This is a genomic window from Pseudomonas sp. A014 (genome assembly GCF_052378495.1).
Taxonomy (GTDB): Bacteria; Pseudomonadota; Gammaproteobacteria; order Pseudomonadales; family Pseudomonadaceae; genus Aquipseudomonas; species Aquipseudomonas machongensis.
The window spans coordinates 1,519,653-1,574,254 of record NZ_CP199001.1 but is presented as its reverse complement, the minus strand read 5'-3'; the positions used below and the strand labels follow the sequence as shown (position 1 = coordinate 1,574,254).

Here is a 54,602-nt window from a genome sequence, read left to right as displayed (position 1 = left end):
ACCTCGGTGAGATAGCTGATCTCGTCGTAGTCATAGAACACCACCCGCCCATGCCGGGTAACGCCGAAGTTCTTCAGCAACATGTCGCCGGGAAAGATGTTCGCCGCCGCCAGTTGCTTGATCGCCAGCCCGTAGTCCTCCAAGGCTTCGAGCACCTGGGCCTCGCTGGCCTGCTCCAGGTACAGGTTCAACGGCGTCATGCGCCGTTCGGTCCAGCAGTGGCGGATCAGCACGCTGTCACCCTCCACGACCACCGTCGAAGGCGCGACCTCCAGCAGCTCGGCCAGGCAATCGGCTTCGAACTTGGCCACCGGGAAGCGAAAATCTGCGAACTCCTGGGTATCGGCCATGCGCCCCACGCGGTCGACACTTTTCACCAGGCGGTATTTTTCGATCACCGTGGCTCGGTCGACGGTCTTGGAGGGTGAAAAGCGGTCCTTGATGATCTTGAACACGGTATTGAAGCCCGGCAGGGTGAACACGCTCATCACCATGCCGCGCACGCCGGGCGCCATGACAAAACGGTCGTCGGTACTGGCCAGATGATTGATCAACGCGCGGTAGAACTCCGACTTGCCATGCTTGTAGAAGCCGATCGAGGTATACAACTCGGCAACGTGCTTGCCCGGCAGGATGCGCTTGAGAAAGTTGACGAACTCCGCCGGCACCGGCACATCGACCATGAAGTACGAGCGGGTGAACGAGAAGATGATCGACACCTCGGCCTCATCGGTGATCAGCGCATCGGCCTCGATGCCATGACCCTCGCGATGCAATAGCGGGATCACCAGCGGCCACTGCTCGTCACGGGTGTACAGACGCCCGACCAGATAGGCGCCCTTGTTGCGGTACAGCACCGAGGAAAACAGCTCCACGGCCAGCGCCGGGTCCTTGCATACCCAGTCGGGCAGGCATTCACGCAGCCGCTCCTCAAGGCGCGCCAGGTCGGCGTCGAGGTCGCCATAGGGCACCTCGAAAGCCTGGTCGGCAAGGATCGCCCGCAACAGACCACCCAGGCCGTCGCGCAACTGATAGGAGCGGGTCTGTGCCGCGCGCTCGTGGCCGCGCATGGCCGGGCGGGTGGTGTGGATGAACATGCAGCCGTCGCTGATCAGGTCGTGGCTGAACAGACTGCAGAACAGCGAGTTGTACCAGGTCTCGGCCAGCTCATCGTCCAGGCGCGGGTCGATCAGGCGGATGTAGGCGCTCTTGACCAGCGGCCAGTGCTCCACGTCCAGCAGCAGCGAGGCGTCGAAACCTTCGCGCAGCCAGCCGTTGACCTCGGCGACCTTCTCCTCGTACAGGTTGATCCGCGCAGCAGCGGCCTGCTGGATCGCCTGCCATTGCGCCTGTTCGAAACGCTCGCGGGCGCCCAGGGTGATGCGGCGAAAGTGTTCTCGGTAGTTGTCGAAGCCATCGAGGATCATCCGGGCGATGGCTGCGGCGGGCCAGGGCTGGGGCATGGTGAGAGGCTCGGTGGGTGGCGGAATGAAAAGAGCTTAGTCGGGTGTCGGTCTTTTCGCGGGCCAACCCAATTGCCAAAGCAAGAAAGCACAAGAAACGCCCCGGCACCTGACGTACACTCGCGCCCCTGCCCAGAACCCGGAGATACCCGTGAGCCCCATCGCCCTCGCCCGCCTGCTGACCCTTGCTGCCGTCTGGGGTGCGAGCTTCCTGTTCATGCGCATCATCGCCCCTGAACTGGGTACGGTACCGACCGCCTTCTTTCGCGTCTCCATCGCCTGCCTCGGCCTGATCGGCATCCTCGCCGCAGCCAGGGTGCGCTGGGACTTCCAGGGCAAGCTCGGCGCCTGCCTGGTGCTGGGCATGATCAACTCGGGTATTCCGGCGACCTTCTATTCGGTCGCCGCGCAGGTACTGCCAGCGGGGTATTCGGCAATCTTCAACGCCACCACACCCCTGATGGGCGTGCTGATCGGCGCGTTGTTCTTCCGCGAAAGCATGACCCTGCCCAAACTGTGCGGGATCTTCCTTGGCCTGTTCGGCGTCGGCATCCTCAGCGGTGCCGGCCCGGTGGCGCTGGACATGGCCCTGGTGCAAGGCGCCCTGGCATGCGTTGCGGCGACCACCTGCTATGGCTTCGCCGGCTTTCTCGCCAGGCGCTGGATCGGCGGCCTGGACAGCCGCCTGTCGGCCCTGGGCAGCATGCTGGGAGCGACCTTGCTGCTCAGCCCGCTGTTTGCCTGGAGCGCACTGACCCAACCACCCGCCAGCTGGGGTGGTTGGTCGGTGTGGCTGTCGTTGCTGGGCCTGGGGCTGGTGTGCACGGCCTTCGCCTACATCCTGTACTTCCGCCTGCTCAACGAGATCGGACCGGTCAAGGCCAGTACCGTGACCTTCCTGATTCCGGTGTTCGGGGTGCTGTGGGGGGCGTGGTTGCTGGATGAGCCCCTGTCGATGGCGCACCTGTATGGCGGGATCCTGATTGCCGCAGCACTGTGGTTGGTGCTGCGGCCGGCGCGTGCCTGAAACCGTACCGCCGCAGGCGGTATTCAGGCCTCGGCCATCTTTACCCCAGGCTTGCGGAACACGAACAGCAAGCCCACCACGATCAGCCCCATCCCCAGCAGGCTCAGCGGCGCCAGGCGGTTACCGAAGATAAGGAAATCCATCACTGCGGTCACCGCTGGCACCAGGTAGAACAGGCTGGTGACATTGACCAGGTTGCCTCGGGCGATCAACCGGTAGAGCAGCAGCGTCGCCAGCAACGACACCACCAATCCCATCCACAGCAGAGCGCCGACGAAGCTGGCGCTCCATTCGACATGCAGCGGCTGGAACGGCGCAAACACCGCACACAGGACAAACCCTGCCAGGTATTGCAGCGGCAAGGTTCCCATCGGGTTGTCGGTGATGCGCTTCTGCAGGATCGAGCCGAACGTCATGCTGGTCAGCGCCAGCAAGGCAAACAGCATTCCGGCGAGGGAAACCCCACCCAGGTTGATGCCCTGGTAGACCACCATCACCAACCCGCCAAGCCCCAGACCCAGGCCAAACAAACGGCTCCATGAGCGCTGGCGCTCCATCAGCACCACGGTGAGGATCGGTTGCACCCCCATGACCGTGGCCATGACACCAGGGGTGACGTGGGTGTTGAGCGCCAGCAGGTAAAAGATCTGGTATGCGCCGAGCAGCACGCAACCGGTCCCCAGGGCGCGCAGGATACCGCCGCGACTGCGCGGCCAGCGCAATCTCAGCAAGGGGCCGATCAGCAACAGCCCTGCCAGGGCCAATGCCGAACGCAGCAGCAGGAAGGCGAAGGGGCTGGCTTGGGCCAGGCCGAGCTTGGAGACGATCGCCCCGCTGCTCCACAGCAGGACGAACAGGCTGGTGGTGGCCGCCGAGGCCACGGATGCTTTCGAAAGGACAGACATGTATTGCCACCTGAATATTGGGCAAGAGCCAAACGGTGGGCGCGCTTCAGCGAGGAAAGAGGCCGACCGTGTTCAGTAGGTTGCGAGTGCGCTTGGGCCGGCGAGAACGCCGATCAGCCCAGCACGACCACGCAGCGGGGCGGGGATACGCCGCCGACGACGCCACTGACAGGTGGTGGGTAGTGACTGATCATGGCCGGCTGCTGGCTGCCACGCACGACAACGCCCGCGACAGGCGCGAGAACGAAGGCAGTGGTGGAAGGGCTGGCTGGCATGGACAGGTCTTCGGGGAAGATGAATGTTTCGGAATATATCCGTGAATGCGGAGCTGGGCAACACCCTAGGGTGATCGGACGGCCTCTTCGCGGAAAGCCCGCGAAGAAGGCCGCAGCGAATCAGAACAACCAGCGATACAGCAGATAGGCCACCACCACCGCCAGCACCGGCCGCAGGATGCGGTAGGCCTTGGGGTTGGAGCGCTTGAACTGCTTCACATGAGTGCTGATGCGGTTGCTGAAGCGCTTGCTCCAGGCGTAGGCCTGGTTGATCCCGCCCACCCGCTCGTCGTCGGTGTTCTGCGGCGCGGTGGCGCGGCCCAGGAACGCGCTGACCTTGCGGTTGATGCGGGTCATCAGCGGGCTGTTGAGCGGACGCTCGACGTCGCAGAACAGGATCACCCGCGTCACGTCGGTTTCGTTCTTCACCCAGTGCACATAGGTTTCATCGAACATCACATCTTCGCCGTCACGCCAGGCGTAGACCTGGCCGTCGACGTAGATGCGGCAGTCGTCGGAGTTGGGCGTGGACAACCCAAGGTGATAGCGCAGGGAGCCGGCAAACGGGTCGCGATGCGGGTTCAGGTGGCTACCGCCAGGCAACAGGGCGAACATTGCACCCTTGACGTTGGGGATGCTGCTGACCAGCTCGACGGTACGCGGGCACAGTGCCTCGGCTGACGGCAGTGGCTTGTCGTACCATTTCAGGTAGAACCGCTTCCAGCCCTTCTTGAAGAACGAACCGAAGCCGGCGTCGTTGTCCTTTTCGGCTGCGCGGATATACCCCTCGTCGAACAGGCGCATGGCCTCTTCGCGGATCTCCTGCCAGTTATCCTTGAGCACATCCAGCTCGGGGAAGCGCTGACGGTCCAGGTAAGGTTTGGAAGGCACACCGGAGAACAGGTACATCAGGCTGTTGTAGGGAGCGAACAGCGCCGAATGGTTGACGAACTGGCGCAGTACCGGCAGGCGTGCCTTGCCGCGCAGGTGCACGAACAGCACACTGCCGAAGAACACCAGCAGGACACCCGCCTTGGCGACGAAGGAAAAGGTCATGCAACACTCCTTGAGGGGAAATCAGGCCATCCCCAGATAGCCGGACATGATAAACCCATCGAAGGCTGCTGCAAGTCACAAGCGGCAAGCGCGAAGATGAAGATCAAGGTCGCTTGACCCGGATCAGCACTCCTCGGCTTGCTGACTGCGCTGTGGACCTGACGTTACTGCTGGTTTTCCTGCTCGCTGAACATGTCGCTGAACAACATGCTCGACAGGTAACGCTCGCCCGAATCCGGCAGGATCACCACGATGGTCTTGCCCTGCATCTCCGGCTTTTCTGCCAGGCGCACTGCCGCCGCCATCGCCGCGCCGCAGGAAATGCCGCACAGGATCCCCTCCTCCTGCATCAGGCGGATGGCCATGGCCTTGGACTCTTCATCGGTGACTTGCTCGACCTGGTCGACGACCGACAGGTCGAGGTTCTTCGGCACGAAGCCTGCGCCGATGCCCTGGATCTTGTGCGGGCTGGGCTTGAGTTCCTCGCCGGCCAGGGTCTGGCTGATCAGCGGTGAGGCCACCGGCTCCACGGCCACCGACAGCACCGGCTTGCCCTGGGTGTGCTTGATGTAGCGCGACACGCCGGTAATGGTGCCGCCGGTGCCGACACCTGCGACCAGCACGTCAACGGCGCCGTCGGTGTCGTTCCAGATTTCAGGCCCGGTGGTCTTCTCGTGAATTGCGGGGTTGGCGGGGTTTTCGAACTGACCTGGCTGGAAGTACAACGCAGGATCGGATGCGACGATCTCGTTGGCTTTCTCGATCGCCCCTTTCATGCCCTTGGCAGGGTCGGTCAGCACCAGCTCGGCGCCCAGCGCCTTGAGCACCTTGCGCCGCTCCAGGCTCATGGAGGCCGGCATGGTCAGCATCAGCTTGTAGCCGCGCGCCGCAGCGACGAAGGCAAGGCCGATGCCGGTGTTGCCCGAGGTGGGCTCGACAATGGTCATGCCCGGCTTGAGCTTCCCGCTGCCTTCGGCGTCCCAGACCATGTTCGCGCCGATCCGGCACTTCACCGAATACCCTGGGTTGCGCCCTTCGATCTTGGCCAGGATGGTCACCCCGCGCGGGGCGATGCGGTTGATCTGCACCAGCGGCGTGTTGCCGATGGAGTGGGCGTTGTCGGCGTAGATACGGCTCATGGCAGGGGTCCTTGAATCGTTGGAAACAGGCGGGAAAGCCTCAAGGGTAAGCCTGCCCCGGCAGCCCGTAAAGCCCGTTCGAACCAAGCCCGGCGCCTGGCGGTCAACCGCACAACCTGCCCTGGAGAGCTTGCGATGAAAGCCCGTTATCGCTGGCCGCTGATCGGCCTGGCCGGCCTGATCGTGCTGCTGGTCGCCCTGCACCTGGCCCTGCCCTACCTGGTACGCGACTACCTCAACGACAAGCTCGCCGACATGGGCGACTACCGCGGCGAGGTCGCCGACGTCGACCTCGCCTGGTGGCGCGGTGCCTACCAGATCAACGGACTGAAGATCGTAAAGACCACCGGCAAGGTGCCCGTGCCGCTGCTCGATGCGCCGCTGATCGACCTGTCAGTCAGTTGGCATTCGCTGTGGTACGACCAGGCCGTGGTCGCTGAGGTGGCGTTCGTGCGGCCTGAGCTCAACTTCGTCGATGGCGGCAGCAAACAGAACTCGCAGACCGGCCAGGGCACCGACTGGCGCCAGCAACTGGAGAAACTGCTGCCGATTACGCTCAACGAAGTGCGCATCGAAAACGGCACCCTGACCTTTCGCAACTTCCACTCCAAGCCGCCGGTGGACCTCAAGGCCACACAGCTCCAGGCCAGCATCCGCAACCTGACCAACGTGCGCGACGAAAAAGGCCGACGCGACGCCAGCTTCGAGGCCGACGCGCTGATTGCCGGCGATGCCAAGGTCGAAAGCCGCGCCACCTTCGACCCGTTCAGCGACTTCGATGACTTCGAGTTCCGTCTGCGCGCCACCGGCATCGAACTGCGCCGGCTCAACGACTTCGCCAGTGCCTATGGCAAGTTCGACTTCAATGCCGGGCATGGTGACGTAGTGATCGAGGCCCAGGCCGAGAACGGTAGGCTCAATGGCTATATCAAGCCGTTGCTGCGCGATGTCGATGTGTTCGACTGGCAGCAGGATGTCGAAAACAAGGACAAAGGCTTCTTCCGCTCGATCTGGGAGGCGGTGGTCGGTGCCAGTGAAACGGTGCTGAAGAACCAGCCGAAGAATCAGTTCGCCACCCGCGTCGAACTCAGCGGCAGTGTGCATCAACAGAACATCAGCGCATTCGAGGCGTTCCTGCAGATATTGCGCAATGGTTTCGTCCAGGCATTCAACGCCCGCTACGAGCAGCCGCCGCCCAAGACTGACTGAAACGCGGGTGACGGGCCATTCAGCGACTGACAAGTGAATTCTACTCAAGCCCTTTAAATACGGGGCCTCCAGGGCTACAGGCGCCCGTGATGTGGACTTGTGATTGGAGCTTGTGCCCCATCACTGGCACGCACTGCCGACCGGAAGCCTGATATCAAATGCACACTATTCCGCCCACGTCAGCTATTGTCGAAGTAGACAGGACAACTAACGGGGCGGCAATGCGGATACTGGGATGGATTTTGACAATACTTGGATGCGTATGGCTATTCACAGGAGTCATGCGCTTGTTCGCCACTTTCATGCACGCGTTACCAGGCAGCCTGGGAATGAACCTCGCTATGGCGATTGGAACGTTGGCGCTCTCTGCATTGGCCTTATGGGCAGGTGGTAAGCTTCGTCGTAGAAAGACGGCTTGAGTCAAGGGCCGGGCATCCGGCCTTCACTATCAGCCGATGCTAGCCGCAAAGGCGTTCAAGCCACCACCCTGGATAACCCGACGGCTCCGGTCCAGCGAGCTGTTGCCCACGGCAGCCTCTTGGAAGCGGTGGGGTACGCGGGCCAGGCGCTCGCCTACCTCCGCCTGCAACTGCTCAAGCGCCTCTTGGCTCACCGCAACCAGCACGCTGTGGGGCAGGACAACGCGGCCACCTTGAGTCTCCGCCTCACGGTAGAGCACAGCACCACGGGTGTTCACCTTCACCAGCGAAGTACCGGCGCGGAACGACAAGTCAGCAGCGGCCAGACCAGCACCTGGCAGGGTGGCCGGGATGATCTCGATGCCAGCCAGCGCCACCAGCACTTCAAGGTCGGTCAGTACCAGTTCAGCAGGATCGACGCCAGCGGCGAGCAATACCATCAGGCCACGGCCAGCGGCCATGACAGGAAGATCAGCAGCGCCAGCAGTGTTCAGCTTCTCGCGGGCCACAAGGTCCAGGGCGGTTGCGGCCATGGTCTTGTTCCCAGCACCAGCAGCATCCTGCACCACGTCCGCGCCCAGAACTTCCCGGACGTTGAGCACGGCCAGCAGGTCGGCCAGCCAAGTCTGGATAGCATCAGCCTGGCGGGTTGCGTGGGCATCACTTGTGCGCAAGTAATGATCTTGCTGGCCACGGTATTGAAGCATGGCGGCATCGTAGTCGAAGGCGGCAGGCAAGTCAGCCAGGGGCATGCCGGATCGGGCGGCTTGCGCAAGCACGGCACCGAGTTCGCGGGCAACATCATCGGCGCCGGTTCGTTTGCCTTCGGCGCGTGCGGGGTCAATAAACTTCTCTGCCAGCCCGTGCAGCCCGGTCTTCACTGCGGCGTAATTATCAGGAACAGCGGGTGCGGTCAGCTCGGGGACTTCGAGGCGGTCCAGGGTGATGGCGGTGCGCAGCGCGCCAAGAAGGGCCTGGGTGCGCGGCGATACGGCGGTGTTGATAACTGGTTTGAGGGTCTTAGTCATTTGTGTTCTCCGGTGTGGATTCGTCTACGTGGCGTGAATTGGATTGCAAGTGCAGGCCGTCAGGTATTGATGCCGAGCGAGGAGCCTGGACGCTGGCGGCGCTGCACGGCAGCCGCGTTAGCCCCGGCCACTACCTCGGCGGTGTATAGCTCGGTGCTGTCTGGGGCCAGTTGACTCGCGGTCAAGGCATCGCGGGCCTGCTGCCGCTGGTAGGCCAGGGCGGACAAGTTGGCAAGGTCCGCGTCAGTGATACCTGGCTGGCGCCGGGGTTGGGGTTCCACCTCGGGCGATTGCACGGACTGGATCATGCCGATGAGCGCGTGGATGCCACCCGTACCGTTGGCCGGGATCATTTCGCCACCTCGGGATTGCGCTGCCACTTGCCACGACGGTCGTTGTCCTTGCCTTCCAGCTTGAGCTGGGCGCGGGTGACCATCAGCCAGGCCAGCGCCAGCGCCTTCTCGCCGAACTGGAACTCCTTCTGATACAGGACTCCATCGCGCTGCACATGGGCGACCCAGCGCAAGCCCTTGGTCAGCGAGAGACCTCGGACCTTCTCTGCCGTCATCAGACTGAGCACGTAGGCCAGCGCCCCGTAATCCAGGGTTAGTGCGCCGGTGGGATCGTTGTGGACGATGCGGGTGTATTTAGAAGCCAATGGGGAATCTCCTTTTGTAAGCGCCCACGGCTGCGCCTACGCAGTGTTTTCGCATCGGCTGGGCGGTGGGGAGGGTTTGCTGGGGGATGCGCTAGAACGCGCTGTGCGGCCTGTGGCGAGGCCCTGCGGGATTGGTCAACAATTGCTCAAAGTATCTAGCTGTACACGGTAGCTGTACACGCGTGTACACCTGAAATAGGTCTGATTTCTATAGGTACTTCGTACCTTGTAATTGCTCACGCATTGCGCAGCAGGTAGTTAGACACTGCGCTACGCCCTTGGCCGGTAGCCTTGGCAATGGAGCCATAGGTAGCGCCCTCAGAGCGCATGCGCTTGGCCACGTCGTGCCAGTGCTCCCCAGACTCTGCAACATCCTGGCGGGTCTCCAAGGCGACTAGACGGGCCTTCAATGCTGCGATCTCTCGGGCTTGCTCCGCCTGGGTATCGGTGAGCCCGGCAAGGCGCTTGGCTACATCGGCGCGCTGATACAGCGCCGCCACCCCACCGGCCAGGGAGGACTTGCAGATTTCACTTACGTCGCGTGCGGTGCGCATGCCTTCGGCCTCCATGAGTCGAGCAGTGGGATGGTCGGCCAGCTTCTGCATGGCACTCTTGAGATGGCGGCTCTTTGTTGTGGCCAGCCTTGGGGCGTCCTCCTCCCCTACCTGCTGCCGTAGGATGGCGCGGGCAGATGGTCGAGTGTCATCTAGTGCCCGGTCGTGGGCTTCTGTCATCAGGTCCAGCACTTCCCCTGCCGAGGCGTATCGGCCACGGTAGCCGATAGCGCGAAGCTCCTTAGCCATCTCACGACGCTGGGCCTGGGTCTTCCCCATGTGGCGCCGCACAATGCTTTGAGCGGTAAGCAGTGGTTCCTCATAGGACCCGGTAGCCAGGTACATCGCTTTAATGCGGTCTACAGCAGATTGCAGCGCGGTACCGTCGAGACCAGGGCTAGCCTGCCGGGCAATACGGACAGCGCTCATGTAGTCAAAGGGCGCAGGTTCTAGGCCTGCTGCCGCCTCTGCCTGCTGGCGCAGTCGTTCTAAGTTCGTGGTCATGGTTCCTCCAGTCGAAGGCGCCAAGGCCATCGGTCAAGTAGTGGGATCGGTCAGGCCGTACTCTGCGAGCAGGGCGGCGCGGTCGGCGGGTTTGCTTTGAGGCGGGAGTGCAGGAGTTGCAGGCGGGGTGCGCTTCTCGTTGAACTGCTGGCGCAGCTTCTCCAGCTCGGCGGCGGTATCAACCTCCCGAGCCGCCTTTGTCGCTTCAAGCAACTTCAATAGCGACACGCTCGCCGAGATCGTGGCCGCGTCCACCGAGTAACCTTCGGCCTTGGCATCGGCATAACGCCTTTGAGTTCCCTCAATCGTGGCAGCGAGCAGTTCCAAGCCCAGGCGGTCAAGGTTGATCTTGCGTGGTCGAGCCATCAGCAGCCTCCGCGTTCGTTCAGCGCATCCAGCAACCGCGCTTCGGTCCAGGCATGCAGCCCTTGCTGCTCACGGTCCAGCATGCGCCAAGCATTGAACGCCTGGGAGCCGGGGCAGTACTCGCGGATATGCGTTCCTGGCAGATAGCGGGCCTGCAACCCGGCACGCCGGATGAGCGCTGCAATGGCATTCATCAAGCTACTACGTGGCACTTCGGGGAACGCCTCGCGGAGCACTGTGGTGGTGATTGGTTTCGGTGCTGGAAGTGCGTAGTTAAGCCGCATAAAGCGGACGATTCGGGCAGCCGTGAGCGCTGGCCTACCCTGCAATTGGGAGCTGTGGGTCATGGTCCCTCCAATGGGTTTAGGTAACAGTGTGCGTGAATTCGAAAGCGTTCCCGCCTAGCGCTTCAAGGGCTCCAGACAGGTAAGGTTCAATGTGTACAAGAAGTATTCGGGCAGGGCTGGGTGTACCAGATGCCGGGGAAACAGGGCGGGATAGGCAGCGCCCTTGCAGGTCTGAGCAGACAGCGACGGTGTTCGATGCAGGGTAAAAAGCACGGCGACCCGCTTGGGGTTGCAGGTCGCCGCGAATCACGTAGGTCCCGGACAGAACCAGCAGAGAAAGCCAGGTGGTTATCTCTCTCTGCTACGGTATGTGACAATCCCGAACAACGGTGGCATATCCATGGCAACGCCTTACGGGACAAGGGCTGGCGATAGGTAGCCCTGTGGGACCAGAGCGCCCAGCAGGCGCACACTGGGCTCGGATCAGGCCGGGAGTGCAGGACGACACCGGCTCACGGGAAGGCGATGCCCAGGCGCTCTACCAGGCGCTTAACCTGCATCGGATTGAACTCCGCCCCACGGGCGGTGCGGTGCCCTTCGGCATTGAGCCAGGCAGCCATGGCGGCCAATGTACGGCAGCCATCGTACATCCCAGCTTTGACGTGGGAGGCCATGCTCTCGGCCCAGCGATCAGCCTTGGCCTTGACCGCATCTACAGCAGCGGCCTGCCCCGCCACCTGGCCCGCTACGCGGCCCATAGAGCGACGTTCTATCTTGGCCTGGGCATCGGCGTCTCCTCCATCGGCACGAGCCTTGAGGGACGCCAGAGCAGCCTTGGTGCGCTGGCTGATAAATGTGCGCTCTTGCTCAGCCAGGGCAGCATAGATATGCAGTTGGAACTTGTCGGCCTGGGGCATCGTCGCCACCTTGAAATCGGCCACCTTCATGAGCCCCGCAATATCTGCAACGTCGCGGCTCAGGCGGTCCAGCTTAGCCACCACTAACACGGCGCCTGTCCGCCTGCACAGCTCCAGGGCCTTAGCGCACTGCTCCCGGTCGGCAGGGCTGATAGCGCCGCTGGCGTGATCCTCAAAGCTGGCGATTACTTCCCACCCTTCACTCTCGGCAGCGGCCTGGACGTACTCGCGCTGCGCCTCCAGGCCCAGCCCGGAGCGCCCTTGCTTCTCAGTGGATACACGGTAGTAGGCGACGACTTGCATGCTGGTGACTCCTTGCTGGGTGGCTTGGAATCAGTATTAACAACACACTGTCGTTCGTCAAGGATTTGTTATGCGTTACGACAAGGGTTTGTTAAATGCTCCTGGGTTGACTGGGAGCAGTAGACAGGAGTAACGGCCAATTGCTAGCGTCAGCAGTCCTAACCGCAAATGGAGAGTCACCGATGGCTGAGGTTGCGTACTTCTATGTGTATAAGGACACTGCTAAGGAATGGCGCTGGAAGTTTGTAGCGAAGAACTCCAAGACCATTGCTGTTAGCTCTGAGAGCTACCACAACCTAGTCGACTGTGAGCACGCTATTAGTCTGCTCAAGCAGCAAGGATCGACTGCCCCGGTCGTCGGTGACGATGAGTTCAAGCGGAACCGGGCCAAGTAAACGGACTGGGCGAAGGCCCGAGGCATCTCCCGCTCGGGCCGTATCCCACCCGGCCACGAAGGCCCCACGGGGGATTCCGGCCTTGCTCGGGTCAGACTCCCGCCTCGCACGACTACAACAAATTTAGGCCGGAAGGCTTTCGGGCACAGTGCCCTGCTCCAGCAGCTCACGGACCTGTGCCAGCAATGCCCTTGGTCGATGCAATGGCGCCTTGCCTCCGTATATGCTGGTCGCTTTGCTACCCTTGGCGGTATGCCCCAGGATTCCACCGACCTCATCAGGCGTAGCGCCAGCAGCCCGGAGCAGGTCCGCACAGGTGTGCCGTAGGCTGTACAGGGAGAGCTTGCCAGGCTTGCCCCGCAGAGCGATACGCATTGCATCCCCTAGCCGCTTGACCCTGGCCCTGGCTCGCTTCGCATCAGCCGCCCCTCGGTCTGCCAACACCAATCGGAACAGCTCAGCATCCTCGGCATGCACAGGCAGGCTACGCCGACTGGCGCTATTCTTGGCTCCCGATAACCCAGCGTGAAACACCAGCTCTTTGTTGTGCAGAATGTCTTCCCTGATGGCCAGGGCCTCGGCGCCTTCCTGCAATAGCTCCAGCGGGCGCAACCCGTAGCGCACCAGCAAGCGGGCGGCGGCGGCATCCACGGCATCGCCACGCGCATCGAAGGCTTGCAGGACGGCATGCACCACCGCCAATGGCATCGAGTCCCTGGCATCCGCTTGAAGTTGGCCACCCTGGCGGACGGCACGAGCTACAGCGCCGTTACGCGGCAGGGCAATGCGTTCCCAGCCAGGCAGCTCCCGCAGCACGGTGATGAGGCCAGCGGCTTGATTGTGCACGCTACTTGCCTTGCCACCCGCGCTCAGCCGCTCCTCCGCAAACTGCATGATCCGTTGTACCTGTGCATCCGGCGTGGATGGCCAGCGCAGCACCTTTGCCGCCAGCGAGCGCACAATGCCCGCCCGGCCTTCACTGACCCTTGAGCAGTATCCGTCCAGGGCCTCGGTGAACTCAGCGGCTGTACGCTGATCCGGGCTGCCAGCAAAGGCGCCAGGGGCCGCATCAGCGGGTTTCTGTGGCGTGCCGGTGGGTTGCTCCAGGCTCGGCACCTCGCCCCGTTCCAGGGCCTCCAGGGCGCGCAGAGCTGCCATTGCTTCCGCAGGGTTGTAGTCAGCCGCGCCGGGGTGCTTCCCGTCTGCAATCGCCTGGAGCGCGGCCTTACGCCACTCCATCTCTGCCGCCCAAGTCGGGGCCTGCCGCTGGCTCGGTTCAAGGGCTTCGACAGCCGACCGGGTAGCACCGTCTACAACGGCCCGTAGACGCTCCAGGATGCGCTCTGCCGTGACCCTTTGGGTAGGTTCACCCTGAGCCTGAATGGCCCCTGTACCGCCTTCGCAGGCGCTCTGTGCCAGGGCTTCGGCACAGGTACGGTCGAACTCCACCGAAACCACACGGGCTAGCTGTAGCGCCTCCTTGCGGTCAGCCGTGCCCAAGGCCTTGCGGAACTCTGCCCTGCCCACAATGGCAGCGACCTCAGCAGGGAACCGACGACGATAGAAGTAACGACCGTCGCGGCGGGTAACGTAGGACATTGCTGTCTCCAGTGGTGCACGTGCCCAGGGCGCATGCTCGGGGCTGGTGGTGGGATTTAGCTGTACGTGCCCCAGTGCCCACTACCCGGGAAGCCTTGGGCGGCGTGCACTGTAGCAAAATTCAGTGGTCGAATTGTGGACCATCACTCAGCGACTGAATACCCGGTCTGCGTTTGCAGCGGCCTGGGGCCGCGTTATAGTCAGGGCACATCATAGACATGAGTTCTCGGTGTCGGCCTTTTCGCGGGCAAGCCCGCTCCCACAAGGTACTCTCCCCCTGTGGGAGCGGGCTTGCCCGCGATGAGGCCGCCACTGACACCCCGCAGAGGATCGGCTCCATGAAATTCGAAGGCACCCGCAACTACGTCGCCACCGACGACCTGAAGCTGGCGGTCAACGCGGCCATCACCCTCGAACGCCCACTGCTGGTCAAGGGCGAGCCAGGCACCGGCAAGACCATGCTGGCCGAGCAATTGGCCGAATCTTTCGGTGCACGCCTGATCACCTGGCACATCAAGTCCACCACCAAGGCCCACCAGGGCCTCTACGAGTACGATGCGGTGAGCCGCCTGCGCGACTCGCAACTGGGCGTGGACAAGGTTCACGATGTGCGCAACTACCTGAAGAAAGGCAAGCTGTGGGAAGCCTTCGAGGCCGATGAACGCGTCATCCTGCTGATCGACGAGATCGACAAGGCCGACATCGAGTTCCCCAACGACCTGCTGCAGGAACTCGACAAGATGGAGTTCTACGTCTACGAAATCGACGAGACCATCAAGGCGAAACAGCGCCCGATCATCATCATCACCTCCAACAACGAAAAGGAGCTGCCCGACGCCTTCCTGCGCCGCTGCTTCTTCCACTACATCGCCTTCCCCGACCGCGAGACCCTGCAGCGCATCGTCGATGTGCACTACCCGAACATCAAGCAGTCGCTGGTCAGCGAGGCGCTGGACGTATTCTTCGACGTGCGCAAGGTGCCGGGCCTGAAGAAGAAGCCCTCCACTTCCGAGCTGGTCGATTGGCTCAAGCTGCTGATGGCCGACAACATCGGTGAGGCGGTGCTGCGCGAGCGTGATCCGACCAAGGCCATCCCGCCGCTGGCCGGTGCCCTGGTCAAGAACGAACAGGACGTACAACTGCTGGAGCGCCTGGCCTTCATGAGCCGTCGCGGCAACCGCTGAGGGGCTGGCCATGCTGCTCAACCTGTTCAATGAAATGCGCGCAGCCAAGGTGCCGGTGTCGGTGCGCGAACTGCTCGACCTGCTCAACGCCCTGCAACAGCGCGTGGTATTCGCCGACATGGACGAGTTCTACTATCTGGCGCGGGCAATCCTGGTCAAGGACGAGCGCCATTTCGACAAGTTCGACCGCGCCTTCTCGGCCTATTTCAAGGGCCTGGAAAACCTCGACCGGCACCTGGAAGCGCTGATCCCCGAAGAATGGCTGCGCAAGGAGTTCGAACGCTCGCTCAGCGATGAAGAGCGCGCGCAGATCCAGTCGCTCGGCGGGCTCGACAAGCTGATCGAGGAATTCAAGAAGCGTCTCGAGGAACAGAAGGAACGCCACGCCGGCGGCAACAAGTGGATCGGCACAGGCGGCACCAGCCCGTTCGGCTCCGGCGGTTTCAACCCCGAAGGCATTCGCGTCGGCGAGGCCGGCAAGCGTCAGGGCAAGGCGGTCAAGGTCTGGGACCAGCGCGAGTACAAGAACCTCGACGACCAGGTCGAGCTGGGCACGCGCAACATCAAGCTGGCCCTGCGCCGTCTGCGCAAGTTCGCCCGCGAAGGCGCCGCCGAGGAGCTCGACATCGACGGCACCATCGACCACACCGCCCGCGATGCCGGGCTGTTGAACATCCAGATGCGTCCGGAACGGCGCAACACGGTCAAGCTGCTGTTGCTGTTCGATATCGGCGGTTCGATGGATGCCCATGTGAAAGTCTGCGAAGAGCTGTTCTCGGCCTGCAAGACCGAGTTCAAGCATCTGGAGTACTACTACTTCCACAACTTCGTCTACGAGTCGGTGTGGAAGAACAACCTGCGCCGCACCTCCGAGCGCTTTTCCACCTTCGATCTGCTGCACAAGTACGGCGATGACTACAAGGTGGTGTTCGTCGGCGATGCGGCGATGGCGCCGTACGAGATCACCCAGCCGGGCGGCAGCGTCGAGCACTGGAACGAAGAGGCCGGGTACGTGTGGATGCAGCGCTTCATGGAGAAATTCAGGAAGATCGTCTGGATCAACCCCTACCCCAAGCAGACCTGGAACTACACCGCGTCCACCCAATTGGTGCGCGAGCTGGTCGAAGACCGGATGTTCCCGCTGACCTTGCAGGGGTTGGAGGAAGCGATGAGGTATCTGTCCAAGTAGCCTGTACCGACCCTATCGCGGGGCAAGCCCGCTCCCACAGGTCCCCTACTGCCCCTGCGAACAGTGGGGAACCTGTGGGAGCGGGCTTGCCCCCCCGCGATAGGGCCCGATAGCTCAGGCCCAGCGCTGCAGATACCCCTGCTGCTGCCGCCACGCCGTCTCCTGCACCACCGCCCTGAACCGCACCACCGCCCCTGGCATGCACTGCGCCAGCTGTGCCAGCGCCAGTGGCGTCAAGGCCCCCAGCCGCGGATAGCCGCCGATGGTCTGGCGATCATTGAGCAGCACGATCGGCTGCCCATCCGGCGGCACCTGCACCGCCCCCAAGGGAATCCCCTCGGAAATCATCGGCGCACCCTGGTAGACCAGTTGCGGCCCCAGCAGGCGGCTGCCCATGCGATCGGCACGGCTGTCCAGCGTCCAGTCGCTGTTGAAGGCCTCGAACAGGCTGGTGCCGCTGAAGTCGCCGATCTGTGCGCCCATCACCAGGTCCAGTACCGGCTTGGCCGGATATTCCGGGCGCAGGGCTTCGGGCACTTCACGCAAGGCCAGTGCGCCCTCGGCAAAGCGCAGAGCCTGCCCCTTGGCCAGCGCCTCGCCGCGCCCCTCGATGCCACCCAGCGCTTCACGCGCCACCGTCGAACAACTGCCCAGCACGGCTTCGCCGGCAAAACCGCCAGGGGCGGCCAGGTAGGCACGCACACCCTGGCGTGGTTGCCGCAGCGTCAGGCGTTGGCCCTTGTGCAGGGCGAAACTGCGCCAGGGCGCCAGCGGCTGGTCGTCGACCCTGGCGTCCAGGTCGGCGCCGGCCAGGGCCAGCACACAGTCCTGCTCGGCGAGCAGGCTCAAACCACCCAGCGCCACCTCCACCACGGGCGCGTCCAGGGCATTGCCCAGCAGCCAATTGGCCCAGTTCATCGCCACCCAGTCCAGCGCCCCGCCCTGGGTCACGCCCAGATGCCGCACACCCAGGCGCCCGGCGTCCTGTAGCTGGCACAGCGCGGTGCTGGCTTCGATCCTCAACTGCGTCATGCCAGCGCCTCCAAAGGACGATCATCGCCGCCCAATGCCATGAATTCGGTGTGCGACACCGCCACGAAACGTACCCGGTCACCCGGCTGCAGCAAGCTGTAGCCATCACGTTCGCGGTCGAACAGACGCACCGGCGTACGCCCGATCAGGTTCCAGCCACCCGGCGACACCGCAGGATAGGCCGCCGTCTGCCGTTCGGCGATGCCCACGCTACCGGCCGCAACGCGCTTGCGCGGCGTGCTCAGGCGTGGCGTGGCCAGGCGTTCGTCCACCAGCCCCATGAACCCGAACCCCGGTGCAAAACCCAGGGCGAACACCGGGTAGTCACGCGCGCAGTGCAGGCCAATCACCTCGTCTTCGCTCAGGCCGCTGCGCTCAGCCAGCAGCCCCAGCTCCGGGCCGACACTGGCGTGGTACCACACCGGAATCTCGTGACGCCGACCACTGTGGCCTGCATCCGGCTGCAAACCTTCCAGCGCCTGGCCAATTCGCACGCGCGCCTCCCCTGGCGCCAGGTTCGACTGCAACATCAGGGTGGTGTAGGACGGTACCAGGTCGACCAGGTGCTCACCGAACGCTGCACGCAGGCGCTGGTTGGCGGCGAGGATCCACGGCATGTTGGCCTCGTCGATGGTGTCGAACAGCCGCACCATCAGGCTGTCGATCGCCACCACTTCGATACGTGGCTTCATCGCGACATCCTCATGCCTGTAACGCATCGAGGGCCTGGCGGATCTGCCGTACCGCAGCCACCGAGCTTTCGTTGTCGCCATGCACACACAAGGTGGCGGCATCGAGGCGCAGCGCGCTGCCGTCGTTGGCCACCAGTGCCTCGCCACGCGCCAGGCGCACGGCCTGTTCGACCACCAGGGCCGGGTCATGGTGCACGGCGCCGGGCAGGCGGCGCGACACCAGGTGGCCGCTGGCGGTGTAGGCGCGGTCAGCGAACGCTTCGAACCACAACGGCACCCCGATCTCGTCGCCCAGGGCCTGTGCAGCACTGTCGTCGGCGGTGGCCATCAGCATCAGCGGCAGGCCTGCGTCGTAGGCGGCCACGGCTTCGAGCACCGCACGCAACTTCTGCGGGTCGGCCATCATGTCGTTGTACAGCGCGCCATGCGGCTTGACGTAGGCCACACGACCACCGAGCACCTTGCAGATGCCGTCCAGGGCGCCGATCTGGTAGTGCAGCAGGTCGCGAATCTCGTCGTCGCTGCAGGCCATCGAACGGCGGCCGAAGCCGACCAGGTCCGGGTAGGCCGGGTGCGCGCCGATGGTCACGCCATGCTGCAGCGCCAGGGCCACGGTGCGGCGCATGGTGCCGGGGTCGCCGGCATGGTAGCCGCAGGCGATGTTGGCGCAGTCCACGAAGGGCATGACCTCGGCATCCAGGCCCATGCGCCAGTTGCCGAAACTCTCGCCCATGTCGCAATTGAGAAGCAGGCGATTCACCTGTTGAACTCCTGTTGTGCTGTTCATAGGTCTACCTTAACGCGCCTTCAGTTCTTTGCCGCGGGTTTCTGGCAGGCTCAGGGCGGCGACGATCACGATGCCATAGGACACCGCAGCGAATGCGCCGATGCCCAGGCCCAACGGGATCTTCTCGCCGAGCAGGCCGATCAGCAGCGGGAACATCGCCGCCAGCACCTTGCCGATGTTGTAGCAGAAGCCCTGCCCCGAGCCGCGGATGCGCGTGGGGAACAGTTCGGTGAGGAAAGCCCCCATGCCGCTGAAGATGCCCGAGGCGAAGAAGCCCAGCGGGAAGCCCAGCCACAACATAACGCCGTCACTGACCGGCAGCTGCGTGTACAGCAGGACGATGACGAACGAACCCACCGCGAACAGGATGAAATTCTTGCGACGCCCCAGCAGGTCGCTGAGGTAGGCGCTGATCACATAGCCGATGTAGGAACCGACGATGACCATGGCCAGGTAGCCGCCGGTGCCCAGCACGCTCAGGCCGCGCTCGTTCTTGAGAAAGGTCGGCAGCCACGAGGTGATGGCGTAGTAGCCACCCAGGGCGCCGGTGGTCAGCAACGAAGCGCGGATCGTGGTCCAGAGCATGCCGGAGGCGAAGATTTCGTAGAAGTGCGAAGGCGCTTCGGGCTTTTCTGCACGCTTGGCTTCGCGGTAGACCTCCGGATCCTTGACCATGCGGCGTACGAAGATCACGAAGATCGCCGGCAACAGCCCGAGCAGGAACAGTGCACGCCAGGCCTGTTCGGCCGGCAGCCAGGAGAACAACAAGGCGTAGAGGATCGCGGTCAGGCCCCAGCCGATGGCCCAGCCCGATTGCACCATGCCCACGGCCTTGCCGCGGTCCTGGGCACGGATCACCTCGCCGATCAGCACGGCACCGGCGGTCCACTCGCCACCGAAGCCAAAGCCCATCAGGGTGCGGGCGATCAGCAACTGCTCGTAGCTCTGGGCGAAGCCGCAGAGGAAGGTGAAGAAGGCGAACCACAGCACGGTCAGTTGCAGGGTACGTACGCGGCCGATGCGGTCGGAGAGGATACCGGCGACCCAGCCGCCGATGGCCGAGGCGATCAGGGTGCTGGTGTGGATCAGGCCGGCCTCGGCGGTGCTGATGCCCCAGATCATGATCAGGGTGGGGATGACGAAGCTGAGCATCTGCGTGTCCATGCCGTCCAGGCCATAGCCAATCTTGCAGCTCCAGAAGGTACGTCGTTGCTGGGAGTCGATGTCACGGTACCAGGCAAAGGGCCCGCCCGAAGATCGGGCGGGTGCCTGCTGCTGTACGCCGGTGGGGTTCATGGATGCCTCGGCTTGTTGGTATTGTTTGAGGAACGACTGCGTGTTCGCGGCCTGGACGCTATTGTTCAAAGCCCGCGCAACCTGCGTCCAACGAGAAAAACCGTCGGTCTGGAACAAGAAAACCTGATCGCCCAGCCTTGCGAGCACACGATGAACCTGCGATTTCTCGAAACCTTCGTCTGGGTCGCCCGGCTCAAGAGCTTTCGCCTCACCGCCGAGAAGCTGTTCACCACCCAGGCCTCGGTGTCCAGCCGCATCGCCGCACTGGAGGCCGACCTTGGCGTGAAGCTGCTGCTGCGCGACTCGCGCGGTGTCAGCCTGACCCCGGAAGGCAGCAAGGTGCTGGAGTACGCCGAGCGCATGCTCGACACCGCCAAGGCGATGAAACAGTCGCTGGGCGGCGAACGGGCGGTGGTCGGCCGGATCCGCCTGGGGGTCATGGACACGGTGATCCACACCTGGATGAGCGCCTTGGTGGCCGAGTTGACCGAGCGCTACCCGCAAGTGGAAATCGAGTTGGTCGCCGACACCTCGCTGAACCTGCGCGACCAGTTGCAGAAGGGGTTTCTCGACGTGATCCTGCAGACCGACCTGCTGCGCCAGGAAAGCATCCGCAGCCTGGACCTGGCGCGCTATCCCATGGGCTGGATCGTCGCCACCGGCTCACCGCACCATCGTGACTATGCGTCGCTGGCAGAACTGGCGCGCGAGCGGATCATCACCTTTTCGCGCAACTCCCGGCCGCACCAGGAGGTGTTCAGCCTGCTGCAGAGCGCGGGGAGCGAGACGCCGCGGCTGAACTGCGTGAACTCGGTGTCGGCAATCACCCGGCTGCTGCGCGATGGCTTCGGTATCGGCGCCCTGCCCCCGGCGCTGGTCGCCGCAGAGCTGGCACGCGGCGAGCTGGTGCTGCTGACGGGGCTGCAGCCACCGCCTAGCCTGGAGTTGGTGGTGTCGTGGCAGACCGGGGTGGAACTGGTCGATGAAGTGGTGGGGTTGTGCCGGCAGGTGCTGGGGCGCTATGCGCAGGATGTGGGGGGGCAGCGGATCGTGCTGGTCTGAGCCGGGAGTGTGTCAGTCCCGGCCTCATCGCGGGACCAGCCCGCTCCCACAGGGATTGAGCTGGCCTTTAGATTTTGAACAGGACAGTAGCTCCCGCAAGGTCCAACATTGTGAGAGCGGCGGTTCGCCGCAGCGACTCGTCCCGCGGTGAGGCCCGCCCCGGCAACGAACTACCTGCAACCTAGCGCCAGCTTTCCTTCACCGCCCGGCGCCGCCCGCCCAGGATCACCCAACCGATGCCCAGCAACACGCTCTCGACCAGGAATGCAAGCAGGAAGCCGCTGGCGATCCCCCAGCCGATCGCCTCGGGCACCAGCAGGATCTGGTAGCTGTAGCCCTTGAGCGTCTCTTCACGCAGTTGCGGATCGGCCTGCACCAGCACATGCCAACTGCGGCTGGCCCAACTGCCTTGCAGCGCCTGCCATTCGTTTTCCAGCAACTGGTTGCGAATCACCAGGCTTTCGATGCTGTTGGCGTCACTGTTGAACACCGGGTCGTCACTGGTGCGGTAATGGCGCACCAATGCCTGCAGGTCGCCGTTGAAGAAGCGCTCGGCAGTTTCCTGGAAGCCCGCCAGCGCTTCGCGCGACTCGAGCATGTGGGCCTCGACCCGCTGGCTATAGTCCTTGACCAGGCCGGGCACCTGGACACCGGCCAACAGGCCGAAAGTGAACAGCAGCAACCGCAGGTAACTTCTGAACATGCTCTGTCCTTAGCCTTTGGCGACGCACTCGCCGTGCCGCCACAGGGCCCATTGACCGGGCTCGTAACGCTGCCAGGTCTCGTTTTCGGTCAGGGCCTCGGTGGCGATCACCGTGACCACGTCATTGGGCGTGGTTTCCGATTGAAAATCCACGATCAGGTCGACATCTTTCAACCGTGCAGCACCAAAAGGCGCGCGCCGGGTGATATGTACCAGCTTGGTCGAACAGAAGCAGAACAGCCAGTCGCCGTCGCTGAGCAAGCAGTTGAACACGCCCTTCGCACGATACCCGGCGCAGGCCTCGACCAGCACCGGCAGCAGCGCCTCGACCTCCACCGGTTCAGGGAATGCCGCCCGCACGCGGTTGAGCAGGTCGCAGAAGGCGGCCTCGCTGTCGGTGTCGCCGACCGGGCGGTAGAACGTCTTCTCGCCACTGAAATCGGCGAGCTGGCCGTTGTGCGCGAAGCACCAGTTGCGGCCCCAGAGCTCACGCACGAAGGGGTGGGTGTTGGACAGGCAGACCTTGCCGACGTTGGCCTGGCGGATATGACCAATAACCACTTCGCTCTTGATCGGGTAACGCTGCACCAGGTTGGCCACCTCCGACTCGCTGCTCGCGGCCGGGTCCTGGAACAGGCGCAGGCCACGCCCTTCGTAGAAGGCGATGCCCCAGCCGTCTCGGTGCGGACCGGTACGCCCGCCACGCTGCATCAGGCCGGTGAAGCTGAAGACGATATCGGTGGGGACATTGGCACTCATGCCCAGCAATTCACACATTGGCGAGGGCTCCGTCCTAGATCCGTGGCTCGACGCGGCCGCCACCATTGCCCGGGCGACGCACCGGAGCAGCAGGAGGCTCTTCACGGTAGCGATCACGACGATCGGCGACGGGCGCGTCGGCCATCACCGCATCGTCTTCGGCCGCCTGGCGCTTGACAGCGGCCTCGGCCTTCTCGCGGCGCTCGCCAGCCCGTTTTTCCAGTGGCCAGCGCACCAGCACGAACAGCAGGTAAAGGCCGAAGGCGATCATGCCGTACATCGCCAGGTCCGAGGCGGCGCGCCAGGCGTTGTTGCCCACCTTGAACGCCAGGTCCAGGGCGGTAATGGCAACGGCCGGGGCAAAGCTGTCCTTGACCGGATCGACAATGGTGGGGGTGAACAGCAGCACGGCAACGATCACCCGCAGCGGCTCGCGCAGCCAGCGCCACATCCAGCCGGTCAGCTTGAAGGCCACCAGCAGGCAACCCAGGGCGGCGACAGCGTAGAGGCCCCAGGCCAGTGTGTAGTCTTGTTCGATCATGGTGTCCGTGCAAGGCAGGCAAAGAGATGCCTATGATAAACACTTTTACGGGCACAGGCGCCTCTTCCCTCTTGAAGCCTGAGCGCCCTCTTCGCGGGCAAGCCCACTCCCACAGACCGGCGATGCTCGCGAAGAGACCGGCACAGACGCCACCAGACCACGGACATCCCATGCATACCAGACCCAAGCCCCCCATCGCCCGCCCTGCCCAAGCCGCCGATCCCTACGCCTGGCTGCAGGAGCGCGACGCCCCAGAAGTGCTGGCCTACCTGGAGCAGGAAAACACCTACCAGCAAGCCTGCCTCGCCGACCAGGCCGAGCTGCGCGAACAGCTGTTCGAAGAGATCAAGGGCCGCATCCTCGAAACCGACCTGTCGCTCCCCTCCCCCTGGGGCCCGTACCTCTACTACACCCGCACCACGGCGGGCGACGAATACCCGCGTCACTATCGCTGCCCGCGCCCGGCCGATGACAGCAACCGCGTCGACGAAAGCGCCGAGCAACTGCTGCTCGACCCCAATGCCCTGGCCAACGGCGGCTTCCTCGCCCTGGGCGCATTCAATGTCAGCCCCGACCATCGCCTGCTGGCCTACAGCCTCGACACCAGCGGCGACGAGGTCTACACCCTGTACGTCAAGGATCTGGACAGTGGCAGCGTCGCCACCCTGCCCTTCGACGACTGCGACGGCAGCCTGACCTGGGCCAACGACAGCCGCACGCTGTTCTTCGCCGAACTGGACGACACCCACCGCCCGTGGCGCCTGCGCCGCCACACATTGGGTGAAACCGACGCGAGCACCGTGTTCGAAGAGCCGGACGGGCGTTTCTTCCTGCACTGCTACCGCGCAAGTTCCGAACGCCAGCTGGTGCTGCTGCTCAACAGCAAGACCACCAGCGAAGCCTGGGTGCTCGATGCCGCCACGCCACAGGCCGACTTCACCTGCCTGGCGCCGCGGGTCGAGGGCCACGAATACTTCCCCGACCACGGCCAGCTCGACGGCCAGTGGCGCTGGTTCATCCGCAGCAACCAGGACGGCATCAACTTCGCCCTGTTCCACGCGTCGGCCGACCAGGTGCCCAGCCGCGCGCAATGGCAGGTGCTGGTGCCGCACCGTGACGACATCATGCTCGAAGGCCTGAGCCTGAACGCCTCGGCACTGTCACTGAGCCTGCGTGAAGGCGGCCTGCCGATCATCGAAGTCCGCCCCCAGGGCCTGCCGGCCTATCGCGTCGAACTGCCCGACGCCGCCTACAGCCTCTACGTGCAGGACAGCCTGGAGTTCTCCAGCACACGCATCCGCCTGCGCTACGAAGCGCTCAACCGGCCGGCCCAGGTCCGCCAACTGGAGCTGGCCAGTGGTGAGCAGCAGGTGCTCAAGCAGACCCCGGTACTCGGTCGCTTCGATGCCGACGACTACGTCAGCCAACGCCTGTGGGCGACCGCCAAGGACGGCACCCACGTGCCGATCAGCCTGGTGCGCCGCCGTCAGGACCTGGACCGCGAGGTGCCGCTGTACCTCTACGGCTACGGCGCCTATGGCGAGAGCCTCGACCCCTGGTTTTCCCACGCCCGCCTAAGCCTGCTCGAGCGCGGCGTGGCCTTTGCCATCGCCCATGTGCGCGGCGGCGGCGAGCTGGGTGAGGCCTGGTACCGGGCCGGCAAGCAGGAGCACAAGCAGAACAGCTTCGACGACTTCATCGCCTGCGCCGAACACCTGATCGCCCAGGGCGTCACCCGCACCGAGCAACTGGCGATCAGCGGCGGCAGTGCCGGCGGCCTGCTGATGGGCGCAGTGCTCAACCAGCGCCCTGAGCTGTTCCGCTGCGCCATCGCCGAGGTGCCTTTCGTCGATGTGCTCAACACCATGCTCGACCCCGAGCTGCCGCTGACCGTCACCGAGTATGACGAGTGGGGCAACCCCGAGGAGCCTGAGGTGCATGCACGTATCAAGGCCTATGCCCCCTACGAGAACGTCAAGGCCCAGGCTTACCCGGCCATCTTGGTGGTGGCCGGCTACAACGACAGTCGCGTGCAGTACTGGGAGGCGGCCAAGTGGGTGGCGCGCCTGCGCACCTGCAAGACCGACGACAACCTGTTGCTGCTCAAGACCGAAATGGGCGCCGGCCACGGCGGCATGAGCGGGCGCTACCAGGGGCTGAAGGACGTGGCCCTGGAATATGCATTCGTCTTCAATGAGCTGGGCGTGGTGTAAATCGCGTTTCTTGTTGTCATAGAGTTCTCGCATACCCGTGGCCTCTCCCACAGGGTATGTGGAAGCTCTCAAATACCGGACGACACGAAGAACAACACATGCCCGACCCAAGCCTCCTCAGCGCCGAAATCCGCGACATGCTCATGGACTGCGGCTTGTTCGACAGCCTGCAGCCCAGCGACTTCCAGGCCGTCGCCGGTTACTTCGCCATCACGGCGATGACCGAGGGCCAGACCATCTTCGCCGAAGGCGACGCCGGCACCTTCATGTGCATCCTGCACCGCGGCGTGGTGTCGGTGCGCAAGACCGACGGCAACGGCCAGCAAGTCGAGATCGCGACCTTGCGCAAGGGGCGGGCTTTCGGCGAAATGGCCGTGCTCGACGGCGAACGGCGCTCGGCCAGTTGCGTGGCGGCCAGTGATTGCCAGTTGCTGACGCTGGGCAAGGACTCGCTGGACAAGATGCTCAACGACGCCCCGCGCATCGCCGCGCGGATCATCCGCGCCCTCGCCGTGGCGTTGTCGAAACGCTTGCGGATGCAGGACGGCCAGCGCCTCTCGCAACAGGTCTAGTCGCTCTTTTTCGGTGGGTCCTGGGACAGCCCTGGCAACGGCTGGTCCTTTGGCGGCCCAGGCAACGGCATTGGCGGCAGCAACGGCGCGCCGGGCTGGCTGCTGCCGGCCTTCGGTGGCGTGCTCGGGGTAATCTGCGGATAGGGCGTGGGCGTCGGCGTACCCGGTGCACCTGGCACCGGGGTAATGCTGCCCGAAGGCTGCCCGGCGGCATCGGCCAGCGGGGCGGCAAGCAGGAGCAGCGTGGCAAGGATCACAGGCAACATCGGTAACCTCCCGTCCGGAACCTGCCTACAGGCTACGCCCAATTGCGCGCTTTTGCCTGTCCGCCGGGCCCGCAGGCGCGCTAGACTCGATGCATAACCGTCATTGCCCTGATAACGAAAAAGGTAACACCATGAGCTCGGCCTCCAACTCCGCCGCCACCGCCCGCCTCGACCGCATCCTCGCCGACGCCAAGCGCGACAAGGAAATGGGCTACCGCGACAAGGCACTGAAGATGTATCCGCACGTCTGCGGGCGCTGCGCCCGCGAGTTCTCCGGCAAGCGCCTGTCGGAACTGACCGTGCACCACCGCGACCACAACCACGACAACAACCCCCAGGACGGCTCCAACTGGGAGCTGCTGTGCCTGTACTGCCACGACAACGAGCATTCGCGCTACACCGACCAGCAGTATTTCGGCGAAGGCTCGCTGAGCACGCCGAAAACCAATGTCGCCACGCACAACCCCTTCGCAGGCCTGGCTGCCCTGATGAAGAAGGACTGACCGTCGATTCATCCGCCCACGGCGTCGGCTAGCCCGTATAATCGCGCTCTTTTTTTGCGAAGGGCCCCGACTCGTGGCGAACAAACGGTACAGCTGCATCGGCCTGTTCAACCCAAAATCCGCTGAAAACGTAGGCTCGGTGATGCGTGCGGCGGGCTGCTACGGCGTCAACTCGGTGTTCTACACCGGCAAACGCTACGAACGCGCCCGCGACTTCGTCACCGACACCAAGCGGGTGCACTACGACATCCCGCTGATCGGCATCGACGACCTGCAGCGCATCATCCCGCTGGGCTGTACGCCAGTGGCAGTGGAGCTGGTCGACGGCGCACGGCCACTGCCCGAATACACCCATCCGGATCGGGCGATCTACATCTTCGGCCCGGAGGACGGCAGCCTCGACGAAAGCGTACGCGCCTGGTGCGAAGAAACCATCTACATCCCCACCCAGGGCTGCATGAACCTGGCCGCGACGGTCAATGTGGTGCTGTATGACCGGCTGGCAAAGGGCTTGAATACTCGCTCCGGCCCCAAGTTCAAGTAACCGGGAGCCGGGCTGCAGCGCAGCCCGGCAACCTCACGTCATCCGCTCGCTGGCAGTTTGCCCCAGGCCGACAGCAGCGTCGCCAGAATGATCAACCCTGCCCCCGCCAGCATCCGCAGCGACGGCACCTCGGCGAACAGCACCCAGGCGCAGGCGATCGCATACACCGGCTCCAGTGCAAGGATCATCCCCGCACTGCGCGCCGCCAGGCCCTTCAGGCTCTTGACGAACAGGTACTGCGAAAGGCCCGTGCAGAACACCCCGAGCAGCGCCAGGTAGATCCAGTCCGCCGTCTGCAAGCCCTGCCCCACCAGGTTTTCCAGGGCCACCGGTAGCACCAGCACCGCCACCACCAGGTTTTGCCAGAACGCCACCTGCACGGCCTTCAAGCCACTGGCCCAGCGCCGGTTGGCAATCGCCAGCAAGGCGAACGACAGGCCCGAAGCCAACCCCCAGAGCAAACCCAGGGTGCCCTGGTCGAGCAGGTCGAAGGTCGGCACCACCAGCACCAGGCCCAGGCTCACCAGCGCCAGCAGTAGCCATTCGCGCAGGCGGATACGCTCGCCAAACACGATGCAATCAAGCAGAGCGATGAACGCCGGGAAGCTGGCAAAACCCAGGGTCGCTATCGCCACACCGCCGATCTTCACGGCAATGAAGAAGGTCACCCAGTGTGCGGCCAGCATGGCCCCGGTGAACAGCAGCACGGCGGCGCGACGGCGGTCCAGCCCCCTGAACAAGGCTCGCCGCTGGAGCAGCGCGACCAGCCCCAGGGCAAGCACGGCGAAGGCGGCGCGACCAAAGGTGATGACACTGGCATCGGCCTGGATCAGGGCGCCGAGGATGCCGGTCAGGCCGAACAGCACTGCGGCGACATGCGCCAGGACCAGGGCGTTGCGGTGCGACAGTGCAGGGCTGAGCCCGCGGGTTTGGGAGACGATCATGGGCAGTGAACTCGCAAAAAAATGAAAAATGGCGCACGCAGTCATTCCCCCGGGGCCTGTGCACGGGTTCGATTCTGTTGGGGGAATGTGTGGCCTGCGGTGATCCGCCAGGCCTGCAGCGCCGCAGCCTTGTCTGGCTCTTGCGAGCCGTGCTGCTTATTCGCTGTTGTTGCAGAAAGGGGTTGGGGTGGGTGTTGGCCTTTTCGCGGGCAAGTCGCAGCGGCGAACCGCCGCTCCCACAGCTGATCTCCGTTGGGTTAACTGTGGGCGCGGGCTTGCCCGCGAAAAGGCCAACACCCACCCCCGACAACAAAAGCACTGAACTCCGTCAGAACAGCGCCCTGTCGCTCAATTCACGAAGCGTTGATCCAGATGGTCTTGAGCTCCGTGTATTGATCATGCGCCCACACCGACTTGTCGCGCCCGCCAAATCCGGACTCTTTGTAGCCTCCGAACGGCGTCGAGGCATCGCCCTCGCCAAAGCAGTTCACCGTCACCACCCCCGCGCGGATCTCCCGCGACAGACGCAGCGCGTTGCGCAGGCTGCCGGTGTAGGCCGAGGCCGCAAGGCCATAGACCGTATCGTTGGCAAGCTCGATGGCCTCCTCAAGGGTCTCGAAACTGGTCACGCTCAATACCGGCCCGAAGATCTCCTCGACGAACAACCGGTCATTGCGCGCCACGCCGTCGACGATAGTCGGCTGCACGAAAACCCCATCCCGGGTCTCGCCGCCCTGCACCACTTTGAGGTTGTGTTCGGCGGCATGCTCCAGGTACGAGCGCACCTTCTCGAAGTGCGACCGGCTGACCATGGCGCCCAGGCGATTGTCGGGGTCCAGCGGGTCGCCCAGCTTCCAGTCCTTCAGGTGCTTGCCGATCAGGCCCAGCAGCTCGTCCTTGACGTCCTTGTGCACGATCAGCCGCGACGATGCCGAGCAGTTCTCGCCCATGTTCCAGAACGCACCGGCAGTGACGAACTGCGCCACTTCGTCCAGGTCCTCGCAGTCGTTCATCACCACCGCCGGGTTCTTGCCACCCAGCTCCAGCACGATGCGCTTGAGGTTGGATTCGGCGGCGTACTTGAGGAACAGCCGCCCGGTGTCGGTGGAGCCGGTGAAGCTGACCATCGGGATGTCCATGTGCCGGCCGATGGCCTCGCCCACTTCCCGCCCGCCGCCAGGCACCAGGTTGAACACACCCGCCGGGATCCCTGCCTGGTGCGCAAGCTCGACCACACGCAAGGCGCTGAGGGTGGTTTCCTTGGCCGGCTTGACCACGATCGAACAACCGGCGGCCAGCGACGGCGCGATCTTCCACGCCAGCATCAGCAGGGGGAAGTTCCAGGGCAGCACCAGGCCGACCACACCGATGGCTTCGCGCACCACCATGGTCACGGCGGCATTGCCCGTCGGGGCGGTGCTGTCGTAGATCTTGTCGATCAGCTCGGCGTGCCAGCGCAGAGTGTGGATGGTCTCCGGCACATCGACGTTCTGGCATTCACTGACCGGCTTGCCGCTGTCCAGGCTCTCCAGCACCGCCAGTTCATGGGCGTTGTCTTCGAGCAACTGGGCGAACTTCAGCAGCACATGCTTGCGCTCGCCCGGCTGCAGCCTGGACCAGCTGCCGGCCTCGAACACCCGCTTGGCGGCGGCGACGGCCAGGTCGACGTCCTGCACATCGCAGGCGGCGACCTCGGCCAGTACCTTGCCGGTGGCCGGGTTGGTGGTCACGAAAGTGTTGCCCGAGATCGCGTCACGGAATTCGCCGTCGATGAAGGCCTGAGTACGCGGTTGCAGTTCGGCGGCGATGGCTGCGTACTCGGCTTTGCTCAGCAGTTCACTCATCTCAGGCCGCTCCGGTGATCTGCGCGATGCTGCGCTTGAGCTCGCTGACCACCGCCTGCAACGCCTGCTTCTCATCGGCGTTCAGGTCTTGCAGCGGCTTGCGCACACCGCCGGTGCGCAGGCCGTTGAGCGCGCAACCGTACTTGATCGACTGAACGAACTTGCCGCCTTCAAGGAAGTCCATCAGCGGCATCATCGCCGCCATGATGCGGCGGCCCTTGGCAAAGTCCTTCTCGATCACGCAGGCCTCGTAAAGCGCCACATGCTCGCGCGGGATGAAGTTGGAGCCGGCGCAGACCCAGCTCTGTGCACCCCAGGCGAAGAACTCCAGGGCCTGGTCGTCCCAGCCACAGGAAACCTGGATGTTCGGGCGCTTGATCGCCAGGCGGTGCAACTGGTTCATGTCGCCTGAACTCTCCTTGATGGCCACGATGTTCTTCACATCGGCCACGGCATCGAAGAACGCCTCGCCCATGCTCACGCTCATGCGGCCCGGGTAGTTGTAGAGCATGATCGGCAGGTCGGCCGCGGCGTCCACCGCCTTGACGTGCAACGCAATCTCCTCCTGGGTCGGCAGCGCATAGGGCGGCGTGCCGACCAGCAGCGCATCGGCCTTGATCTCTTTGGCGTGCTTGGCAAAAGCCACGGCGTCCTCGGTGCGGATGCCGCCAGTGCCGACGATCAGCGGTAAACGACCGTTGAGCACGTCCTTGGCCTGGGCCGCGAGCTCGATGCGCTCCTGGGCGGTGTGGGCGTAGTACTCGCCCGTGGAGCCGCCGATGATCACGCCGTGGATCTTCGAGTCAAGCAGATACTCCAGTACGTCGGCGAAGCCCGACTTGTCGATCGATCCGTCAGCGGCCAAGGGGGTGATGGCAGGGGTATAGATACCTTCGAATTTCATTAGCGGTTCTCCTGTGGATGCAAAGGGTCAGTCCGCGCCGACATGGCGGCGCGAGGTAGATGGATCAGGTCAGGGATGCCGCCTGCTGCAGGTTCAGCGAGCGGGTTTCGGGGGCCAGCGCCCAGGACACGGCCAGGCCCAGCAAGGTGACCGCCGCAGCGGCATACATGGTGAAAGCGATGCCGTAGCTGTCCAGGACCATGGGCACCAGCCAGGTCCCGATCGCTGCACCGACGCGTGACAGCGACGTGCCGACGCCGACAGCGTTGGCGCGGATCTCGGTGGGGAACAGCTCGTTGGGGTACACCAGTTGCAGCACCTGGGCGCCACCGATGAACAGCGCATAGGCGCCGAACAAGGTGAGGATCAGCAGCTCGGAGCCGGCGTGGAACACGCCCAGCCCCAGCAGCGCCAGGCCCGACCAGAAGAAGCTGTGAATCAGCATGCTGCGCCGGCCCATGGCGTTGATCAGGCGGGTGGCGATGATGCAGCCGACCACGAACAGCAAGGTAATGGCCACCGAGCCGAACGATGCCCAGTCGCCTTTGAGGTTGAGTGCGCCGAGCACCTTGGGCGCGAAGGCGTATACGGCAAATACCGGGATCACCGAACACGACCAGAACACGGCGACGAACATCATGCGTTTGCCGTAGCCGGAGTGCATCAGGTCGAGGAACGACAAGCGTTTCTGTACCGGCTCCTCTGGCAGATTGCGCAGGGAAAAGTCATGTCCGTACACACTGCGGATCACCGCCTCGGCCTCGTTCGCCCGGCCCTTGCTCAACAGCCAGCGTGGCGACTCGGGCGTGCCGATGCGGATCATGAACAGCAGGGCTCCGATCAGCGCCGGGCTGGCCAGCACCAGCCGCCAGGCGTCGTCACCACCCTGACGCAGCAGGAAGTCCCCCAGGATGTAGGCGAACGCAGCGCCGGCGAACCAAAGAATGGTCAAGGTCGCCAGGCGCGGCCCACGATTGCGCTTGGGCAGGAACTCCACCAGCAGCGAGGTGGCCACCGGGTACTCGATGCCGACCGCCACCCCCACTACGAAGCGCAGCAGGAACAGCGCCAGCGCCGACTCCACCCAGAACTGGCTGAGCGAGGCGAGAATGAACAGGGTCGGGCCGACGAAAAACACCCGCTTGCGGCCGAAGCGGTCAGTCAGCCAACCGCCGAGAAAACCGCCGAAGAAAATACCGATCAGTGCGGACGCGGCAATCATGCCCTGCCAGAAACTGCTCAGTGACAGCCCGGCGGTCATCTGCACCATGGCCACGCCGATGATGCTCAGTACATAGCCATCGACGAACGAGCCACCGCCCGAGCGCACGGTGAGCCATTGGTGAAAGCGATTAAGCGGTACGTCTTCGATTGATACATTGTGAGTTGTCATTATTGTCTCCTGCCATCATCAAACGCAGGCCGTTTTCAGGACGAGCGAACCCGCGACACTGAAAAAGACTTTCAGCCCCGTGAGCCCGAAGTTGCACTTCGAACCGAAACAGCACGCAATAGAAACCGCAGGCCGGGCATAAAATACCCAGCGAATATCAAGTTGTTTATAACGCTTTAATTGAACTCAGCTTTCTTGGCCGGCGCGGTACTGGCCCCACTTCAGGTTGAAATTCAGGCCCAGCGAAACCAGCGGCGCCGGTGGGTTGGCACAAGGGCCCGGTGCATTGAGCACAAACTCGATCAATTCATTTTTCTCGCCCGCCAACCAGTCGGCCAGTAACTTGCCGGTGGCGGTGCCGCGGGTCACGCCCAGGCCATTGCAACACAGGGCGGCGTAGACATTGGATGACAACTCGCCGAAGTAACCCATGTGATTGCGCGACATCGCCAGGGCACCGCCCCAGGTATATTCGAATGGCAGGTCAGGCAACATCGGGAAACGCCGGGCGAACGCATCGCGATGACGCACGGCAAAGCGCTCCAGGTACTTGCTGTTGGCGCGCCCATCGGGGTTGAAACTGAAACTGTTGCGGATCAGCAGGCGGTTGTCCGGGGTGCGTCGCACCGTGGTCCCGAACGGATCGGCCGGAATCACGCCCCAATAGGGCTTGCCGCCGAGTCGCGCCTGCTCTTCTTCGGTCATGGGCCGGGTCAGGCTGGCATAGGTGAACACCGGCAGCATCCGCCCCTTGAGGAAGCCGAAGCTCATGCCAAAGGCATTGGTGGTGAGCACCAGCTTGTCGGCGGTAATCGAACCCTGGGCGTGCTTGAGCACGGTCTTGGCGCCGTACTGCACCTCGGTGATCGGTGTGTGTTCGTAGAGGGTGACGTTGGCCGGCAGGTTGTCGGCCAGCCCCTTGACCAGCGCCGAGGGCTGGATCAGTGAGGTGCCCGGGGTGAACAGGGCCTTGCGATAGAAGTCGGTGCCGATGTGTTCGGGCAACTCGTCCGCCTCGAGCATCTGGTACGGTTGGTCGAGCCGGTCCAGGCCCCGACGATACGCGTCGAGTACCGCGACGCCGCGCGGTTCGATGGCCGCCTGGTACTTGCCACAGTGTTTCATCTGGCAATCGATGCCGTGGCGCTCGACCAGTTCCTTCAAGAACGATTGGCCACTGAGGTTGAGCTTCATGGTCTTGCGAGCGATACCGATATCGCCGATGTAGTCCTCGGCACCGATGTCATGGGGCAGGTCGATGGCGAAACCGGCGTTGCGCCCGGACGAACCGAACCCCACCTCCTGGGCTTCGAGCAACACGACCTGGTCATCAGGAAAGTGCAGTGCCAACTGGCGCGCCGCGGCAAGCCCGGTAAAACCGGCACCGACCACGACCCAGCGCGCGGCACTGTGGCCGCGATGCGGTGCCTGGATACGGCGTCCCTTGCTCAGGTGATACCAGCCACAGCGGCTGTCGTCGGCGGGCAACGAGGCGATCTTGGTCATTTCAGGAACCCGATATTGTTGTTAGCGTCTGTTCCTCATCACGCCCGTCCCTCCCGGCGTCCTGCCAGTACCTGGGATGGCGATGAGTGCTGCATCTACAAGGCCAGTACCACTTCCATTCCCTGGGGCGCCGCGTATTCGGCCATGCGGCGACGGGACAGCTCGAAGTGCTCGCGCACCAGCTGCCCGGCAGTTTCGGGGTCGCGGCGCTCGATCGCCTCGATCATCTGTTCGTGTTGCACGCAGGCCAGTTCGAGGTCGCGCTGCATGTCATCGGTGGTCGGGTGGCGATAGAAGATCTTGCCCAGGCGGGTGTGGTCGATGAGCAAGCGGCGCAGGCTGGGCATCAGGTAATCGTTGTGCGCCATCTTGCCGATTTCCAGGTGGAAGGCGTCGTTGTAGAGCACGCGGTTTTCCACATCCTTCTGTTCGATCGCCTCGCGAAACAGCGCCTGGATCGCCTTGAGCGCTTCGATCTCGCCGGCGGTGGCGTGGGTCGCGGCCAGTTGCGTGGTGGCGATGTAGATCAGCGGCGCGGCGAGGAAGAAGCTGTGCAGCGAATCGTGGTTCATCGCCGCCACCCGTGGTGCGCGGTTGGCTTCGAGCTCGATATAGCCCTCGGCGGCCATCTGGCGCAGCAATTCACGTACCGGTGGTCGCGACAGCCCGAACTCGTCACTCAGGGCCAGTTCATCCACCACTGCGCCAGGCACCAGCTCCATGCTCAGGATGCGCCGGCGCAATGCTTCAGCGAGCACGCCCTTGCGATCGAGCGGCGCTTCTCCGGTGAGTGGATGGACATCAGAACTGGCTTTCATGGCGGCCTTTTTGTTGGTCATGGGTCACTGTCTACAATTTGTATAATGAATATAGAGCGCCGTTAGACAATGTGTCTACAGCTATTTCGATGAGCGGTCTGCAGGGTTACAGGCGGTCGGTATTTGACCATACCTGCATGTCTGAGCGAGACAAACCGGGGTCTGGAAAAGACATTGCACACGGCCGCGACGCCCTGCAGGCAATGAGCGAATCCGACAATTGCACTGAACGCCAGGGCCGCGGACAGGGTCAGCTGCTTTACCAACCCACAAGGAGACCTACCTATGCTCGATATCCACTCGGCGTCAGACAGGCACGACCACAACGTCCAGGGCTGGGAGCGCGTCAGCTCACTGGCAGGCGGTGCCCTGATGATCAGCAAAGGGATGCGTCACGGCGGCCTGATAGGGTTGCTGCAAGTGGCAGTGGGCGGCATGGCGCTGGCCCGCGGCATCAAGGGCCGTTGCGCGACCAAGGCCTGGTTCCACAAGCATCGCGCGGAGTACCGCCGGTTGCATGCCGATATCGAACGCGGGGCGGCGGAATTGAAGGCACTCAAGGCCAGCGCCGAGGCGGCGACCCGCACGGTGACGGTGACCGGTAAGGATCCGTTGGCGGGGGTTTGAATCGGCGGTGGCCTCTTCGCGGGCAAGCCCGCTCCCACAGATCTCGAGAACACCGCTGAACCTGTGGGAGCGGGCTTGCCCGCGAAGAAGTCACCACCGGCTCAACGCAACAACTTGCTCTCCAGCACCTCGGACTCGCGCCCCAGCACGCTCTCGCTGATCTGGATGAACTCTTCTGTACTGACACTGGCCATGCGCATCAGCGCACGAGTGATGTCGTCCAGCGAGCGCTTGTTGTGGCTGTGCAGGCGAATCTCGCGGTCGAGCGCCTGCAGCAACAGCACGCCCCTGGCCACCTGCATTGCGTCGGCCTGCTCGGTGCGAAGGGTCTTTACCTTGGCGCCGTCCTTCTGCAACCGCGCCTGTAGCGCTTGGTAGCGGTCATCGCTGATGCCACCGGCGCGGCGCAGCACTTCGATGGCGTAGTAGTCGGTCAGGCTCTCGCCCAGCCAGTCACTGCGATCACGGTCGTCGATCTGCGCGAACAGTTGCACCAGCTCACGCAGCAGCGGGCTGCTGCCGCTCTCGCCGATCAGTGGGCGGGTGCTGTGCAGGTACAGCGAGTTGCGCGAAGCACGCGCACCGCGCCACATGTCGTCGCGGGCACCGACCACCAGCAGCTTGGGCGGATTGCGCGGGAACACCGCCTGCAACTGCGGCCAGACGAAGGTCATCAGGGTGAGCGTATCCATGCGCCGCATGCCCTGCCCCTGCGGTGCGGCGACCGTCACCTCGGTATCCCCCAGGCGTGCGCGGCGGCTGCCGAGGTTGCCGGCGAGCATCCAGCCAGTGGGGCGATCGAACAGGCGCGAGACGTTGTCGATACGGAATTTCTGCTTGCCGATGCGCGGCCAGGCTGTCTCGACGCTCTGCCAGCCCGACGGCAGTTCGAAGGCCAGGCGTGTCACCAACTCGGTGCCATCCTGCTGATCGAGACGGGCCGGGGGCACGAGCTGATCGCCGCGAAACAACGCCCAATGCGGCGTGATGCGTGCTTCATGGGCGCTGCCATGGGGCCTCACATCGAGCTGCACGCGGTAGCTGAGGCTGCTCTTGCCTGCTCCGGGGTGCCAGACGCCACGGTCCTGCTGCACCTGCCACTGGCCGTCCGCCTTGAAATCGCTGTAGGCGCCCTGCCTGCCCAGGTCGAAGTCCAGGCTGCGCACCGGCGTGCCCTCGGCCAGGGTCAGGCGCACTTCGGCCTGGCCCGTCTGGGGCAGCAGGCGCACCTGGTAGTCCAGATCGACCTTCTTCGCCCAGGCCGGGAAGCTGGCCGACAGGGCCAGTAGCAACAACAACGGGCGACGCATACAGAAACTCCTTGTTCCCCAGAGGCGCGGGCCAGGCGGATCAGCCGGCGCGAAATATCAGGTGGTCTTCCCAGTCGTCTTCGTCGACATCGTTCTCGCTGAGCATCCGCCCGGACTGGGAAATGCGCTGCTCATGGACCTGCTCACGGTCACCGCAGACCAAGTGGTGCCAGGCCGGCAGGTCCTTGCCCTCGCTGACCAGGCGATAGCCACAGGTGGTCGGCAGCCATTTGAACTGGTCGGCCTTGCCCGGCGTGAGCTGGATGCAGTCGGGCACCTGGTCGAAGCGGTTGGGGTAGTCGCTGCACTGGCAGGTGTTCATGTCCAGCAGTTTGCAGGCGATACGCGTGTAATAGATGCTGTTGTCATCCTCGTCTTCGAGCTTCTGCAGGCAGCATAGCCCGCAGCCGTCGCAGAGCGACTCCCATTCCTGCGGATCGAGCTGGTCGAGGGTCTTGCGCCGCCAGAAGGGCGCGGGGTCGGCGATCATCACACGTTTTCCTGCAATCACTTTGAAGGCCGCGGCGCGCGGCGGCGCCAGTCTAGAGCCTGGCCCGACGCAATGCCATACCGCTTGTCAGTGCCGAACGGACGCAGTAGCGTTCAGGCTTTCCCTCTTCCTTTCGCAGGAGCCCGCATGAGCGCCAATCCCCGCATCGCCGACTATGCCATCAACGAGCAGTTCATCAACCGCTGGTCACCCCGTGCGTTCAACGCGGAGCCGATCAGCGAAGAGACCCTGCTGAGCTTCCTCGAAGCCGCGCGCTGGGCGCCATCGGCCTACAACTCGCAGCCCTGGCGCTTCCTCTATGCCCGCCGCGACACGCCGAACTGGGAGCGCTTCCTGGAGTTTCTGGTGCCGTTCAACCGCAGCTGGGCACAGCAGGCCTCGGCGCTGGTGCTGATCCTCTCCAAGACCACCTTCACCGCGCCTGGCGCCAGCGAAGAGACTCCTGCCCTGTGGCACACCTTCGATACAGGTTCGGCCTGGGGCCACCTGGCGCTGCAGGCGAGCATCAGCGGCTGGCACACCCATGGCATGGCCGGGTTCGACCAGGAGCTGGCGCGCAAGGAACTGAAGATCCCCGAAGGTTATGTGCTGCACGCGATGGTGGCGATCGGCAAGCTGGGCGACAAGGCCAGCCTGATCGAAGCACTGCAGGCCCGTGAAGTGCCGAGCCCGCGTCGACCGCTGAGCGAGTTGGCGGCCGAGGGTGATTTCAGTCTCTAAGACTGGGCTGGCCCTATCGCGGGACAAGCCTGCGATAGGGCCAGCAGAAGCACCTCAATACCCGCGCGAGAAATCCACTTCCCCGCGCAACCCCTGCCCCGCCGCATAGGCCCGGACGTTCTCGACGAACAAGCGCACCATCGCCACCGGCGAGGTCGGTGCCGAACTGTGGCCGGTCAGCAGCAGCCCCCAGGCGGTCCAGAACGGATGGCGCTGGGGCAACGGCTCCTGGCGGCAGACATCGATCACGGCACCCGCCAGGTGCCCGCTCTTGAGTGCCTCGACCAGGTCGGCATCGACCACCGCCACACCACGCCCGGCGTTGATGAACAGCGCGGTCGGCTTGAAGCACTGGAACAGCGCGGCATCGTACAGGTCATGGGTGGCCGGGGTATCCGGCAGCAGGTTGAGCACGTAATCGACCTCACCGACCAGCCGCGGCAACGCATCCAGCCCCGCCACTTCGACGAACGGCGCCTGCTCGCGTGGGCTGCTGGCCACGCCATACAGGGTCACGCCAAACGGCAGCAGGAACTCGGCCACCCGCTGGCCGATATCGCCGGTGCCAACGATCAGCACCTTGCGCCCTTCCAGGCTGTTGCCCGGCCGGCCGTCCCAGCGCCGCTCGACCTGGCTGACCAGGCGCGCCAGCACATCGCGCTCGTGAACCAGCATGTAGGTCAGCATGTACTCGGCCATGACCTGGCCGAAGATGCCCACCGCACGGGTCAGGCGATAGTCACGCGGCAGGCCGTCGGCCAGCAGCGGCGTGATACCCGCCCAGGTGGACTGCATCCAGGCCGGCTTGTGGCCCTGGCGCAGCAGGCTGGCGACCAGGTGCGGCTCGCCCAGCCAGATCGGGCATTCAGGGGCGTGGCGCGACAATTCGGCGGAATCGCCACTGGTCAGGACCTCCAGGTCCGGTGCCAGCTCGCCCAGCAGGCGAGCGTAAAGGGCATGATCCTGTTCAGCGATCAGAACGCGCATCTCGATGACAACCTTGCAGAACGACGAAAGCGGCCCGTCGAGGGCCGCCTGTTGATAGGGTTCGCGCCCCGGCTCAGGCCGGATCGTTGCGCCGCAGCAGCTCTTCGGGCAGATGCTCGATGTAGTCGTCGTCCGGTGGCGGCATCTGCAGGTGATAACCCTGGTTGTCGAGGTTCTCCAACACCTTAACGATGTCCTCGCGGGCCAGCTTGCGCTCGGGGGTCAGCACCAGGTCGAAGGCATGCACCGGCGTACCGAAGAACGGCAACAGGCCCTCGGGCACGCGCTCCAGGCCCTCGGCCTTGAGCACATACAGGTACATTTCGCGCTTGCGCGGGCTTTTGTAGATCGAGCAGATACGTTTCATCGAGTCTCTCCGGCGCCTGCCAGATCATCCAGCAGGGCCTGGCCCATCCGCTCACGGCGCCAGCCGCGCAGCGAATCGGGCAATTGATAGGGGCCATTGGGGTAGCCGCTCTTGAGCAGGGCCTCCAGGGCCTTCTTGCGCAGCATCAGCTCAGGGGCGATCTGCAGGCGCTCGCCTTCGGCCTGGCCGATGGCGCGCAGGCGCTTGAGAATGCCGGCGGCTTCGATCGGCAGCGGCTCGGGCAGCACCGCGGGCCATTGCTCGGCAGGCTGGCTGGCGGCGTTCTTGATCAGCTTGAGCAGCGTTTCGCCGTCCTGGCGGATGGTGCGCGGGTGCATCTCCTCGATCTTGGCCAGCGCCGACAGGCTGTCGGGCTGACCCTTGGCCATGGGCCACAGCGAGTGCTCCTTGAGGATCCGGCTGCGCGGTACATCGCGGCTGCGCGCTTCACGCTCGCGCCAGGCGCAGAGCTCGCGCAGCACCGCCAACTGCTGCGGGCCGAGTTTCCAGGCCAGCTTGACGTCGCGGTAAAGGGTTTCGGGCTCGACTTCACGGCGCATTTGCGCCACCAGCTCGGCGCCGTCCTCCAGCACCCAGGCGTACTTGTCATCCGACAGGCGCGGACGCAGGGCAGTGAACAGCTCGGCCAGGTGCACGGCATCTTCGGCGGCGTAGCTGACCTGGGTTTCGGACAGCGGACGCTGCAACCAGTCGGAGCGCGTCTCGCCCTTGGGCAACTCGATGCCCAGCACGTCCTGGACCAGACGCGAATAGCCCATCGAGAAACCGATATTCAGGTAGCCCGCGGCCAACTGCGTGTCGAACAGCGGCTGCGGCAGCTTGCCGGTCAGGCGCAGCAGGACTTCGAGGTCTTCGCTGCAGGCGTGCAGTACCTTGACCACGCCGCTGTCTTCGAGCAATTCGCCCAGTGGCTGCCAGTCGCGGATCAGCAGGGGGTCGATCAGGTAGGCGCTTTGGCCATCGCCGACCTGCACCAGACCAGCCTTGGGATAGAAGGTATCGACCCGCATGAATTCGGTGTCGACGGCCACGAACGGCAGCGTACGCCACTTCCGGCAGAGTTCGGCCAGGGTCTGGTCGTCACGGATCCAGTGTATTTCGATGGCCACAAGGCTCTCCCACAAACATTGGCGCGCAGTATATACGGCGCGGGCACTGCTCGTGAAACCCGGGCCATCCATGGTGGCGATCAGCGGTAGCGCTGACGCGCGATCAGCTCCTGGCCGTCAGCCAGGGGCGACACCCCGCAAACATGTCCAGCGACTGCTGGTACACCTCGGTACGCACCTGCAGCAGGCCGAGCATCGAGTGGAACAGGTTGTCCTGGCTCAGCGGCGTGTCACGCATCTTCGACAGGCAGTCGGTATCGACGGCGAAGTCCTGGCGGTAGCTGTCGGAGAACCAGGCCAGCAGCGGGATGTGTTTCTGCTGGTCCGGGGCGAGCATGTACGGGGTGCCATGCAGGAACAGGTTGTATTCGCCCAGCGACTCGCCATGGTCGGAGAGGTAGATCATGGCGGTGTCGACCTTGTCCTGGTGCTTGCGCAGGGTGTCGATCAGCGACGCCAGCACCTCGTCGGTGTAGACCAGCGTGTTGTCGTAGCTGTTGACGATGTCCTGCTGGCTGCACTGATTCAGGGCGTTGCTGCGGCACACCGGAGTGAAGTGCTCGAAGCCTGCCGGGTAACGCTTGTAGTAGTCAGGGCCATGGCTGCCCATCTGGTGCAGCACCAGCACGGTATCCTTGTCGAGGCTGTCGAGCAGCGCATCGAGGTTCTGCAGCAGGATCTGGTCGTGGCACTCGCCATCGGCGCACAGGACCGGGTCCTTGGCGCTGGTGAGGTTGACGTAGTTGAAACGATCGCAGGTGCCTTTGCAGCCTGACTGGTTATCGCGCCACTGCACCTCGATGCCGGCACGCCCGAGGATATCGAGCAGGCCCTCGCGGCGGCTGGCCAGGCTCGGGTCGTAGTCCTTGCGTGCCATGCCGGAGAACATGCAAGGCACCGACACGGCCGTCTCGGTCCCGCACGAATGCACATCGGTAAAGCCCAGCAGGCCAGCCTCCTTCGACAGGCGTGGCGTGGTATCGCGGCCATAACCCAGCACACCGAAGTTCTCGGCGCGGGCACTTTCACCCACCACCAGCACGGTCAGCGACTTGCGCTCGTGCTTCTGCCAGGCGGCATCGCGATGGGCATCTTCGCCGTATTTCTGGAAGGGTTTGGCAGCGCTGCCGAGCTTTTCGCTGGCATAGCTGAACGACGCCCCGACGATATTGCTCGGGGTGAGCATCAAGTGCAGTTCGTGGTGATTGCGAAACAGCGACGACAGGCCCTGGTAATTGACCAGCCCGATCGAGCCCAGGGCTGCGACGCAGGCGCCGCTGACGATGAGCTTGCCCAGCAGTTCGCGGTGCCAGGGGCGGTAGGCAATGCGTGCCTTCCAGAGCAACAACGACGGCACGACGCCCAACCCCAGCATATAGAGTGCGAACTTCAAAGACAGCAAGTCACGCACTTCTTCGATGTTGGTTTCGGCGACATTGCGGAACATGCCGGCATCAATAAGTACGCCATATTGATTCATGAAGTAGGCGACACCGGCGCCACTCATGAACAGCACAATCAATACCGGTTTCAATACATACTTGAAGGCCAACAACGTCAATATCAGGTTGAAGGCGAACAACATCAGTACGGCAAACGCCAGGCCTAGCCACAGCCCAACCATGCCGGGGGGCAGGATGGTCTCCAGATGCTCCCACAGGAACAGATTGAGGCCGATCAACAGGTAAAGGCTGGCCAGCAGCGTGACCCACTCGGTCCGCAGTGATTTGATTTTCAACATGGCGTTCGCAATCAGAGTTTAGAAGCGACCAGGCGTACCCGGGCGGGCACCTTGGGAAGTTGGCCGAACTGTAGAAAGCGTAGCATCAATTTTTTGTGAAAAAGACGCCAACAATCGTTTGTGATGCGTCTTTCATGATTAATTAAAGTTCATTCAGCTGCCATTCAGCAGCGTTGCGACGCTGCCGCCTCATCCGGCGAACCGCTCCCGCTGTCGGCAAAGGCAGCTATCCTGAAGGATCAGGATTCTTACCAACCCCTGAAACAGAGGTGAAGAGATGCCAGTCCCGCACGATCTGCTAGCCGACCTGCACATTACCGAAGACAAGTTCCAGGCCCTGATCGACAAGGATCAGGACCTGCACAAGCTGCACAAGGAATACAACGCCAAGGACAAGGAAGTGCTGGCCGCCGAAGGCAACGGCACCAACGACGAGGCGGTCAACCGCCTGCGCAAGGAACGTCTGCTGATCAAGGACAAGATCGAACGGATCATTCATCCGCCCAAGGGTTGAGGTCGTTCGTTGCAATGCCATCGCGGGACAAGTCGGAACGCCGAACCGCCGCTCCCACAGGAACCCCACGGTTTCAGCTACAACGCAGCACCTGTGGGAGCGGCGGTTCGGCGTTCCGACTTGTCCCGCGATGGCGTCAGCCGCCGTTACGCAGAGGCCGCCGCCTGCAACCCCGCCTCGAGGTCGTCGATCAGGTCGCGGTAATCCTCGATCCCCATCGACAAGCGCACCAGGTTCTCGCTGATGCCCATCACGCCCTTCTGCTGCGGGCTGAGCGAGTTGTGCGACATGGTCCAGGAATGGTTGATCATGCTCTCCACACCGCCCAGCGAGTCGGCCAGGACGAAGATCGACAGCGCCTCGACCAGACGATTGACCGCCGCCCGGTCACCCTTCACACGCAGCGCCACCACCGCCCCGCCAGTGCGCATCTGGCGCTGGCACAGCGCATGCTGCGGATGGCTCGCAAGCCCGGGGTAGAACACTTGCTCGACCTGCGGGTGCTGCTCCAGGTACTGCGCCACGCGCAGGGCGTTGGCGCTCTGGCGCTCCATGCGCACATCGAGGGTCTTCAGGCCGCGCAGGGCCAGGTAGCAGTCGAACGGGCCCTGGATCGCGCCCACTGCCATGCTGATCTTGCGCAGGCGCGCCAGCAGTTCATGATTGCCCGCCACCACCACCCCGCCGGTCAGGTCGGAATGGCCGCCGATGTATTTGCTCGCCGAGTGCATCACCAGGTCCACCCCCAGGGTGATCGGCTGCTGGTTCCATGGCGAGCAGAAGGTGTTGTCGATGCAGGTGAGGATGCCGCGCTCGCGGGCCAGGTCGCACAGCGGCTTGATGTCCACCAGGTGCAGCAGCGGGTTGGTCGGCGATTCCAGCCAGATCATCTTCGTATTCGGACGAATCGCTGCGGCGACGGCGTCCAGGTCGTTGAGGTCGACATAGGTGGTGGTCAGCCCGGAGGTGTGTGCCCGGTAGTCCTCCATCAGGCGGAAGGTGCCGCCATAGACGCCATTCATCACTACCACGTGGGCATCCTTGGGCAGCAGTTCGAGCACCGTGGCGGTGGCACTCACGCCCGACGCGCAGGCAACCGCACCGACACCCTCTTCCAGGGCTGCGACACAGGTTTCATAGGCGTGGCGGGTGGGGTTGGAAACACGGCTGTAGGCGTATTCGGGATTGTCGTCCAGGCCGCGCTTGATGAACGAGCTGGAGGTGACGATGGCCGGGAAGATAGCGTTGTCGGCGACGCTGGACTGCTCGCCGGCGTGAATGGTGCGGGTGGCGAAATTGCGCGGTTTTTCGGCCATGGTCGGATCCGTTGACTGAAGGGGGTCAGGTAGAAAACCGCCACTATCGCATATCCCGGTCCGACCCGCTGCAACGGCGCCGGGCGTAGCAAGAGATTCCCCGATTGAGCTACTCTCGAGAAACTTTTTCTGCAAAGCAGGCCCCTATCGCCATGGACAGTTTCGACCAGCACATCCTCACCCTGCTCCAGCGCGACGCCTCGATCTCCCTCAAGGACCTGGCCGAGGCGGTCAACCTGACCACCACGCCCTGCTGGAAACGAGTCAAGCGCCTGGAAGACGAAGGCTATATCCGCGGCCGCGTCGCCTTGCTCGACCCCGAGCGCATCAACCTGGGCCTGAGCGTGTTCGTCCAGCTCAAGACCCAGCGCCACGACAGCGCCTGGCTCGAGCATTTCGCCAGGACCGTGACCAGCTTCGAAGAAGTGATGGAGTTCTATCGCATGTCCGGCGACTGGGACTACATGCTGCGGGTGGTGGTCAGCGACATCGCTGCCTACGACCGCTTCTACAAGAAGCTGATCACCAGCACCGACGGGCTATCGAACATCACCTCCAGCTTTGCCATGGAACAGATCAAGTACACCACGGCGTTTCCGGTGTATCGGTGAGAAGGTCGCAGTAGCGGTCTGATGCGCGCTCACTGATCGCTTGATAGACCAGACCTATCAAACGGTCGGGCAAAGCAATTTGACGCCCGTGCCTGCAGGTTATAGCGTGGACATTACCCCCACCCCACCCTTCCGAGCGCGAACGTGGAACACAGCAGCCAGGCCCTGATCGACGGTTTCAACCGGAAAATCGACTACCTGCGAATGTCGATGACCGACCGCTGCGACTTCCGCTGCGTCTACTGCATGGCCGAAGACATGCAGTTCCTGCCCCGCCAGCAGATCCTCAGCCTCGAAGAGCTCTACCAGGTCGCCGAACGTTTCGTCGCACTGGGCACCCGCAAGATCCGCCTGACCGGTGGCGAGCCGCTGGTACGCCAGGGCATCGTCGACCTGTGCGGGCGCATCGCCGCCCTGCCCGGCCTGCGCGAGCTATGCATGACCAGCAATGGCTCGCAGCTTGGCCGCCTGGCCCAACCGCTGTTCGACGCCGGCGTCACACGCCTGAACATCAGCCTCGACAGCCTCGATGCACAACGCTTCAAGGCCCTGACCCGCACCGGCGACCTGGCCCAGGTGATCGCCGGCATCGACGCTGCGCGCCAGGCAGGCTTCCGCCGCACCAAGCTCAACTGCGTGGTGCTCAAGGGTCGCAATGACGATGAAATCGTCGACCTGGTGCGCTTTGCCATCGACCGCGAACTGGACATCACCTTCATCGAGGAAATGCCCCTGGGCGTGATCAGCGAGCACGAGCGTGGCGAGTCGTTCTACTCCAGCGACGATGTGCGCGAGCGCCTGGAGCCGCACTTCACCCTGATCGAATCGGCCGAATCCTCCCAAGGCCCGGCCCGCTACTGGCGCCTGGCCGAAGCGCCGCAGACGCGGGTCGGCTTCATCTCGCCGCACAGCCACAACTTCTGCGCCACCTGCAATCGTGTGCGCCTGACCGTCGAAGGCCGGTTGCTGCTGTGCCTGGGCAACGAGCACTCGATGGACCTCAAGCAGGTCCTGCGCAGCCATCCCGATGACAGCGAGCGCCTGGAACAAGCGATTCGCGAGGCCGTGCACCTCAAGCCCTACCGCCATCACTTCGAGGTGGGTGGCGAGGTGCAGATCCTGCGTTTCATGAACATGACCGGCGGCTGATCGGCCGTCTCTGGAACCGCCTTGATCGTCCATTCCAACACCGACATGCTGCGCATGCTGTTCACCCTGCGCGGCTCGATCGTCAAGCGCATCGCCCTGCGCTGCCTGATGGTGACCTTGCTGGCCGCCCTGATCGTGCTGGTCGAGCGACGTTACCCAGCGCTGTTCTACCCGGTCAGCGCCACGCCCTTCACCCTGCTCGGGTTGTCGCTGTCGATCTTCATGAGCTTTCGCAACAACGCCTGCTACGACCGCTGGTGGGAGGGGCGCAAGGCGTGGGGACGAATGATCATCGAGACCCGTTCGTTCATCCGCGAAAGCGTGGTGATCGCAGATCCGGCCCTGCGACGTGAGCTGCTGCGCAGCCTGTGCGGCTTTGCCCATGCGCTGAACGCGCGCCTGCGCAACGAGGACGAACTGCACACCGCAAGGCCCTGGCTAGCCGAAGGCGCAGTCGTTACCCAGCACAATGTCTGCGACGGCATCCTGCGCGTAATCGGCGCGCACTGTGCGCGACTGGCCGAACAGCAGCACATCAGCGAATTCCGCTACACCCTGCTCGAGCAACGTCTGCTGGGGCTTTCCGAGGTGCAGGCGACCTGCGAGCGGATCAAGGGCACGCCGCTACCGTTCCCCTATACCCTGCTGCTGCACCGCACCATCTACATCTTCTGCCTGCTGCTGCCGTTCGCCCTGGCCCAACCGCTGGGCTGGCTGGCGCCGCTGTTCACCACCATCGTCAGCTACACCTTCCTTGGCCTGGATGCGATCGGCAACGAGCTGGAGGATCCGTTCGGCCGCGACGAGAACGACCTGCCCACCGACGCCATGGTGCGCACGCTGGAGCGCGATGTGCTGTCGGCGCTGGGCGAGCCGCTGCCACCGGTGCTGGAGCCGGTGAAGCATGTGTTGAGCTGAAGCAAGCCCTCTCCTGTAGGAGCGGGCTTGCCCGCGAAGAGGCCCGCCAGACCAACACACCGCTAACGATCAACCCCGACTCTCACACGCCCCCACCGCCTTCAGGTGCGGCACGAAGTTGCACGGCCGATGCCGCGCATCCAGTTGCTCCACCAGAATGCCCTCCCACGCGGTGCGGCAGGCGCCGGTCGAGCCCGGCAAAAGTACGGGTATCGCTGACCGTCAGCACGGCGATGTTGAGCGGTACGAATACCGCATCCGGTTTGACACTCAGGGGTTTGTCTCCAAGGGGGATTTTGCGTCACGCTAGAGCCCTCGGGCGCATGCGTCCAATCGATACGACGTACCGTCCGATCAACACCCTCTATCGCCAGGCCGAACCATGGACATCAAGCAGCTCAAGTTCCTCATCGCCCTCGACCAGACCCGCCACTTCGGCCAGGCCGCCGCGCTGTGCCACATCACCCAGCCGACCCTGTCGATGCGCCTGCGCAACCTGGAGGACGAGCTCGACCTGGTGCTGGTCAAGCGCGGTCAACGTTTCGAGGGTTTCACCGAAGCCGGCGAGCGCATCCTGGCCTGGGCCAAGACCCTGCTCGCCGCCCACGACGGCCTGCAGGCCGAGGCTGCCAGTTGCCGCGGCCAGGTGGTCGGCAGCCTGCGCCTGGGCACCGTGCCGCTGGCCAGCTTCAACCCGATGGAACTGCTGCTGCCGCTGCGCGAGAAATACCCCGAACTGCACTTCCAGCTGAGCTCGCTGAGTTCGGAGCAGATCATCGACGGCCTGAGCCGCAACCAGCTCGACCTGGGCATCTGCTACCTCGACCAGGTCAATGTCAATTTCTTCGAGGTGGTCGAGCTGGGTATCACCACCATGGGCCTGCTGCACGACACCCGGCACTTCCAGTTCGACACCGAGCAACTGCGTTGGGAAGAACTCGACGGCCTGCCGCTGGGCCTGCTGAGCAAAGGCATGCACTACCGCCAGTCGCTGGACCTGAGCTTTCGCAGCCGCGGCCTGGAGCCCCAGGCCGTGCTGGAAAGCGACTCGACCTTCCAACTGATCCAGGCACTGAACGCCGGCATCTGCTGCGCGGTGATGCCGCTGGACTGCGGCCTGGAAGATCTGAGCGAACACCTGCGCATCATCCCGGTGGCCGACGCCAGCATTCACAGCCCGGTGGGCCTGCTGCTGCGCCGCAGCGAACCGCGCTCGGCCATCGCCGAACAGTGCTTCAACGAAGCGCGGGCACTGTTCAGCGCAGGCTGAGCCTGCTCAGCGCTTGGCCAGGAAATCCAGCATCACCTTGTTGAACACCTCAGGCTTCTGCAGGAACGCAAAGTGGCTGGTGCCCTCGATGAACTGCAGCTTGGCGCCGGGAATGCTCTTGGCGATATAGCGGGTGTGATCGGGTTTGATCGCCTCGTCGTGATCGCCGTCGACGATCAGGGTCGGCGCCTTGATGGTCGCCAGTTGCGCCGGCGTCCAGTTCGGTTGCTGCTGGTACATCTGGGCCAGCGCGGCATTGAGCTTTTCGAAACCGTCCGGCGTTGGCGACAACTGCTTGTACTCCTCGGCGGCACGGGTGATGAAGGTGCCGAAAGCAGGCTTCTTGTCGGCATCCGGGAAGGCACCGGTCGGGTCGGTGTTGGCGCCGAAGGCGATGATCCGGCCGACCTTGTCCGGGTAACGCATGGCCAGGTCCAGCGCGGTGATGCCACCGTCGCTCCAGCCCACCACATCGACCTTGTTCAGGCCCAGCTGTTTCATCAGCCCGACCACGTCATCGGCCATGGCGTCGTAGCTCAGCGGCAGGCCATTGGCATTGCTGCGACCATGGCCACGGGTGTCCACCGAAATGACCTGGTAATGCGTCGACAGCGCCTTGGCCTGGCCGGCCAGGTAGTCGGCATTGGCCGGGCCGCCATGCAGCAGGAACACCGGCGTGCCCTTGCCTTCGATGTGGTAGGCGAGCTGCACGCCATTGACCTCGGCGGTCTTGAACGGCCCTGCAAGGTGTGGCGTGGGCGGCAGGACCTCCCAGGTTTCGGCAGCCTGGGCGGTAGCACCGAGCATGGTCAGGCCAAGGGTGCCGAGAAGCAGAGTGCCGCGGGCAAGGGTACGCAGGTGGGGCATGGTGACGACTCCGGTCGTTGGGGGTTTCAGCTCGTAAACGCGCGCCACGCCGGTTTATTCCGTCACATCTCGTCACCCGGTCAGCGACCTTGCCCCAACTGCGCCGCCAACCACTGCGAAAACACCCGCACCCGCGCCGACAGTTGTCGACTCTGGGGGTACACCACCGACACCGGCATCGGCGGTGGCGGGCAGCCCGGCAACAATTCGCGCAGGCTGCCGGCCGCCAGTTCATGGACAATCCGGTAGCGTGGTACCTGAACGATCCCCAGCCCCGAAAGCGCCGCGCCGGTGTACAGGTCAACGCCGGTCACCGAAACCCTCGCGGGCAACAAACGCTCCACCACCTCACGACCGACCCTGAACTCCAGGGGCACCGCCCGCCCGGTGGCGCTGGACAGGTAATCCACCGCGAAATGCTGCTGCAAGTCGTCCAGCGTGGCGGGCGTGCCGTGCTGCGCGAGGTACTCGGGGCTTGCCACGGTCACCTGTTCAAGGCTGGCAACCTGTCGGCCGATCAACGACGAATCCTGCAGCAGGCCCGCCCGCAGCACGCAATCCACCCCTTCGCGCACCAGATCGACCAGTCGGTCGTCCTCACCGATGTGCAGGGTGATGTCCGGGTACTGCGCCAGGAACCCACCCAGCGCCGGCATGACGAAATGCTTGGCCAGGGTGCCCTGCAGGTTGACCCGCAGCAGGCCCTTGGGAGGGGCGTTGCGAAAGGCGCTTTCGGTCTCCTCGAGGTCCAGCAACAGGCGCACGCATCGGTGGTAGTAGGCCTCGCCATCGTGGGTCATGCGCACATGCCGGGTGGTGCGCTCGAGCAGGCGCACGCCGAGGCGCTGCTCCAGGCGCTTGATCAGGTTGGTGACGGTGGCCCGCGGGATCTGCAGGTCCTCGGCAGCCTGGGAAAAACTGCCGCGCTCGGCGATACGCACGAACACCTGCATTTCCTGGAAGCGATCCATGGACGGGTTCTCCTGGAGGGTGGCGGCTACCCTTGCTTCGCAAGGGAAAGACGCCAAGTCGATAATTAAAGCAAATGGAACACTGATCGCACTTGCCGCGCAATTATCTTTTTTCGCCAACAGTCCACACTCCTTCCCACACCCACTCAGAAGGATGCCCAGCATGACCTCTTCCGTAGCCCTGATCACCGGTGCCTCGCGCGGCATCGGTGCCGCCATCGCCCGCCGCCTCAGCCGTGACGGCTTCGCCGTGGCGATCAACTACGCCAGCAACGATGCCGAAGCCGATGCACTGGTGGCCGAGATCCGCCAGGCCGGCGGCAAGGCCATCGCCCTCAAGGCCGATGTGTCCAGTGCAGGCCAGGTACAGACCCTGTTCGACACCATCGAGCGGCAACTGGGTCGCATCGATGTGCTGGTCAACAACGCCGGCATCCTCAAGGTCGCGCCCCTGGCGCAGACCAGCGACGAGCTGTACGCGCGCAACTTCGCGATCAACACCCAAGGCGTGTTCAACACCCTGCGCGCTGCCGCCACACGGCTGAACGACGGCGGGCGCATCATCAACCTGACCAGCACCACGCTGGCCCTGAAAATGCCAGGCTACGCCATCTACAACGGCACCAAGGCCGCGGTAGAGGCCTTCACCCAGGTGTTCGCCAAGGAACTGCGCGGTCGCAACATCACCGTCAATGCCGTGGCCCCGGGCCCGGTGGAAACCGAACTGTTCCTGGCCGACAAGACGCCCGAGCAGATCCAGGCCGCCACCCAGGCACCCCCCCTGGGCCGCTTGGGCCAGCCAGAGGATATCGCCGGTGTCGTCGCCTTCCTCGCCGGCCCTGACAGCGGCTGGGTCAACGGCCAGATCCTGCGCGCCAACGGTGGCGTGGCCTGAACAGCCGATAACGCCGCCCCACGCCCCTGATCTTCCCGCCTTTTCTGCACCCCGGCCCCCGGGGTGCTGTCATGCGTGGCGGTTTATCGCCACGGCCTGTTGTGGTGCAAAAAAATGATGGCCCGCGCAATGTTTTCGAGCAATTACTCGAAACTTCCGAACTTTCCCAATAAAAACAGTCGATAACAAATTTCGTGCGCGTGACTGTATACGAAAGGCGACCGCAAACCCTACCGCAAACCCGCCATTTGTTTCATGACAAAGATGACAACTGCGAATGTGTTCACAAACTTCGCGATGGCGGATTACCGCCAACTAATAAACGACACAAAAGGATGTTCTAAATAGTCTCCACAGGAGGGTCAGTTTATCCCCACCCAACAATGAATCGCGCCGCGGCCGTGCATAGAGCACACACTTAATGTCCCTTGCCAGGTATGGCGGGGAACCGCCAGGCGCTGTTCGTTTTTTCTCAGCACACACCGTCATGAACCGTACAGCCCGCGATTTACAAAGCCTCCATGCGCCGTCTTCGTCCTGCAAAGCACGTCCACGGCCTCGCTCATTCGGCAACCCGAACGTCATACGAATGAAACATTCGGAATCCCGAATAAAACAACGACCGACCCCGGCAATGCGCATCGTTTCGCGAAAGTTCAAGGACGCCCGTTACCAGATGATCATTGGATCCATGGCACGGTACTTGCCAGAATTTGATCCGCTGCGGAGTCCTTCCGCGACGTGCCTTGCGAAAGATGAGCGAACAATGACAAGCGAATGGCCATTGGCTGTCGAAGTTCGCCCGTGCCACCGAGACAGACCTTACGTCGGATCGTGCTGTTTATCCTGAACATGTGAAACAACAAAGGCGCCCTTCAAGACCGCCAATAACTAACTCATTCATAAAGGTTTAATCATGCCCCTGACCAAGACCAAGCCCGGAAAGATTGTCGCCCTGGACGCTCTGGATACCCCTGATCCGGAAAACGCCCTGTGCTTTGGGTCCTTCGTGCTCTACCCCCAGCAGCATCTGCTGTTCAAGGACGGGGAACTGGTGCAGTTGGGCAGCCGTGCGCTGCAACTGCTGGTCACGCTGGCGAGCCGAACCGGCGAGCTGTTGGAGAAGAACGAGCTGCTGGCGCTGGTCTGGCCCAAGGTCATCGTCGAGGAATGCAACCTGCGCGCGCAAATGACCACCCTGCGCCGAGTGCTTGGCGAAGAAGGAGACTTCACCTACATCGTCACCGTACCGGGCCGCGGGTACCGCTTCGTGGCTCCGGTGACCATCCGTGAAATGGCGCCGCAACCTTTGCTTGCGACCAAACCCGGCAACGACCTGCCGAGCCTTGGCAGCAGCGTCATCGGCCGCGACGACATTTGCCAGACCCTGGCCGAAACCCTGCGCAGCCGCCGCCTGCTCACCCTCACCGGCACCGGCGGCATCGGCAAGACCACCCTGGCGCTGACACTCGCCCACGCCATGGCCGAAGACTTCAGCGAGGGGCGCACCTTCGTCGACCTCACGGAGGCTGACCAGCCTGCCTGCGTCGCCGACCTGGTGGCGGCGGCGCTGGGCATCGACAGCACCCCACAAGACGCCGTGGCGCTGATCGCCGCCCTGTTCGACGAAGCCCGCCACCTGCTGATCCTGGACAACTGCGACCACGTGCTCGAAGCCACCGCGACCCTGGTCGAAGCCCTGCTGCAACAGGCGCCGGGCTGCCATATCCTGGTCACCAGCCGCGAAGCCCTGCACGCCGAAGGCGAATGCGTGCACGAGGTCGCGCCGCTGCCCTGCCCCGCAAACGATCACGTACTGTGCGCCGCCCAGGCCCTGCTCAGCCCGGCCGTCCAGTTGTTCGCCGAGCGCGCCGCTGCGCACGACACGGACTTTGCCTTCAGCGATACCGACGTGCCGGCGGCGCTCGCACTGTGCCGTACCCTCGACGGCAATCCCCTGGCCATCGAGATCGCCGCCAGCCACGTACGCGCCTTTGGCCTGGCCTATCTGGTCGAGCTGCTCGATGGCGACTTCCGCCTGCAGATGGCCGGCCGGCGTACCGCCCTGCCCCGCCACCGCACCCTGCAAGCCTCGCTGGAGTGGAGCCACGCGCTGCTGTGCACGCAGGAGCAGGCGATGTTCCGTCAGCTGTCGGTGTTCACCGGCAGCTTCACCCTCGCCGCCGCCAAGGCGGTGGTCGAGGTCCAGCCAGGCCCTTTCCAGGACGCTGCCTGGCTGGTGGAAAGCCTGATGGACAAGTCGCTGCTGGTGGCCGCCGGGGCGCAACCGATCAAGCGCTACCGCCTGCACCACACGGCCCGCGTGTATGCGGCGCAGCAGCTGGCCCTGCATGACGAGACCGCCGCTATCGCCCAGCGCCACGCGCAGTACACCCTCCAGGAACAACGCCGCGCGGTGCAAGACCTTGAGCGCCTGGACAGCGACAGCTGGCTGGCCCTGCACAGCCCCGGCAGCGACAGCGTACGCAGCGCCTTGAGCTGGTGTTTCAGCGAACAGGGCGACGCCTGTCTCGGCGTCGAACTCACGCTGATGAGCGTGCCGCTGTGGCTGCGCCTGTCGCGGGTCGACGAATGCCACGCCTGGGTCGACCGCGGCCTGCGCTTCGAGGCCATCACACCCCGCCAGCGCATGCTCTTGCTGACCCTCTCGGCCAGCGTCATGGCCCTGACCCGCGGTGCCGGGCAGTCGATCCGTGACGCCTGGCAGCAGGTGATCGAAGACGCCCGCACCCTCGGCGACACCGAGCATGAACTACGCGGCCTGTGGGGCCTCTGGCACGACCACTGCTGCAGCAACCAGCACGCCGAGGCGCTGGACCTGGCCAACCAGTACATCCAGCTCAGCGAACGCACCGGCATCCTCGAACGGCGCATGCTCGGCCGGCGCATGCGGGCAACGCCGCTGTTCCAGATGGCCGACTTCGATGGCGCCCGCCAGGCGATCAGCGAAGCCCTGAGTTTCCCGATGATGCCCCGCGCCCACGTCATCGACAGCCACTTCGACCAAGGTATCGCCGCGCGCTCGCTCAAGGCCCAGGTGCAGTTGCTGCAAGGCCAGGTCGGTCAGGCCCTGCTGACCATCGAGGCCAACGTCGAAGCGGCGTTGACCCAGCACCACCCGGCCAGCCTCTGGTACACCCTGAGCCTGAGCGCCATCCCCATCACCCTGCTGGTCGGCCACGAAAAGCGCAGCCGCGAGTTTCTTGCCCGTCTCAAAGAGAGTCTGGGGGGCCACGAGATGCCGGTATGGCGCCTGTTCGTCCGGTGCTTCGAGCACATTCTGCTGATCCGCCAGGGCAGTGCCGAAGACGGCGTGCGCGGCCTGGGCGAAGCGCTCGACCAGCTCCATGCGATCGGCGACAGCCCGCTGTACAACCTGGTGCGCAGCGAGTACGCCCAAGGTCTGGCGCAGTTGGGGTTGGAACAGTTGGCCATCGAGATCCTCGACCAGACCCTGGCCGTGACCGCCGCTCGCCAGGAACGCTGGTTCCGCCCCGAGCTGTTGCGCATCAAGGCCCAACTGCTGGCCAGGCCCGATTCGCCCGAACGCCAGGCGCAAGCCCAGGAGCTGCTCAACCAGGCCATGCAGGAGGCCCAGGAACAGGGCGCGCGCTTCTGGGCCGGACGCATCACCGCCACCCTTTCGCAGTTGACCAGCCAACCGGAGGAAGCCCCCAGGCGCACCAGCCAGGCCTGGGATCAGCGTCGTCAGGAGCGCCAGTTCAACACCCAGTTTTCACACACGTGAAACCTTGCTGTAACTTGCCAAGGTTGTGCGTTTCAAAGGTCGAGGTCGCCTAGGATCAGACTTCCATGAACCT

55 protein-coding genes and 1 pseudogene (1 of these 56 only partly in view) are annotated in these 54,602 nt (G+C 63.9%); 19 read left to right on the top strand and 37 right to left on the bottom strand.

Translation table 11 applies throughout. From position 1 onward, the window contains the following. Positions 1-1,463, bottom strand: the 5' portion of a protein-coding gene (gene aceK, locus ACTYOL_RS07520; protein WP_444757730.1) for a bifunctional isocitrate dehydrogenase kinase/phosphatase. 253 nt of this gene lie to the left of the window's left edge; 1,463 of the gene's 1,716 nt are visible here — the first part of the coding sequence; it begins with the start codon at positions 1,461-1,463; its stop codon lies beyond the left edge, outside the window. A 151-nt stretch (positions 1,464-1,614) separates the two neighbouring features. Here aceK and ACTYOL_RS07515 point away from each other — a divergent pair, with 151 nt between their 5' ends. Further along, complete coding sequence (locus ACTYOL_RS07515; RefSeq protein WP_200603404.1) at positions 1,615-2,490, top strand: DMT family transporter; 876 nt, start codon at positions 1,615-1,617, stop codon at positions 2,488-2,490. 23 nt (positions 2,491-2,513) lie between these two features. On the opposite strand, the gene ACTYOL_RS07510 is transcribed toward ACTYOL_RS07515, so the two are convergent. The 4 genes from ACTYOL_RS07510 to cysK form a co-directional block, all read right to left on the bottom strand. Beyond that, entirely contained in the window at positions 2,514-3,395 is an 882-nt protein-coding gene (locus tag ACTYOL_RS07510) for a DMT family transporter (RefSeq protein ID WP_444757729.1), read from the bottom strand. A 113-nt stretch (positions 3,396-3,508) separates the two neighbouring features. Then, positions 3,509-3,670: a hypothetical protein gene (locus ACTYOL_RS07505; RefSeq protein WP_178117560.1), complete on the bottom strand. Its 162-nt coding sequence runs from the start codon at positions 3,668-3,670 to the stop codon at positions 3,509-3,511. A 120-nt stretch (positions 3,671-3,790) separates the two neighbouring features. Then, complete coding sequence (locus ACTYOL_RS07500; RefSeq protein WP_063543682.1) at positions 3,791-4,726, bottom strand: aspartyl/asparaginyl beta-hydroxylase domain-containing protein; 936 nt, start codon at positions 4,724-4,726, stop codon at positions 3,791-3,793. 164 nt (positions 4,727-4,890) lie between these two features. Continuing rightward, positions 4,891-5,865, bottom strand: a complete 975-nt coding sequence (cysK, locus tag ACTYOL_RS07495; protein WP_063543680.1) for a cysteine synthase A — start codon at positions 5,863-5,865, stop codon at positions 4,891-4,893. A 135-nt stretch (positions 5,866-6,000) separates the two neighbouring features. Here cysK and ACTYOL_RS07490 point away from each other — a divergent pair, with 135 nt between their 5' ends. Continuing rightward, positions 6,001-7,074 (top strand): DUF748 domain-containing protein, encoded by a 1,074-nt coding sequence (locus ACTYOL_RS07490; protein WP_125930491.1) that lies wholly within the window; start codon positions 6,001-6,003, stop codon positions 7,072-7,074. A 448-nt stretch (positions 7,075-7,522) separates the two neighbouring features. Here the strand turns inward: ACTYOL_RS07490 and ACTYOL_RS07485 are convergent, their stop codons facing one another. The 7 genes from ACTYOL_RS07485 to ACTYOL_RS07455 all read right to left on the bottom strand — a co-directional run bounded on the left by ACTYOL_RS07485 (position 7,523) and on the right by ACTYOL_RS07455 (position 12,110). After that, entirely contained in the window at positions 7,523-8,521 is a 999-nt protein-coding gene (locus tag ACTYOL_RS07485; RefSeq protein ID WP_444757728.1) for a hypothetical protein, read from the bottom strand. Positions 8,522-8,580: 59 nt separating this feature from the next. Then, on the bottom strand, positions 8,581-8,874 hold the full coding sequence (locus ACTYOL_RS07480; protein WP_444757727.1) for a hypothetical protein: 294 nt from the start codon (positions 8,872-8,874) through the stop codon (positions 8,581-8,583). Then, entirely contained in the window at positions 8,871-9,179 is a 309-nt protein-coding gene (locus ACTYOL_RS07475) for a hypothetical protein (protein WP_444757726.1), read from the bottom strand. The genes ACTYOL_RS07480 and ACTYOL_RS07475 overlap by 4 nt, the downstream gene beginning before the upstream one ends. 236 nt (positions 9,180-9,415) lie before the next feature. Further along, positions 9,416-10,237: a hypothetical protein gene (locus ACTYOL_RS07470; protein ID WP_444757725.1), complete on the bottom strand. Its 822-nt coding sequence runs from the start codon at positions 10,235-10,237 to the stop codon at positions 9,416-9,418. A 33-nt stretch (positions 10,238-10,270) separates the two neighbouring features. Continuing rightward, positions 10,271-10,603 carry a hypothetical protein gene (locus ACTYOL_RS07465; protein ID WP_444757724.1) on the bottom strand — a complete coding sequence of 111 codons (333 nt, stop codon included), beginning with the start codon at positions 10,601-10,603 and terminating at the stop codon, positions 10,271-10,273. Then, positions 10,603-10,797, bottom strand: coding sequence for a hypothetical protein (locus ACTYOL_RS07460; protein ID WP_444757723.1), 195 nt, complete (start codon positions 10,795-10,797; stop codon positions 10,603-10,605). The genes ACTYOL_RS07465 and ACTYOL_RS07460 overlap by 1 nt, the downstream gene beginning before the upstream one ends. 605 nt (positions 10,798-11,402) lie before the next feature. After that, positions 11,403-12,110 carry a recombinase family protein gene (locus tag ACTYOL_RS07455; RefSeq protein WP_444757722.1) on the bottom strand — a complete coding sequence of 236 codons (708 nt, stop codon included), beginning with the start codon at positions 12,108-12,110 and terminating at the stop codon, positions 11,403-11,405. Positions 12,111-12,292: 182 nt separating this feature from the next. Between ACTYOL_RS07455 and ACTYOL_RS07450 the strand changes: the two genes are divergently transcribed. Beyond that, a complete protein-coding gene (locus ACTYOL_RS07450) occupies positions 12,293-12,505 on the top strand; it encodes a YegP family protein (RefSeq protein ID WP_444757721.1) in 213 nt (70 codons plus the stop codon). Positions 12,506-12,628: 123 nt separating this feature from the next. On the opposite strand, the gene ACTYOL_RS07445 is transcribed toward ACTYOL_RS07450, so the two are convergent. Continuing rightward, positions 12,629-14,104 carry a DUF6538 domain-containing protein gene (locus tag ACTYOL_RS07445; RefSeq protein WP_444757720.1) on the bottom strand — a complete coding sequence of 492 codons (1,476 nt, stop codon included), beginning with the start codon at positions 14,102-14,104 and terminating at the stop codon, positions 12,629-12,631. Positions 14,105-14,442: 338 nt separating this feature from the next. Between ACTYOL_RS07445 and ACTYOL_RS07440 the strand changes: the two genes are divergently transcribed. Both ACTYOL_RS07440 and ACTYOL_RS07435 read left to right on the top strand, forming a co-directional pair. Continuing rightward, a complete protein-coding gene (locus tag ACTYOL_RS07440) occupies positions 14,443-15,288 on the top strand; it encodes an AAA family ATPase (RefSeq protein WP_054895020.1) in 846 nt (281 codons plus the stop codon). Between the two features lie 10 nt (positions 15,289-15,298). Beyond that, complete coding sequence (locus ACTYOL_RS07435; RefSeq protein ID WP_054895021.1) at positions 15,299-16,477, top strand: vWA domain-containing protein; 1,179 nt, start codon at positions 15,299-15,301, stop codon at positions 16,475-16,477. 114 nt (positions 16,478-16,591) lie between these two features. Here the strand turns inward: ACTYOL_RS07435 and ACTYOL_RS07430 are convergent, their stop codons facing one another. The 4 genes from ACTYOL_RS07430 to ACTYOL_RS07415 are packed head-to-tail and all read right to left on the bottom strand — an operon-like array spanning position 16,592 to position 20,284. Further along, positions 16,592-17,509 carry a biotin-dependent carboxyltransferase family protein gene (locus tag ACTYOL_RS07430; protein WP_197889949.1) on the bottom strand — a complete coding sequence of 306 codons (918 nt, stop codon included), beginning with the start codon at positions 17,507-17,509 and terminating at the stop codon, positions 16,592-16,594. Then, complete coding sequence (pxpB, locus tag ACTYOL_RS07425) at positions 17,506-18,201, bottom strand: 5-oxoprolinase subunit PxpB (protein WP_444757719.1); 696 nt, start codon at positions 18,199-18,201, stop codon at positions 17,506-17,508. The genes ACTYOL_RS07430 and pxpB overlap by 4 nt, the downstream gene beginning before the upstream one ends. A gap of 10 nt (positions 18,202-18,211) precedes the next feature. Next, positions 18,212-18,988, bottom strand: coding sequence for a 5-oxoprolinase subunit PxpA (locus ACTYOL_RS07420; RefSeq protein ID WP_444757718.1), 777 nt, complete (start codon positions 18,986-18,988; stop codon positions 18,212-18,214). Between the two features lie 9 nt (positions 18,989-18,997). Further along, complete coding sequence (locus ACTYOL_RS07415; RefSeq protein WP_444757717.1) at positions 18,998-20,284, bottom strand: MFS transporter; 1,287 nt, start codon at positions 20,282-20,284, stop codon at positions 18,998-19,000. 150 nt (positions 20,285-20,434) lie between these two features. On the opposite strand from ACTYOL_RS07415, the gene ACTYOL_RS07410 reads away from it, so the two are divergent. Then, complete coding sequence (locus tag ACTYOL_RS07410) at positions 20,435-21,346, top strand: LysR family transcriptional regulator (protein ID WP_063543670.1); 912 nt, start codon at positions 20,435-20,437, stop codon at positions 21,344-21,346. A gap of 181 nt (positions 21,347-21,527) precedes the next feature. Here the strand turns inward: ACTYOL_RS07410 and ACTYOL_RS07405 are convergent, their stop codons facing one another. The 3 genes from ACTYOL_RS07405 to ACTYOL_RS07395 are packed head-to-tail and all read right to left on the bottom strand — an operon-like array spanning position 21,528 to position 23,349. Continuing rightward, a complete protein-coding gene (locus ACTYOL_RS07405) occupies positions 21,528-22,049 on the bottom strand; it encodes a DUF2937 family protein (protein ID WP_065861438.1) in 522 nt (173 codons plus the stop codon). A gap of 9 nt (positions 22,050-22,058) precedes the next feature. Beyond that, positions 22,059-22,826, bottom strand: coding sequence for a class II glutamine amidotransferase (locus ACTYOL_RS07400; RefSeq protein ID WP_054895027.1), 768 nt, complete (start codon positions 22,824-22,826; stop codon positions 22,059-22,061). Positions 22,827-22,842: 16 nt separating this feature from the next. Then, positions 22,843-23,349: an MFS transporter gene (locus ACTYOL_RS07395; protein ID WP_197889964.1), complete on the bottom strand. Its 507-nt coding sequence runs from the start codon at positions 23,347-23,349 to the stop codon at positions 22,843-22,845. Between the two features lie 170 nt (positions 23,350-23,519). On the opposite strand from ACTYOL_RS07395, the gene ACTYOL_RS07390 reads away from it, so the two are divergent. After that, entirely contained in the window at positions 23,520-25,562 is a 2,043-nt protein-coding gene (locus ACTYOL_RS07390; RefSeq protein ID WP_444757716.1) for a S9 family peptidase, read from the top strand. Between the two features lie 98 nt (positions 25,563-25,660). Then, complete coding sequence (locus tag ACTYOL_RS07385) at positions 25,661-26,134, top strand: cyclic nucleotide-binding domain-containing protein (protein ID WP_063543662.1); 474 nt, start codon at positions 25,661-25,663, stop codon at positions 26,132-26,134. On the opposite strand, the gene ACTYOL_RS07380 is transcribed toward ACTYOL_RS07385, so the two are convergent. Next, positions 26,131-26,400 (bottom strand): hypothetical protein, encoded by a 270-nt coding sequence (locus ACTYOL_RS07380; protein WP_065861435.1) that lies wholly within the window; start codon positions 26,398-26,400, stop codon positions 26,131-26,133. The two genes, ACTYOL_RS07385 and ACTYOL_RS07380, sit on opposite strands and share 4 nt — an antisense overlap. A gap of 131 nt (positions 26,401-26,531) precedes the next feature. Here ACTYOL_RS07380 and ACTYOL_RS07375 point away from each other — a divergent pair, with 131 nt between their 5' ends. Together ACTYOL_RS07375 and ACTYOL_RS07370 are read left to right on the top strand one after the other, a co-directional pair. Then, positions 26,532-26,903, top strand: coding sequence for a YajD family HNH nuclease (locus ACTYOL_RS07375; RefSeq protein WP_054895032.1), 372 nt, complete (start codon positions 26,532-26,534; stop codon positions 26,901-26,903). A 73-nt stretch (positions 26,904-26,976) separates the two neighbouring features. After that, positions 26,977-27,447: an RNA methyltransferase gene (locus tag ACTYOL_RS07370; protein ID WP_054895033.1), complete on the top strand. Its 471-nt coding sequence runs from the start codon at positions 26,977-26,979 to the stop codon at positions 27,445-27,447. Between the two features lie 38 nt (positions 27,448-27,485). On the opposite strand, the gene ACTYOL_RS07365 is transcribed toward ACTYOL_RS07370, so the two are convergent. From ACTYOL_RS07365 to ACTYOL_RS07340, 6 genes are all read right to left on the bottom strand, one after another. Further along, positions 27,486-28,391 (bottom strand): DMT family transporter, encoded by a 906-nt coding sequence (locus ACTYOL_RS07365; protein WP_197889970.1) that lies wholly within the window; start codon positions 28,389-28,391, stop codon positions 27,486-27,488. Between the two features lie 353 nt (positions 28,392-28,744). Further along, positions 28,745-30,235: an aldehyde dehydrogenase gene (locus ACTYOL_RS07360; protein WP_153774411.1), complete on the bottom strand. Its 1,491-nt coding sequence runs from the start codon at positions 30,233-30,235 to the stop codon at positions 28,745-28,747. Between the two features lies 1 nt (position 30,236). Further along, the gene (locus tag ACTYOL_RS07355; RefSeq protein ID WP_197889971.1) at positions 30,237-31,139 is read right to left on the bottom strand and encodes a dihydrodipicolinate synthase family protein; all 903 of its coding nucleotides are present in this window, start codon (positions 31,137-31,139) and stop codon (positions 30,237-30,239) included. A gap of 64 nt (positions 31,140-31,203) precedes the next feature. Further along, a complete protein-coding gene (locus tag ACTYOL_RS07350; protein ID WP_197889973.1) occupies positions 31,204-32,532 on the bottom strand; it encodes an MFS transporter in 1,329 nt (442 codons plus the stop codon). Positions 32,533-32,718: 186 nt separating this feature from the next. Further along, positions 32,719-34,038 (bottom strand): NAD(P)/FAD-dependent oxidoreductase, encoded by a 1,320-nt coding sequence (locus tag ACTYOL_RS07345; protein ID WP_197889975.1) that lies wholly within the window; start codon positions 34,036-34,038, stop codon positions 32,719-32,721. Positions 34,039-34,133: 95 nt separating this feature from the next. Next, a complete protein-coding gene (locus ACTYOL_RS07340; protein ID WP_153774407.1) occupies positions 34,134-34,856 on the bottom strand; it encodes a GntR family transcriptional regulator in 723 nt (240 codons plus the stop codon). 285 nt (positions 34,857-35,141) lie between these two features. Here ACTYOL_RS07340 and ACTYOL_RS07335 point away from each other — a divergent pair, with 285 nt between their 5' ends. After that, positions 35,142-35,483 (top strand): YgaP family membrane protein, encoded by a 342-nt coding sequence (locus ACTYOL_RS07335; RefSeq protein ID WP_153774406.1) that lies wholly within the window; start codon positions 35,142-35,144, stop codon positions 35,481-35,483. 101 nt (positions 35,484-35,584) lie between these two features. On the opposite strand, the gene ACTYOL_RS07330 is transcribed toward ACTYOL_RS07335, so the two are convergent. Together ACTYOL_RS07330 and ACTYOL_RS07325 are read right to left on the bottom strand one after the other, a co-directional pair. Further along, the gene (locus ACTYOL_RS07330; protein ID WP_197889977.1) at positions 35,585-36,793 is read right to left on the bottom strand and encodes a hypothetical protein; all 1,209 of its coding nucleotides are present in this window, start codon (positions 36,791-36,793) and stop codon (positions 35,585-35,587) included. Positions 36,794-36,833: 40 nt separating this feature from the next. Continuing rightward, complete coding sequence (locus ACTYOL_RS07325) at positions 36,834-37,283, bottom strand: YcgN family cysteine cluster protein (protein ID WP_197889979.1); 450 nt, start codon at positions 37,281-37,283, stop codon at positions 36,834-36,836. 147 nt (positions 37,284-37,430) lie between these two features. Here ACTYOL_RS07325 and ACTYOL_RS07320 point away from each other — a divergent pair, with 147 nt between their 5' ends. Further along, positions 37,431-38,024 (top strand): nitroreductase family protein, encoded by a 594-nt coding sequence (locus ACTYOL_RS07320; protein ID WP_054895037.1) that lies wholly within the window; start codon positions 37,431-37,433, stop codon positions 38,022-38,024. A 54-nt stretch (positions 38,025-38,078) separates the two neighbouring features. Here ACTYOL_RS07320 and ACTYOL_RS07315 read toward each other — a convergent pair whose 3' ends face one another. From ACTYOL_RS07315 to ACTYOL_RS07300, 4 genes are all read right to left on the bottom strand, one after another. Beyond that, positions 38,079-39,011 carry a D-2-hydroxyacid dehydrogenase gene (locus ACTYOL_RS07315; protein ID WP_063543652.1) on the bottom strand — a complete coding sequence of 311 codons (933 nt, stop codon included), beginning with the start codon at positions 39,009-39,011 and terminating at the stop codon, positions 38,079-38,081. Positions 39,012-39,084: 73 nt separating this feature from the next. After that, on the bottom strand, positions 39,085-39,378 hold the full coding sequence (locus ACTYOL_RS07310) for a YcgL domain-containing protein (RefSeq protein ID WP_065861425.1): 294 nt from the start codon (positions 39,376-39,378) through the stop codon (positions 39,085-39,087). Then, positions 39,375-40,508 carry a ribonuclease D gene (gene rnd / locus ACTYOL_RS07305; protein WP_054895050.1) on the bottom strand — a complete coding sequence of 378 codons (1,134 nt, stop codon included), beginning with the start codon at positions 40,506-40,508 and terminating at the stop codon, positions 39,375-39,377. The genes ACTYOL_RS07310 and rnd overlap by 4 nt, the downstream gene beginning before the upstream one ends. Positions 40,509-40,611: 103 nt before the next feature. Further along, entirely contained in the window at positions 40,612-42,249 is a 1,638-nt protein-coding gene (locus ACTYOL_RS07300; protein ID WP_200603414.1) for a phosphoethanolamine transferase, read from the bottom strand. 277 nt (positions 42,250-42,526) lie between these two features. Between ACTYOL_RS07300 and ACTYOL_RS07295 the strand changes: the two genes are divergently transcribed. Then, positions 42,527-42,763: a YdcH family protein gene (locus tag ACTYOL_RS07295; RefSeq protein ID WP_054895041.1), complete on the top strand. Its 237-nt coding sequence runs from the start codon at positions 42,527-42,529 to the stop codon at positions 42,761-42,763. A 146-nt stretch (positions 42,764-42,909) separates the two neighbouring features. On the opposite strand, the gene ACTYOL_RS07290 is transcribed toward ACTYOL_RS07295, so the two are convergent. After that, positions 42,910-44,079, bottom strand: a complete 1,170-nt coding sequence (locus ACTYOL_RS07290; protein WP_065861421.1) for a trans-sulfuration enzyme family protein — start codon at positions 44,077-44,079, stop codon at positions 42,910-42,912. 152 nt (positions 44,080-44,231) lie between these two features. On the opposite strand from ACTYOL_RS07290, the gene ACTYOL_RS07285 reads away from it, so the two are divergent. From ACTYOL_RS07285 to ACTYOL_RS07275, 3 genes are all read left to right on the top strand, one after another. Further along, positions 44,232-44,690: an Lrp/AsnC family transcriptional regulator gene (locus tag ACTYOL_RS07285; RefSeq protein ID WP_054895043.1), complete on the top strand. Its 459-nt coding sequence runs from the start codon at positions 44,232-44,234 to the stop codon at positions 44,688-44,690. A 144-nt stretch (positions 44,691-44,834) separates the two neighbouring features. Then, positions 44,835-45,839 (top strand): GTP 3',8-cyclase MoaA, encoded by a 1,005-nt coding sequence (gene moaA, locus ACTYOL_RS07280; protein ID WP_444757715.1) that lies wholly within the window; start codon positions 44,835-44,837, stop codon positions 45,837-45,839. Positions 45,840-45,860: 21 nt separating this feature from the next. Continuing rightward, positions 45,861-46,757 (top strand): bestrophin family protein, encoded by an 897-nt coding sequence (locus ACTYOL_RS07275; RefSeq protein ID WP_197889985.1) that lies wholly within the window; start codon positions 45,861-45,863, stop codon positions 46,755-46,757. A gap of 69 nt (positions 46,758-46,826) precedes the next feature. Here the strand turns inward: ACTYOL_RS07275 and ACTYOL_RS07270 are convergent. Continuing rightward, a pseudogene (locus ACTYOL_RS07270) lies at positions 46,827-46,958 on the bottom strand (molybdenum cofactor biosynthesis protein); the annotation flags it as partial. Between the two features lie 181 nt (positions 46,959-47,139). On the opposite strand from ACTYOL_RS07270, the gene ACTYOL_RS07265 reads away from it, so the two are divergent. Continuing rightward, a complete protein-coding gene (locus ACTYOL_RS07265; protein WP_197889987.1) occupies positions 47,140-48,027 on the top strand; it encodes a LysR family transcriptional regulator in 888 nt (295 codons plus the stop codon). Positions 48,028-48,033: 6 nt separating this feature from the next. Here the strand turns inward: ACTYOL_RS07265 and ACTYOL_RS07260 are convergent, their stop codons facing one another. Together ACTYOL_RS07260 and ACTYOL_RS07255 are read right to left on the bottom strand one after the other, a co-directional pair. After that, positions 48,034-48,894: an alpha/beta fold hydrolase gene (locus ACTYOL_RS07260; protein ID WP_234465149.1), complete on the bottom strand. Its 861-nt coding sequence runs from the start codon at positions 48,892-48,894 to the stop codon at positions 48,034-48,036. A gap of 80 nt (positions 48,895-48,974) precedes the next feature. Continuing rightward, the gene (locus tag ACTYOL_RS07255; protein ID WP_197889989.1) at positions 48,975-49,865 is read right to left on the bottom strand and encodes a LysR family transcriptional regulator; all 891 of its coding nucleotides are present in this window, start codon (positions 49,863-49,865) and stop codon (positions 48,975-48,977) included. 154 nt (positions 49,866-50,019) lie between these two features. Here ACTYOL_RS07255 and ACTYOL_RS07250 point away from each other — a divergent pair, with 154 nt between their 5' ends. Both ACTYOL_RS07250 and ACTYOL_RS07245 read left to right on the top strand, forming a co-directional pair. Next, the gene (locus ACTYOL_RS07250; protein WP_054895048.1) at positions 50,020-50,760 is read left to right on the top strand and encodes an SDR family oxidoreductase; all 741 of its coding nucleotides are present in this window, start codon (positions 50,020-50,022) and stop codon (positions 50,758-50,760) included. A 916-nt stretch (positions 50,761-51,676) separates the two neighbouring features. Then, on the top strand, positions 51,677-54,529 hold the full coding sequence (locus ACTYOL_RS07245) for a winged helix-turn-helix domain-containing protein (RefSeq protein ID WP_444757714.1): 2,853 nt from the start codon (positions 51,677-51,679) through the stop codon (positions 54,527-54,529). Positions 54,530-54,602 lie beyond the last annotated feature (73 nt).

Coding starts and splice junctions, on each gene's coding strand:
- ACTYOL_RS07400 (WP_054895027.1), bottom strand. CDS start 22,826: ATGTGTGAATTGCTGGGCATGAGTGCCAATGTCCCCACCGATATCGTC.
- ACTYOL_RS07385 (WP_063543662.1), top strand. CDS start 25,661: ATGCCCGACCCAAGCCTCCTCAGCGCCGAAATCCGCGACATGCTCATG.
- ACTYOL_RS07450 (WP_444757721.1), top strand. CDS start 12,293: ATGGCTGAGGTTGCGTACTTCTATGTGTATAAGGACACTGCTAAGGAA.
- ACTYOL_RS07285 (WP_054895043.1), top strand. CDS start 44,232: ATGGACAGTTTCGACCAGCACATCCTCACCCTGCTCCAGCGCGACGCC.
- ACTYOL_RS07260 (WP_234465149.1), bottom strand. CDS start 48,894: ATGCCCCACCTGCGTACCCTTGCCCGCGGCACTCTGCTTCTCGGCACC.
- ACTYOL_RS07435 (WP_054895021.1), top strand. CDS start 15,299: ATGCTGCTCAACCTGTTCAATGAAATGCGCGCAGCCAAGGTGCCGGTG.
- ACTYOL_RS07300 (WP_200603414.1), bottom strand. CDS start 42,249: ATGTTGAAAATCAAATCACTGCGGACCGAGTGGGTCACGCTGCTGGCC.
- ACTYOL_RS07410 (WP_063543670.1), top strand. CDS start 20,435: ATGAACCTGCGATTTCTCGAAACCTTCGTCTGGGTCGCCCGGCTCAAG.
- ACTYOL_RS07245 (WP_444757714.1), top strand. CDS start 51,677: ATGCCCCTGACCAAGACCAAGCCCGGAAAGATTGTCGCCCTGGACGCT.
- ACTYOL_RS07325 (WP_197889979.1), bottom strand. CDS start 37,283: ATGATCGCCGACCCCGCGCCCTTCTGGCGGCGCAAGACCCTCGACCAG.
- ACTYOL_RS07440 (WP_054895020.1), top strand. CDS start 14,443: ATGAAATTCGAAGGCACCCGCAACTACGTCGCCACCGACGACCTGAAG.
- ACTYOL_RS07345 (WP_197889975.1), bottom strand. CDS start 34,038: ATGACCAAGATCGCCTCGTTGCCCGCCGACGACAGCCGCTGTGGCTGG.
- ACTYOL_RS07470 (WP_444757725.1), bottom strand. CDS start 10,237: ATGACCACGAACTTAGAACGACTGCGCCAGCAGGCAGAGGCGGCAGCA.
- cysK (WP_063543680.1), bottom strand. CDS start 5,865: ATGAGCCGTATCTACGCCGACAACGCCCACTCCATCGGCAACACGCCG.
- ACTYOL_RS07375 (WP_054895032.1), top strand. CDS start 26,532: ATGAGCTCGGCCTCCAACTCCGCCGCCACCGCCCGCCTCGACCGCATC.
- ACTYOL_RS07390 (WP_444757716.1), top strand. CDS start 23,520: ATGCATACCAGACCCAAGCCCCCCATCGCCCGCCCTGCCCAAGCCGCC.
- ACTYOL_RS07485 (WP_444757728.1), bottom strand. CDS start 8,521: ATGACTAAGACCCTCAAACCAGTTATCAACACCGCCGTATCGCCGCGC.
- ACTYOL_RS07365 (WP_197889970.1), bottom strand. CDS start 28,391: ATGATCGTCTCCCAAACCCGCGGGCTCAGCCCTGCACTGTCGCACCGC.
- ACTYOL_RS07355 (WP_197889971.1), bottom strand. CDS start 31,139: ATGAAATTCGAAGGTATCTATACCCCTGCCATCACCCCCTTGGCCGCT.
- ACTYOL_RS07490 (WP_125930491.1), top strand. CDS start 6,001: ATGAAAGCCCGTTATCGCTGGCCGCTGATCGGCCTGGCCGGCCTGATC.
- ACTYOL_RS07310 (WP_065861425.1), bottom strand. CDS start 39,378: ATGAAACGTATCTGCTCGATCTACAAAAGCCCGCGCAAGCGCGAAATG.
- ACTYOL_RS07430 (WP_197889949.1), bottom strand. CDS start 17,509: ATGACGCAGTTGAGGATCGAAGCCAGCACCGCGCTGTGCCAGCTACAG.
- ACTYOL_RS07500 (WP_063543682.1), bottom strand. CDS start 4,726: ATGACCTTTTCCTTCGTCGCCAAGGCGGGTGTCCTGCTGGTGTTCTTC.
- pxpB (WP_444757719.1), bottom strand. CDS start 18,201: ATGAAGCCACGTATCGAAGTGGTGGCGATCGACAGCCTGATGGTGCGG.
- ACTYOL_RS07360 (WP_153774411.1), bottom strand. CDS start 30,235: ATGAGTGAACTGCTGAGCAAAGCCGAGTACGCAGCCATCGCCGCCGAA.
- ACTYOL_RS07480 (WP_444757727.1), bottom strand. CDS start 8,874: ATGATCCCGGCCAACGGTACGGGTGGCATCCACGCGCTCATCGGCATG.
- ACTYOL_RS07415 (WP_444757717.1), bottom strand. CDS start 20,284: ATGAACCCCACCGGCGTACAGCAGCAGGCACCCGCCCGATCTTCGGGC.
- ACTYOL_RS07405 (WP_065861438.1), bottom strand. CDS start 22,049: ATGTTCAGAAGTTACCTGCGGTTGCTGCTGTTCACTTTCGGCCTGTTG.
- ACTYOL_RS07295 (WP_054895041.1), top strand. CDS start 42,527: ATGCCAGTCCCGCACGATCTGCTAGCCGACCTGCACATTACCGAAGAC.
- ACTYOL_RS07420 (WP_444757718.1), bottom strand. CDS start 18,988: ATGAACAGCACAACAGGAGTTCAACAGGTGAATCGCCTGCTTCTCAAT.
- ACTYOL_RS07340 (WP_153774407.1), bottom strand. CDS start 34,856: ATGAAAGCCAGTTCTGATGTCCATCCACTCACCGGAGAAGCGCCGCTC.
- ACTYOL_RS07255 (WP_197889989.1), bottom strand. CDS start 49,865: ATGGATCGCTTCCAGGAAATGCAGGTGTTCGTGCGTATCGCCGAGCGC.
- ACTYOL_RS07315 (WP_063543652.1), bottom strand. CDS start 39,011: ATGCGCGTTCTGATCGCTGAACAGGATCATGCCCTTTACGCTCGCCTG.
- ACTYOL_RS07395 (WP_197889964.1), bottom strand. CDS start 23,349: ATGATCGAACAAGACTACACACTGGCCTGGGGCCTCTACGCTGTCGCC.
- ACTYOL_RS07265 (WP_197889987.1), top strand. CDS start 47,140: ATGGACATCAAGCAGCTCAAGTTCCTCATCGCCCTCGACCAGACCCGC.
- ACTYOL_RS07380 (WP_065861435.1), bottom strand. CDS start 26,400: ATGTTGCCTGTGATCCTTGCCACGCTGCTCCTGCTTGCCGCCCCGCTG.
- ACTYOL_RS07320 (WP_054895037.1), top strand. CDS start 37,431: ATGAGCGCCAATCCCCGCATCGCCGACTATGCCATCAACGAGCAGTTC.
- ACTYOL_RS07350 (WP_197889973.1), bottom strand. CDS start 32,532: ATGACAACTCACAATGTATCAATCGAAGACGTACCGCTTAATCGCTTT.
- ACTYOL_RS07455 (WP_444757722.1), bottom strand. CDS start 12,110: ATGCAAGTCGTCGCCTACTACCGTGTATCCACTGAGAAGCAAGGGCGC.
- ACTYOL_RS07335 (WP_153774406.1), top strand. CDS start 35,142: ATGCTCGATATCCACTCGGCGTCAGACAGGCACGACCACAACGTCCAG.
- ACTYOL_RS07445 (WP_444757720.1), bottom strand. CDS start 14,104: ATGTCCTACGTTACCCGCCGCGACGGTCGTTACTTCTATCGTCGTCGG.
- ACTYOL_RS07510 (WP_444757729.1), bottom strand. CDS start 3,395: ATGTCTGTCCTTTCGAAAGCATCCGTGGCCTCGGCGGCCACCACCAGC.
- ACTYOL_RS07465 (WP_444757724.1), bottom strand. CDS start 10,603: ATGGCTCGACCACGCAAGATCAACCTTGACCGCCTGGGCTTGGAACTG.
- ACTYOL_RS07290 (WP_065861421.1), bottom strand. CDS start 44,079: ATGGCCGAAAAACCGCGCAATTTCGCCACCCGCACCATTCACGCCGGC.
- ACTYOL_RS07460 (WP_444757723.1), bottom strand. CDS start 10,797: ATGAATGCCATTGCAGCGCTCATCCGGCGTGCCGGGTTGCAGGCCCGC.
- ACTYOL_RS07505 (WP_178117560.1), bottom strand. CDS start 3,670: ATGCCAGCCAGCCCTTCCACCACTGCCTTCGTTCTCGCGCCTGTCGCG.
- ACTYOL_RS07330 (WP_197889977.1), bottom strand. CDS start 36,793: ATGCGTCGCCCGTTGTTGTTGCTACTGGCCCTGTCGGCCAGCTTCCCG.
- ACTYOL_RS07250 (WP_054895048.1), top strand. CDS start 50,020: ATGCCCAGCATGACCTCTTCCGTAGCCCTGATCACCGGTGCCTCGCGC.